Origin of the sequence: Pseudomonas sp. SBB6, assembly GCF_024213215.1 — a bacterium.
Classification (GTDB): domain Bacteria; phylum Pseudomonadota; class Gammaproteobacteria; order Pseudomonadales; family Pseudomonadaceae; genus Aquipseudomonas; species Aquipseudomonas donghuensis.
Genome location: NZ_JANAVH010000005.1, coordinates 202,101 through 258,174, shown reverse-complemented (window position 1 = coordinate 258,174; position 56,074 = coordinate 202,101). Strand labels below are relative to the sequence as shown.

Below are 56,074 nucleotides of genomic sequence, written 5' to 3'. Positions count from 1 at the left end.
TGCGCCTGTGGCGGCCAGCTCTGCACTGGCGCCAGTTCGTGTTGCGAATAGGAGACGCAGCCGGTCAGCAACACAGCGCCGAGCAGCAGGTTGGCTTTGATGATACGCAGCATGGGAATCGTCCTTGTCGTTACTGTTTGGCCAGTTTCAGCGTGGCGTCGTCGAGCAGCTTGGCAACCACTTCATTGAGCTGCGGCGCCCCCAGGGTCGGCGCCCAGTATTCACGGCGGTAGAGGCCGACGTTGCGCTCAAGCTTGAGTTCCTGGCGGGAGCTGGCCAGGGCCTTGCCGTTACGGTCCTCGATCACCAGGTCACCGGCGACATCGAAGGTGTCGACGTAGATCGGGCCGTTGACCCAGATCCACACGGTCAGGGTCAGCAACGCGCCCGGCACATAGCCCGGATGGGGGCCGCGATGGCCCTTGAGCGAGGTCATGTTGAATTTGAGCATGACGTCCTGTTCATCCAGGCGTGTCGGGTATTGGCTGACCTGCTTGAAGTACTTGCCGGCCTCGACGTACTGGTCCAGTTGCGCAGTCAGCGAGCGGCTGATGGCCTTGCGCGTAGCCTCGTCGATGCCTGGTGCCGAGACCGCCACGTCAGCGACTTGCGCCGTACGTGGGCTGGTGCTGGCGGCTGGATGTTGCGGAGCGCCCAGAGGGCCGGTGACGTTGTAGGACACACAGCCGGTCATCGACAGGGTGGCGATGATCGCGGTGGCCTGGAGCAGCTTTCTCAACATGGGATGTCCTGATATATGGCACAGTGCCATATTGCTTCGGCAGCAGGTCGTGAAACTTGAGCACGACCTGCGCCCGCTCACCGGCTCACAGCAGTCCACCACCGTCGATATCGACAATGCTGCCGGTCATGAAGCCGTTCTCCATGGCCAGGATAAAGCCCGCGGCGACCTCATCGGCCTGCCCCACCCGCCCAACCGGCAGCCCGGCTGCGGCGCGGTCAAACATCGCCACACGCTGCGCGGTATCCATAGCCGCGTACGCTTCGGTATCGGTCAGCCCGGGGCTGATGACGTTGACGCGACGCGGCGCAAGCTCCTTGGCCAGTTGCTTGCCCAGGGCCTCGAGAGCGGCGTTGAGCGTGGTCTTGATCAACTGCCCGGGAACGAACTTGCGCGACAGCAACCCCGACGTCAGGCTGATGCTGGCGCGTGGCGAAAGGTAGGGCAGCGCCGCCTGGACCGCCTGCAAGGCGCCCCAGAACTTGACCTCGAAGGCCTCGCGGGCCCGTTGCAGGTCGCTTTGCGCCAGGGGCTTGGCCTGTACCGCAGGCCCGGCGCTGATCACCAGGTGATCGACCGTGCCAATGTCGCCAAACAGGGTGTGCAGCGCCCCGGTATCGGTGATATCGAGCGCCAATGCTTCGATACCTTCGCCAACCGGACCTGGCTGGCGACTGGCGACAATCACCCGTGCGCCACGGTCTCGGGCCTGGCGCGCGACTGCCGCACCGATACCGCTGGCACCGCCGAGCACGACGACGGTCTGGTTCAATAAGGATGGATGAGGGTTGTGCATGACGATCACTGCCTATGGTTGAAAGTGATTGCATGCTGATTGGTTATCAATAAAAGAAAAATAGCGACCCCGGCACAACACCTGTAATTTTTACTTGAAAATACACCAGGGTAATTTTCTTCAATACGCGCCCGCTCCCGCCCCTTAGTCTGTGCCGGTCCCCCACTACCGGATGCTGATCCCATGAGCCTGATGCTATCGATGGCCGCCTTCGCGCTGGCCGCTTCCATTTCCCCTGGCCCGGTCAATATCATTGCCCTGGGCGCTGGCGCCCGCCATGGCTTGCGCGCCAGCCTGCGGCATGTCGGCGGTGCAACCCTGGGCTTTGGCGTGCTGCTGGTGCTGATCGGCCTCGGCCTGCACGAGCTGTTACGCTATTGGCCGGCGCTGACTCAGGTGCTGCATTGGGCTGGCGTGGCATTCCTGCTGTACCTGGCCTGGAAACTGGCCAGCGACGGCGGCGAGCTGGCCGCAGCCGGCAACCAGAATGCGCCGTCGATGCTGGCCGGCGCCGCCCTGCAATGGCTCAACCCCAAGGCCTGGCTGGCCTGCGTGGCCGGGATCGGCGCCTATGTCGACAACGGTGAATCCCGTCTGCTATGGCAGTTCACCGGCATCTACCTGGTTATCTGCTATCTCTCGATCGCCACCTGGGCCTGGGCTGGCAGCAGGATCAGCCAGCACCTGGACAATCCGCGGCGCATGCGGCTGTTCAATCGCAGCCTGGCGCTCATATTGCTGGCCAGCGCCCTCTACCTGCTACTGGCCTGAACGGTAATGCCCCGGGGTCGCGGCCAGATGCTGTTTGAAGGCGCGTTGCAAATGCGCCTGATCGGCAAAACCGGCCTCCAGCGCCACCTCGGCAATCAAGCGCCCGCGCCGCAACTGGGCACGGGCATATTGCACACGCTGGTCGAGCAGATAACCATGAGGGGTGAGACCGAACTGCTGCTTGAAGGCCCTGATCAGGTAGGACGTCGACAACCCGGCGGCCCGGCTGATGGCCTCAAGGCGCAAAGGCTCGGTGCAATGCTCGCGAATAAAGGCTGCAGCCGCCAGCAAGCGCTGGTCAGGTTGCTGCGCCGAGCACTCGAAACCGCCCAGGCGCTGGCTGAGCCCGGCGAAAAACAACCGCAATGCAGTCTCTTTGCGCGCGGCCGGGTATTGCTCATCCAACAACGCGTCAAACAGCTTGAGCACCTCGTCGAACAACGACGCCGAAGTACTGCTGATCGCCGCCAGTGGCGAGAAACCCAACGCCTGTAACCACGGCCAGTCGACATAGAGCATCAGGTACGACCAGGGCTGACCGTCGATGGGATTGCAGGTATGCACCACACCAGGATTGATCAAGACCACGGTGCCAGCCGCCACCTGCTGGTGGCGCTCGCCGCTGACATAGGTACTGCGTCCGCCAGTGATCGCGCCAAGGGAGAAGCTCTCGTGCGAATGCGCCGCATAACAGACCTTGCGGCCATCGGCGACGCGACGTGCTTCGATGAAGGGCAGCGCCGGGTCACGCCAGAAGCGGGAGTGTGCGTCCATGGGGATCAGCTCTCGGTGTCGTGCACCACGACCAGCAACTGGGCCTGCAGCTCGCCCAGCGAACGCAGGCGGTGGGGCGTCTGGGCGTTGAAATACAGCGCATCGCCACGTTCGAGAATGACCCGTTCATTGCCAAAGTCGACCTCAACCTGGCCTTCATGGACGAACAGGAACTCTTCGCCCAGATGCTCCTTGAACGAGGCATCGCTGAATTCCGGCGGCGGGCTGATGATGAAGGGCAACAGGCTGCGGCTGCCGATCTGCTTGGCCAGCACCGTATAACCCGGCGCCTGCCCCACCAGCGCCTGGCGCTCGCCGCTGCGCACCAGGCTGTAGCGCGCATGGCCTGGCTGGTCTTCGGCAAACAATTCCTCGACATTGACATTCAAGGCGCGCGCCAGCTTCAACGCGGCGGCAATCGAGGGGGTATTCAATCCGCGCTCGACCTTGGACAGGTAACTCTTGGTCATGCCGGAGCTTTCAGCCAGCGCATCCAGGGTGATACCCAGTTTTTTTCTTAACAATTTCAATCGAATAGACATGCGACGCAGTTTTCCCAATGCCATGGGCAGGTTTTTTCTTGCTAATGACACTTAGTGTCATATAGCCTTGATTGTGTCATCGAACTAACCACCCCGTCACCTTCCAAGCAACCGGGGTGGTCAGCCGTGACAATCCATCACGCCACCGAGGATAGCCCCATGGCCAAGACAATGGCACTCCCCAAGGACCAGCTGATTCAGCAGGCCCTTAAGCAGATGCAAGGCTCGCTTGCCGATAATACGTGGACTGTGCGCGAAAAGCTGGCATTGACCTGTCGTATTCTGTTCGACAACGGCCACGACTCCGGCCTTGCCGGACAAATCAGCGCCCGCGGCCCGCAACCGGGCACGTTCTACACCCAGCAACTGGGCCTGGGCTTCGACGAAATCACTGCCAGCAACCTGTTGCTGGTCAACGAGGACCTGGAAGTGCTCGAAGGCCAGGGCATGCCCAACCCGGCCAACCGCTTCCACAGCTGGGTGTACCGCGCACGGCCGGATGTGCACTGCATCATCCATACCCACCCCACCCATGTTGCCGCCCTGTCGATGCTGGAAGTGCCGCTTGAGGTGTCGCACATGGACCTCTGCCCGTTGTACGACGATTGCGCGTTTCTCGAAGCCTGGCCGGGCGTGCCGGTCGGTAACGAAGAGGGCGAGATCATCAGCGCCGCCCTGGGTAGCAAGCGCGCCATCCTGCTCTCGCACCACGGTCAGTTGTCGACCGGCGCAAGCATCGAGCAAGCCTGCGTCATCGCGCAGTTGATCGAGCGCGCCGCCAAGCTGCAATTGCTGGCCATGGCCGCCGGCAGCATCAAGCCGATTGCCCCTGAACTGGGCCGTGAAGCCCATGACTGGATCTCCCGGCCCAAACGTAACAGCGCCGCCTTCAACTACTATGCGCGCCAGTGCCTGCGGGTGCATGGCGACTGCCTGAACTGATCCGAGCTCTTTTACTTACCTTGCGGAGTGGATTTCATGTCCAAGACTTTTCACGGCATCATCGGCTACACCATCACCCCGTTCAGCACCGACGGCGAACAACTCGACCTCGACGCCCTGGGCCGCTCCATCGACCGTCTGATCGACGGCGGCGTGCACGCCATCGCGCCCCTGGGCAGCACGGGCGAAGGCGCCTACCTGAGCGACCTGGAATGGCAACAGGTTGCCGCATTCAGCCTGCGCCACATTGGCGGGCGAGTACCGACCATCGTCAGCGTTTCCGACCTGACCACCGCCGGCGCCATTCGCCGCGCGCGCTTTGCCCAGGAACACGGTGCCGATGCGGTGATGGTACTGCCGGCGGCCTACTGGAAGCTCACTGACGCGGAGATTTTCGAGCACTACCGGGCCATTGGCGCCAGCATCAAACTGCCGATCATGCTCTACAACAACCCGGCCACCAGCGGTACCGACATGTCGGTGGAGCTGATCCTGCGTATCGTGCGCGAGGTCGAAAACGTGAGCATGGTCAAGGAGAGCACCGGCGACATCCAGCGCATGCACAAGCTGCAGCTGCTTGGCGAGGGCAAGGTGCCGTTCTACAACGGTTGCAACCCATTGGCCCTGGAGGCCTTCGTGGCCGGCGCCAGTGGCTGGTGCACCGCCGCGCCGAACCTGATCCCGGCACTCAACCTGCAGCTGTACCAGGCCGTTCAGGCCAATGACCTGAGCGCGGCCAAGGCGCTGTTCTACCGTCAGCTGCCACTGCTGGAGTTCATCCTCAAGGGGGGCCTGCCGGCGACCATCAAGGCCGGCCTGGGTATGACCGGCTTGCCGGTGGGTGAGCCGCGGCGGCCGGTGTTTGCCCTCGACCCCGCGGGCCAGGCGCACTTGCAGCAGTTGCTCAAGCACATGCTGTAACAGCGTTGCAGCAGTTGCTCAAGCACATGCTGTAACAGCGTTGCAGCAACCCGGCACTGCTGCAGTGCCGGGCATCCGATGCTGGGTATCCAACATCGCCAGTCAGTTCGGGATATGTCTGACGCCGCGTAATGAAAACCCGTCTGGGTCTATTGTCCCGTCGTTTCTATCATCGGTTGCCCCCTTCGATGACAGGACCGTCACCATGAGCACCCGATGCTTTTCAGGCTACACGCTGGGCGTACTCGCCTCGGCGGTAGTGATTACCAGCAATGCCCTCGCCGCGCCGCTGACCCGCGACAATGGCGCCCCGGTTGGCGACAACCAGAACGCGCAGACCGCTGGCAGCGCCGGCCCCGCCCTGCTGCAGGATGTGCAGTTGATCCAGAAGCTGCAGCGCTTCGACCGCGAACGCGTCCCTGAGCGCGTCGTGCATGCCCGTGGCACTGGCGCCCATGGCGAGTTCATCGCCTGCGCCGATCTTTCCGGGCTGACCCAGGCCAAGGTGTTCACCCCTGGCGAGCGCACCCCGGTATTCGTGCGTTTCTCTTCGGTAGTACACGGCCTGCATTCACCGGAAACCCTGCGCGACCCGCGCGGCTTCGCCACACGGTTCTACACCGCCGATGGCAACTGGGACCTGGTCGGCAACAACTTCCCGACCTTCTTCATCCGCGATGCGATCAAGTTCCCCGACATGGTCCACGCCTTCAAGCCCGACCCACGCACCAACCTGGGCAACGACGCGCGGCGCTTCGACCTGCTCTCGCACATGCCCGAAGCCACCCGCACCCTGACCCTGCTATATTCCAACGAAGGCACGCCACTGAGCTATCGGCACATGGACGGCAACAGCGTGCATGCCTACAAGTTCGTCAACAGAGACGGCGAAACCACCTACGTGAAGTTCCGCTGGAAAACCTTGCAAGGCCAGAAGAACCTCACCCCTGGCGAGGTAGCCAAGATTCAGGGGCATGATTTCAGCCACATGACCAGCGACTTGGTCAATTCCATCAACCGCGGCGACCATCCGAAGTGGGACCTGTACATCCAGACCCTCAAGCCCGAGCAACTGGCGGGTTTTGACTTCGACCCCCTGGACCCGACCAAGATCTGGCCAGGGGTACCTGAACAAAAAGTCGGGCAGATGGTGCTCAACCGCAACGTCAGCAATTTCTTCCAGGAAACCGAACAGGTGGCGCTCGCGCCTTCCAACCTGGTTCCGGGCATCGAGCCCTCGGAGGATCGCCTGCTGCAGGGCCGGCTGTTCTCTTATGCCGACACCCAGATGTACCGGGTTGGCGCCAATGCTGGCGGCCTGCCGATCAACCAGCCCAGGGTCAAGGTCAACAACGCCAACCAGGATGGCGCCCTGAATGCCTCACGCACGGTTGGCGGGGTCAACTACGAACCCAGCCGCCTGATGCCGCGCCCCTCTACCGAGTCGGCGCGCTACAGCCGGCTCCCCTTGAGCGGCAGCACCCAGCAACAGGGCATCGAGCGCCAGCAGAACTTCAAGCAAGCCGGTGAACTGTTCCGTTCCTACGACAAGAAAGACCGCCGCGACCTGATCAACAGCTTCGGCCAGTCATTGGCCAGCAGCGATGACGAGAGCAAGCACATCATGCTGTCGTACCTGTACAAGGCCGATCCAGAGTATGGCAAGGGCGTGGCCAAGGTAGCCGGTGGCGACCTGGTCAGGGTCAAGCAACTGGCGGCGCAGCTGCAGGACTGAGCATGCGCTGACGGTAGCTGCCGGGGCTTTCGCCAGTCCACTTCTTGAACGCCCGGTGAAACGCACTGGGCTCCTGGAAGCCCGTGTGCTCGGCGACTTCGGCAATACTAAGGTGCGGCTGGCGCAGGCATTCAAAAGCCATGGCCCGACGCACCTCGTCCTTGATCTGCTGGTACGAGCGGCCTTCACGCTCCAGTTGGCGGCGAAAGCTGCTGGGGCTCAAACCCTGGCGCTCGGCCATGGCCAGCAGGGTTGGCCACTGGCCGTACTGGCGGGCACGCAGGTAGCGATACACCTGGGCCACCTGGCCATTCTGGTTGCGGTAGCGGATTACCAACCATTGCGGGGCGCTGCGCAGGAAGGTCTTCAATGCCGCCAGATCCTGGACCACCGGCAAGCGCAGGTATTCAGCAGCAAATTCGATCTCGGTGTGGCCACTGCCCAGTTGCACGTTGGCGCCCCAGAGCAACGGATCATCCTCCTGGGCCGGGCGCCTGTCGGTCAGCGCCGTGCGGTCAATCACGATTCGCCGCCCCGCCAGCCAGCACAGCAGGCTGATCACCAGCGCGAGGAAGGTTTCTTCGGCATACACCCGTGTCAGCGGGTCGTCGATGGCGGTGCGCAGGCTGATCACCGCGCGTGCGCCCCTGACCGTCAATTGCCCGCGAATATCGCGCAAGAACAGCGCAAAGTTGTTCAGGCACTGGCGCAGGGCCTTTTCCAGGGTTGGCTCCTGGATCAGGCCGCGGCAGATCAGGGCAAAGCTGCCCTGCGGCATGCCATGGCTGTCGAGGTTGAAAAATTCATCGTTCAGGGCCTCGATCAGTAACAACCACAATCGCGCAAAGGCCGGCGCCGGCACACGCGCAGCGGGCGCTTGCAGTACTGCCGGCTCGATACCGGCTTCGACCAGCAGCGCGACGGCCCGCTCAGGCTGGGCGCGCAGGGCATGGAGCATGGTATGGACGAAGTAAACGGCGACTGTATCGTTTTCCCGCATGGCGGTTTCCGCAAGGGTGTGGCAAAAAATACCAGTGTCACTGGACAGTTATGGCATAGGCCCGCCCGCAGGCTTTGCCTAGACTCAAAGCCAACTTGAAGGTGGCTGTGGGCAGCATTCTGGCAGACGCCAGCCCTGCCCCGCCACGCTTTCGCACACTGGAGTCGATCATGAATACCCCGGACATCTACGTAGTCAGCGCCGTACGCTCGGCCATCGGCAGCTTCGGCGGCGCCCTCAAGGACCTGCCCCTGGCGGATCTGGCCAGCAGCGTGACCCGCGCCGCCATCGAGCGCGCCGGTGTGGCGCCAGAACAGATCGGCCATGTGGTCATGGGCAACGTCATTCCGACCGAGGCGCGCGACGCTTACCTGGCCCGGGTCGCGGCGATGAACGCCGGCATTCCCAAGGAAACCCCGGCCTTCAATGTCAACCGTCTGTGCGGCTCGGGCCTGCAGGCCATCGTTTCAGCCGCGCAAAGCCTGCTGCTGGGCGATGCCGAAGCGGTTGTCGCCGCCGGCGCCGAATCCATGAGCCGTGGCCCTTACCTGCTGCCGCAAGCCCGCTGGGGTGCGCGCATGGGTGATCTGCAGGGCGTCGACTATATGCTCGGCATCCTCCACGACCCGTTCGCCGGCTTTCATATGGGCATCACCGCCGAGAACGTTGCCGAGCGCAATGGCATCACCCGCCAGATGCAGGATGAACTGGCCCTGACCAGCCAGCGCCGCGCCGCCCGCGCCATCGCCGAAGGCCGCTTCGCCAGCCAGATCGTGCCGATCGAGATTCCCGGCCGCAAAGGCCCGGTACGCTTCGAGGTCGACGAGCACGTACGCGGCGAAGTAACCGCCGAGCAGCTGGCTGGCATGAAGGCCGTGTTCAAGAAAGACGGTACCGTCACCGCCGGCAACGCCAGTGGCCTGAACGACGGTGCTGGGGCACTGGTGCTGGCTACCGGTGACTTCGTCAAACGCCATAACTTGCAGCCTTTGGCGCGCCTGGTAGCCTACGCCCACGCTGGCGTCGAGCCCGAACTGATGGGCCTGGGCCCGGTACCGGCAACCCGCAAGGTACTGGACAAGGCCGGCCTCAGCGTCGCCGACCTCGATGTGATCGAGTCCAACGAAGCCTTCGCCGCACAGGCCTGTGCGGTTGCCGGTGAACTGGGCTTCGACCCGGAAAAGGTCAACCCCAACGGTTCGGGCATTTCCCTGGGGCACCCGGTCGGCGCCACAGGCGCTATCATCGCCACCAAGGCCATCCATGAACTGCAGCGCATTCAGGGCCGCTACGCGCTGGCAACCATGTGCATCGGTGGCGGCCAGGGCATCGCCATCGTCTTCGAACGCGTTTGAGCAAGGAGTTTAAGTTGAGTATTGAAAATATTGCCGTGATCGGCGCCGGCACCATGGGCAACGGTATTGCCCAGGTCTGTGCGCTGGCCGGTTACCAGGTCACCCTGATCGATGTGACCGACGCGGCCCTGGAGCGCGGCGTAGCCACCTTGCGCAAGAACCTCGAGCGCCAGGTCAGCAAGCAGACCCTCACCGCTGAAGACGCCGAAGCGGCGCTGGTGCGGATTCGCACCAGCACCGACTACGGGCAGCTGCAGCAGGCCGGGCTGGTCATTGAGGCCGCCACCGAAAACCTCGAGCTCAAGCTGCGCATCCTCAAGCAAATCGCCGCCAGCGTCAGCGACCAGTGCGTGATTGCCACCAACACCTCGTCGCTGTCGATCACCCAACTGGGCGCGGCGGTCAGCCTGCCTGAGCGCTTTATTGGCGTGCACTTCTTCAACCCGGTGCCGATGATGGCCCTGGTCGAGATCATTCGCGGCCTGCAAACCAGTGATGCCACCTACGCCAAGGCTCTGGCCCTGACCGAGAAAGTCGGCAAGACGCCGATCAGTGCCGGCAACCGCCCAGGCTTTGTGGTCAACCGCATCCTGGTGCCGATGATCAACGAAGCGATCTTCGTCCTCCAGGAAGGCCTGGCCAGCGCCGAAGACATCGACACCGGCATGCGCCTGGGCTGCAACCAGCCGATCGGCCCGCTGGCCCTGGCCGACCTGATCGGCCTGGACACCCTGCTGGCGATCATCGAAGCCTTCCACGAAGGCTACAACGACAGCAAATACCGCCCTGCTCCGCTGCTCAAGGAAATGGTTGCCGCCGGCTACCTGGGGCGCAAGAGCGGTCGCGGTTTCTTCACCTACTAGGGAGCCCTGCCATGGACGCCGCTTTGCGCTGTGCGAACTTTGAAGAGCGGCGTGACAAGGCACTGGAGTTGTTCGCCGAGAAGGGGTTCGGCCAGGTCAGCATGCGTGAACTGGCCGCGCACCTGGGGCTGACGGCAGGCTCCTTGTACCACCACTTTCCGAGCAAACAACACTTGCTGTTCGATCTGATCGAAGAGCTGTTCGAGGAGTTGTTGGCCACGCTCAACCCGGGACGCCGAGCCCAGCAGCAGACCTTGGGCGAGGTGATTGCCGCCCACTGGGGCTTGCATGCCGAGCGGCCGCTGCAGTTTCGTCTGGCCGAGCGTGACCTGTGCTGCCTGAGTGCTGAGCAACAGGTTCACATCGGCCAATTGCGTCAACAGTATGAAAGCGCTCTGCTGCGTCTGTTAGTGCCCAAGGCAACCTTGCGCGGCAAGGCACTTGAAGTCACTGCCCATGTCATCGCCAACTTGCTCAACAGCCTGCCCGGCTGGCTGCAAGCCTCGCAACTGCCCCAGGCCCAGGGCCTGGCGCTGATGGAAAGCATGCTGTTGGGCGGGATCGAGCGGACCTTGCGCGGTGAAAGCCTGAATTCGATGGCATGAGTCACCAGGCGCCGTAGGGAATGCCATGGGCGTCGATGTAGGCTTGGGACTCGGGTTCCAGTGGCAGGTAGCTGTCTCCCGATGGCACGATGCGACCGACAGCGCGGGTGACCTGGATACGGTCCAGGCAAACACCCCGTAGCCAGGTTTGGGCGATGCCGCCTGGGGCCAGGCCGATGGTAAGGTAGTTTCGGTACTGAGGAACCACCTTGTCGTCCAATCGGCAATTGACCCTATCCGGCGTCAACATGGCCTTGCGAACGGATTCCGGGATCTCGATGATCACGTCGTAGGTTTTCATTTCAGCCAGCGACTGCCATCGTACACGGATCATTTTGGGCAGGTCACTGCCGCTTACGTACGTCCCCGAGCCGACGCCAGTGCGCACAGACCTTCGCCGGCCACCGGTTGGCCACGAACCCTGTAGGCTGGATTGCCCTGGGCAATCTCACCGTTGCGCCGGCAGCGCGGGCAATAGACGGGTCGCCCATTCGTGCAATGGCCCGACCACCTAGCGGATGTTGTGCACAACCACCGCGTACCTCACCACCGGTACTGGTAGCGTCCCCCTGCCGAACGATAAAGCGCATGTGTCTGTTCCCTGTGGCGACTCACAAGGTAGCTATCGGACGCTTTTTGCACGGCGAGGGAAATCAGCCACCCGTGATGGATGGCGTGGGAAGCGTCACCAGGACACTAGCGCAACTGCTCCTGAATCTGCGACCGGCCATTTTCACGCAATGCCTGCGGCAGCGGCAGACGCACGGTAAAGGTCGCGCCCTCACCCTCGACGCTGTGCACGCTGATGCTGCCGCCATGGGCCAGGACGATCTGCTCGGAAATATACAGGCCAAGGCCCAGCCCCGCGCTGCTCTGGCTGGAGGCGACCCGTTCGAACTGCTGGAAGATCCGTTGCTGGTTGTGCTCACTGATGCCGATGCCATGGTCGCGCACCTCGACACAGGCCATGCCGCCCTGCTCGAAGGTGCGCACCTGCACCGGGCTTTTCGCCCCGTAGCGCAGGGCGTTGGTCAGCAGGTTGGCGACCACCTGCTCGATCCGGAACTCATCCCACATCCCCGCCAGCGTTACACCCGCGTTGAATTCGATCTGCGACTCGGCGGCCGCGGCCTGGGCCTGGAAGTTTTCGATCAAGCCGCCGACCAATTGCCCCAGGTCGAACTGGCCAGGGCGAATGGAGAGCTTGCCGGTGCGGATCCGCGAGACATCGAGCATGTCTTCAATCAAGCGGATCAGGCTGTTGATCTGCCGCTCGTCACGCTCGACCATGGCGCGCATCTTGTCCAGGGTGAAGGCATCGGCGTTGCCCTTGGCCAAGTGCAGCTTACGCAGCTGGGTTTCCAGGATCAGGCCGTTCAACGGCGTGCGCACTTCATGGGAGACGATCGACATGAAGTCATCGCGCATGCGCACAGCATGTTCGAGCTCGCGGCGGGTTACCTGCAACTGCGCCAGCAGCTGTTCCTGTTCCTCGCGGCTGCGCTGCAGGGCTTCCAGTTGCTGACCAAGGGCCTTGCGCTGGCGGAACAGGTCGACGAACACCGCCACCTTGCTTTTGACCGCCAGGCTGTCCAGAGGCTTGTGCAGAAAATCCACCGCGCCACTTTCATACCCTTTGAAGGCGTAGTTCATCTCGCGCCCGGCGGCGCTGACAAAGACAATGGGAATGTTCTTGGTCTTCTCGGTGCCGCGCATCAGCTCAGCCAGTTCGAAGCCGTTCATTCCGGGCATCTGCACATCAAGGATCGCCAGGGCGAACTCGTGTTCGAGCAACAGTGCCAGGGCCTGATCGGCAGACTGGGCCTGGTGCACCTCGCGGTCTTCGCCTTTGATCAATGCCTCCAGGGCCAGCAGGTTCTCTGGCAGGTCATCGACGATCAGCAGTTTTGCTGGTATGTGCCTTAGCATTCAGGGGCTTCCAGGCTGGCGAGCAATTGCCCGATGCCATTCAAGGGGAGTATGTAGTCGGGCTGGTGCAACGCCAGCGCCGCACGCGGCATGGTCGACGCTTGCGCCTGCGCGGGGTCCTGCACGACAGTGCGCCCGCCCTGTTGCTTGATCCGTGCCAGGCCGTGGGCACCGTCCTCATTGGCGCCGGTCAGGAGCACCCCGAACAGGCCCGGGCCGTAGGCGTCGGCCGCCGACTCGAACAACACGTCGATCGACGGCCGGGAAAAATGCACGCGCTCTTCCTGGCTCAACGACAGGCTGTGGTCGCGCTCCACTGACAGGTGATACCCCGGCCCGGCGACGTAGAGGGTGCCGGGAGCGATGTCCTCCTTGTCACGGGCTTCATGCACCGGGCGTTTGAGCCTTCGGCCAAGAACCTCGGCCAGATGGCTATGGCGATCGTCCGGCAGGTGCAGCACACACAGCATCGGAATGCGAAACGCTGGCGGCAAGGCGTGCAACACCGTGAGCAAGGCAGTGACGCCCCCTGCCGAGGCGCCAAGGGCAATCGCCTGAACCCCGTTCATGATTTGCGGTAGATCCGTTCGGGCTTGACCAGCGCCTCGAACTTGTCGGAATAGGCCGAGAAGTCCAGTGTTTCCTTGCTGCCCAGCACCAGGAAGCCGCGATGACACAGCGACTCGTGGAACAGGCCGAAGGCGCGGTCCTGGAGGGACTTGTTGAAGTAGATCAGCACGTTGCGGCAGGAGATCAACTGGGTTTCGGAGAACACGCTGTCGGTCGCCAGGCTGTGGTCGGCGAAGGTCACGTTGTCGCGCAGCCTGCTGTCGACGATGGCGTTGCCATAGGCCGCGGTGTAGTAGTCGCTGAGCTCGCCCTGCCCGCCCGCCTTGCGGTAGTTTTCGGCGTACAGGCGCATGTTCTGCATGCTGTAGATGCCCTGCTTGGCTTTCTCCAGGGCGCTGGGGTTGATGTCGGTGGCATAGAGGATGGTGCGTTCCAGCAAGCCCTCCTCACGCAACAGGATGGCCATCGAATAGACCTCCTCGCCGGTACTGCAGCCGGCGATCCAGATCTTGATCGACGGCCAGGTGCGCAGCAGCGGCACCACTTCCTGGCGTACCGCGAGCAAGTGCTCGGGGTCGCGGAACATCTCGCTGACCGGGATGGTCAGGAACTGCAGCAACTGCATGAACATGCCCGGGTCGTGCAGCACCCGCTCCTGCAGGGCCGAGACGGTCTTGCAGTCGAACTGACGCAAGGCGTACTGGATCCGGCGCTTGATCGAGGCGCCGGAGTAATCGCGAAAGTCGTAGCTGTACTTGAGGTAGATCGCCTCGATCAACAGCCGGATTTCAATATCAGTGTTGCGTTCAATACTCAAATTCGCTCCAGTTGCGGCAGCCAGACACGGATCAGCGAGAACAGGCGGTCCAGGTCGATGGGCTTGGCCAGGTAGTCGTTGGCCCCGGCTTGCAGGCAACGCTCCTGGTCATCCTTCATCGCCTTGGCGGTGACGGCGATGATCGGCAGCTTGCGCCAGCGTGGGTCCTTGCGGATCAGACGGGTGGCTTCATAGCCGTCCATCTCCGGCATCATCACGTCCATCAGCACCAGGTCGATGTCCTCGTGCAGCTCCAGGCGCTCGATGGCTTCGCGACCATTGCGCCCGATCTCGACAATCGCACCCTTGTGCTCCAGGGCGCTGGTCAGGGCAAAGATGTTACGTACGTCGTCATCCACCAGCAGCAGCTTGCGCCCTTCGAAGACCTTGTCGCGGCTGCGCGCGGTCTTGAGCATGCGCTGTCGTTCATGGGACAGCTTGGATTCGACTTTGTGCAGAAACAGCGTCACTTCATCGAGCAGGCGCTCAGGCGAACGCGCGCCCTTGATGATGATCGAGCGCGAGTACTTGAGCAGGTCGGCCTCTTCTTCGCGGGTCAGGTTGCGCCCGGTGTAGACGATCACCGGCGGGAACGCGCGGATGTCGTCGTCGGACATGCGCTTGAGCAGCTCGTTGCCGAGCATGTCCGGTAGCTTGAGGTCGATGATCATGCAGTCGTAGATATTCTCGCGCAGCAGGTCCAGGGCTTGCTGGGCCATGCCCACGGCGGTGATCTCGATGTCTTCGTCGCCGATCAGGCGGGCGATGCTCTCGCGCTGCAGGTCGTCATCCTCGACCAGCAGGATGTGCTTGAGCTTCTGGGTCAGCTTGGCTTCAAGGCGGGCGAACACCTGCTTGAGTTCTTCACGGGTGGCCGGTTTTACCGCGTAGCCAATGGCGCCCATGTGCAGCGCCGCCTCGACCCGGTCCTCGACCGAGATCACATGCACCGGAATGTGCCGGGTACTGGCCTGCTCCTTGAGCCGCTGCAGCACGGTCAGCCCGGAATGATCCGGCAGGCGCATGTCCAGCAATACCGCGTCGGGGATGAAGCTGGCCGCCAGCTCAAAGCCCTCGTCGGCAGCCTGGGCGACCAGGCAGCTGTAGCCCAGCTCATGGGCCAGGTCGTAGAGGATGCGGGCAAAATTCGGCTCGTCCTCGATCACCAGGATGCAGCGGTTGCTGAATGGCGCCTGGTCGCGGTCGTCGGCAAAACTCGGCGTCTGGCATGGCGCTGGCTCTGGCACCTCTTCAGGTGCTGGCGTGGCGAGCACCACGGCGGGCTGATGCACGATCACCGCCGGGCCTTGATCGACAATCGGCTCGTAACGTTCCGGCAGCAGCAGGCTGAACACGCTGCCCTTGCCCAGGCTGCTGTCAAGGCTGATCTGGCCGCCGAGCAACTGCGCCAGGTCCCTTGAGATAGACAACCCGAGGCCGGTACCGCCGTAGCGGCGATTGGTGGTGCCATCGGCCTGGTGGAACGCTTCGAAAATGCTCTGCTGCTGATCGGCGGCAATCCCGATGCCGCTGTCGCGTACCGAGAAAACGATACCCGCGCCGGCCTGCCAGCCAACGCTCAAGCTCACCTCGCCGCGCTCGGTGAACTTCACGGCGTTGGACAGCAGGTTCTTGAGGATCTGCTCCAGGCGCTGGCGGTCGGTGTACAGGGTCGGCGGCACCTGCGGCTCGACCGAAACAGTGAAGCTCAGTTGCTTCTCATTGGCCAGCGGCTCGAACAGCGTGCGCAAGCCTTCGGTCAGTCGCGCCACGTGGGTGGTTTCCGGACGCACTTCAAGCTTGCCGGCCTCGACCTTGGCGATATCGAGGATGTCATTGATCAGGTTGAGCAGGTCATTGCCCGCCGAATAGATCGACTCGGCAAACTTGACCTGCTCGTCGGTCAGATTCTCTTCGGCGTTCTCGGCCAGCAACTTGGCCAGGATCAGCGAACTGTTGAGCGGCGTACGCAGCTCGTGGGACATGTTGGCGAGGAACTCGGACTTGTACTTGCTTGAGCGCTGCAGCTCTTCGGCGCGCTCCTGCAGCTCGACCTGGGCCTCGTTCAGCTCGCCGTTCTTGCGATCCAGGACATCACGCTGTTCGGCCAGCGCTTCGGTGCGCTCGGCCAGTTGCTCGTTGGTCTGTTCAAGCTCGGCCTGTTGGATTTCCAGGTGGGCCTGGGACTCTTTGAGTACCCGCGACTGTTCTTCAAGCTCCTCGTTGGCAGTTTTCAGCTCTTCCTGCTGGACCTGCAACTCTTCGTTGAGCTGCTGGGTTTCAGCCAGCACCTCTTGCAGGCGCTGGCGGTAGCGCGCGCTTTCGATCGAGGTGCCCAGGTTGCCGGCAACCAGCTCGAGGAACTCGAGCTCGCGCTCATCCAGGCTGCGCAAAAAGCCCAGCTCGACCACGCCATTGACTTGCCCGTCGTTGCGGGTTGGTATCACCAGCACGCTACGTGGCAAACCCTCGCCCAGGCCACTGCTGACCTTGAAATAGTCAGCCGGCAGATCGTCCAGGCGCAGCAAGCGCTCCTGAATCACTGCCTGGGCCAGAACACCTTCCTGACTGCCGACGACCTGATCCTGCGCAGCCTGTTCGGCTGACAGCCCGTAGCTGGCCACCCGGCGCAAACCACCGTGCTCGTCGCGGGCATACAGGGCACCCACGGCGCTGCCCAGGTAACCGGCAAAGAAGCACAGGATATTGTTGCCGAGCATCGGCAGGGTCAACTGGCCCAGTACCTGGCCGGCCAGCTCGGTCTGCCCGGTACGCAGCCAGGCCTGGCGCTCCAGGTGCTGGTTGGCGCGTTGCTGCGACTCAAGGCTGCTGGCGTAGCGGCTGGACAGCGCCAACAGGTCGCGGCGGCCCAGGTAGGCCAGCAGGGCGCTGAGCAGGATGACAAACACCAGGTACACGGAGATCGACACCAGGGTGGTGGTATTGACCTTGTCGTTGCGTGCCACCCGCAACTGTTGCTCCATGGCGATGAACGCGTCGAATTCCTTGCGGATCTGATCAGTCAGGCGCTTGCCCCGCCCTGAACCGATAGCCTCGCGATAATTGCCGTTGTCACGGCGCAGGCTGATCATCGTGTTGGCGAAGGCGTTCCATTCTTCCTGCAGGCCCAGCACACGTTCCAGGCGATCGACCTGTTGCGGGTTGTCAGCCACCAGTTGCTCCAGGCCTTTGATCCCGGCCACCACCTGCGGCTTGGCCACTGCATAGGGGTCCAGGAAGCGCTCTTCGCCGGTGAGCAGGAAGCCGCGCATGCCGGTTTCCATGTCGATCGAGAGTTTGACCGTCTCGTTGGCGTTGTTGATCACCCGGTCGGTATGCTCGACCCGTTGAATGGCCGACAACAGGTAACTGATGATGGTCACGAACACCACGGCACTGAGCAGTCCAACCCCCAGGGGCAGGCCGATGTTGCGGGTCAACAGTTTACGGAAGCTACGCTGATCGATTGAGGCTGGTTGAATCATCTCAAGACGCCCGAGCAAAGGAAGCAAACGAAAGAGTGTGGCGGATTTTCGAGTGAACGCTCTATTTTCCGCTGGAGAGGCCACTCTGCCAGCCTTTCCTACTCCGAGTCTAATCGTCTTTGGCCATTCTGGTAGGGCATTTAGCCAGCATTTGAGCGGTACTTTGCGCAAACGTTCCCTGCTTTCTGATAGACCGCTATGCTGCTCATTCGGGAAGCTTTTTTCAGCGCAGAGGGAACCTCAAGGCGTGCCCGGCTTACAGATAATGCACAGACTTTTTGTACAGGAAGCCCGCCATGCCGCAGACACCCCAGCCCCTGCTCGTCGTCGAAGATGACGCTATCGTGCGCATGCTGACGGTCGAGGTGCTGGTAGAGCTTGGCTATCAGGTGCTCGAGGCTGCCGATGCTCAAGCGGCACTGGAGACATTGAAAGATCTGCAACAACCGTTGGCGTTGCTGATGACCGATGTCGGCCTGCCGGACATGGACGGCAAGGCCTTGGCCGTCGAGGCCCGGAAGTTGCGCCCGGCATTGCCGGTGCTGTTTGCCAGTGGCTATGGCGACAATCTGGAGGTGCCGGCTGGCATGCATCAGATCGCCAAGCCGTTCAGCATTGACCAGTTGCGCGACAAGGTGCAGGGCATTCTCCAGGCAGTTCAAGGATAAGTGGAAGTGGGAGCGGCGGTGCGACGCTCCCACGGAATCTGCTTTAATACGCGCTTTTGCCAAGGTCCCCGATCGCCATGCTCACCCGCGCCCTCAACGTCCTGGTCATTGGCTACGTCTGGCCCGAGCCACGCTCATCGGCTGCCGGCTCGCACATGATGCAGATCCTTGAAAGCTTCGTGCAGCGCGGCTGGCGCATTACCTTCAGCAGCCCCGCAGCCATCGGCGAGCACAAGGCCGACCTGGCCAGCCTGGGCATTGCCGAACAGGCCATCGCCCTCAACGACAGCCGCTTCGACCGCTTTGTCAGCGAACTGGCCCCGGACGTGGTGCTGTTCGACCGTTTCATGATGGAAGAGCAGTTCGGCTGGCGCGTCGAAAAGCACTGCCCCAACGCCCTGCGCGTGCTGGAAACCTCCGACCTGCAAAGCCTGCGCGATGCCCGCCAGCAATTGCTGCGCAGGCGCCTGGTCGAGGGCCTGGACCCGAATGACTTTCGCGCGCTATTCAACACGTCCGGCCCCGACCTCTATCGGCAGATGGCCAGCGCCGACCTGACCCTGCGCGAACTCGCCGCCATCTACCGCAGCGATCTGAGTCTGATGATCTCCGATGTCGAGATCGACCTGCTGCTCAATGGCTTCGGCGTGCCCGAGCACCTGCTGCACTGGTGCCCGTTGATGCTCGATGCGCCCAGCGAGCCGTTCAAACCGTTCGCCGAGCGTGCGCATTTCCTCAGCATCGGCAACTTTCGCCATGCACCGAACTGGGATGCCGTGCTGTGGATGAAGAACAGCCTGTGGCCGATGATCCGTCGACGCCTGCCGCAAGCGCAGTTGCATATCTACGGCGCCTACACTCCACCCAAGGCCACCGCCCTGCATAAACCGGGCGAAGGCTTTCACATCATGAACTGGGCCGAAGACGCCCTGCAAGTGATGAGCAACGCACGCATCTGCCTGGCTCCGCTACGCTTTGGCGCCGGGATCAAGGGCAAGCTTACCGACGCCATGCAATGCGGCACGCCCAGCGTGACCACCCCCATCGGCGCCGAAGCCATGCACGGCGCCCTGCCCTGGCCTGGGGCGATCGCCGAGACCGCCGAAGGCCTGGCCGAAGCCGCTGCCACCCTGTACAGCGACGAAACACGTTGGAACCAGGCTCAGCAGGACGCGCGCCGCTTGCTCGGCGCACGCTACGACCGGCGCCAGCACGCCAGCGCCCTGGTCGAGCGCATCGAGTACGCCCTGGCCGACCTCGACCAGCACCGGCTGTTCAACTTCACCGGCGCCATGCTCCGTCACCACCAGCACAAGAGCACCCAGTACATGGCCCAGTGGATCGAGGCCAAGAACCGCCTGGCTACAGCGGCCGACGCAGCAGATAAGTGTCCATGATCCAGCCCTTGCGCGCCCGTGCCTGTTCACGGGCGGCGAGGATCTGCGCCTTGACCTCGAGCAGCGGCCCGGCAATCAGGATCTGGTCTGCCGTGCCCAGGTAAGCGCCCCAATAGATGTGCAACTGCGGATCATCCAGCGCCGCAAAGGCACACTGGCCATCGAGCATGACCACCAGGTTGTCGATGCGTGGCTGTTCAGCCAGGCGCCGCCCGGGCAGCACAGTCAGGGGTTCACCAATACGGTTCAAGGGGATGCGGTGAGCGGCGGCCAGGGCCTGGACGCTGCTGATGCCAGGGATCACTTCAAGGCTCAGCGGCAAGCCTGCGGCCTGTACCAACTCAAGAATGCGCAGGGTGCTGTCATACAGCGTCGGCTCGCCCCAGAGCAGGAAAGCCCCGCATTCGCCGTCAGCCAGTTCGTTGTCGATCAGGTTGGCATACAGCGCCGCACGCTGCTGGTGCCACGCCTGCACCGCGCCGACATAGTCGCTGGCCGCGCCATCGCGCAGCGGGTCATCGACCTGCACCAGGCGATACCTGGGCTGATCGACAAAACGCTCAAGGATGTTTTTGCGCAGTTGCAGCAACTCATCCTTGACCGCGCCCTTGTCGAGCACGAAGAACACCTGGGCACGGTTGAGCCCGTCGATGGCTTCAAGGGTGATCTGGCGCGGATTGCCCGGCCCGATCCCAATCAACAGCAGTTGTTTCATCGCACGTCGTTTCCATGGCCCGGCCAGCCCCTATAGTCGGCTGGCCGGCGCGCAATGGCAACGTACTGTTGGTTAGAAGATCGAGAAGTTGTAGCTGACGATCACCCGGGTTTCGTCCATGTCACGGGCATACTTCTCGTAGTTGCTGCGGTAGGTCGAGTTACGCAGGCGTACGCTGACATCCTTGAAGGTGCCGCTCTGGATCTGGTACTTGAGCTCGCTGTCGCGTTCCCACTCCTTGCCCTCGGCCAGGCTGCCCGGGACCTTGATATGGTCGCCGTTGATGTAGCGGGTAAAGAAGCTCAGGCCCGGTACACCCATGGCCTTGAAGTCGTAATCGTAGCGCAGCTGCCAGGAACGTTCCTGGGCCGCAGCGAAGTCGTTGACCTGGGCGTAGTTGACCAGGTACGGGTTGCTGCCATCCAGGTATGGCATGGCATTCTCGCCGTACATGCGCTGCCAGCCGGCGCTGATCTTGTGCCCGCCCAGGCTATAACCGAGCATGCCGCTGAAGGCGCGGTGATCGATATCGCCGGCACGCGCGCGGCCGATGTCATCGCTCTTGATCAGGCGCAGGTCTGCCGACAGGCTGCCGACACTCAGCGGCTGGCTGGCGACCAGGCCGAAGAAGTGCTGACGGTAGATGTTTTCAAGTTTGGCCACCTGGTACTGCGCACTCAGGCGGTCGTTGAACTTGTAGTCGACGCCGGCCATGTCGAAATGATCGGCAGTGGTATCGCAGGCGTAGCGTTTGTTCTTGCAGTGAACACGAATGTCCTGGCGGTCGGTAGAGTCCCGGGCGGTGTACTTGTCCAGGCGCGCCACGGTGAACTTCAGGTCCTTGAACTCTTCCGAGGTCAGCATCGCGCCCTGGAACAGGGTCGGCAGCAAACGGCCGTCGTTGTACTTGAGCAACGGCATGTCCGGCATCATCGAACCGACCTTGAGCACGGTCTGCGAGTAACGCATCTTGCCGGCCACACCCATCTTCGCGTACTGGTCTACCGAACGGCGCGGATCGTGCCCGCTGGACGGCAACAGACCACTGTTACTGTCGGCCGGGCTGGAGTCGAGTTTAAACCCGAGCATACCCAATGCATCAACACCAAATCCTACAGTGCCTTCGGTATAGCCGGACTGTACATTCAGAATAAAGCCCTGGGCCCACTCTTCACGTTTCGATCCGCCCTGATTGGAACTGGTATGACCATCACGGAAGTCACGGTTGAAGTAGACGTTGCGTGCTTCGACTTTGGCGCTGCTGTCTTCTAGAAAACCAGCGGCCTGAGTCGAGACAGCAGCAAACATCGCGAGCAGGCCAACAAGGCTGCGCCCGGGCGCGAGAGGGTATGGGGCAAACATGAGAAGCGAAATCCGAAAGAAAGGCAAAAAACAGCCGGCGCAGGTCCCGGCGCCGACAATGCTCCCAGCGTCGACGACAGTCGACGTTGACCGTTCATCATCTCGTAACCGCTCTGGAACGGGCCATTGGACCATGGTCTAAGGCACCATTCCCAGCACCCACTAGTTCTTTGCGCCGGGAGCAGGCGTAATTAAGAAAGTTCCATAAGCGGCAATATAAAAGTTTAATGTTTACCCGCTGCGCACCGACTACTACACTCTTAATTAGTGCGATGTTGTGCCCAACCCGGTGGCGGCTGCGTTATACAGAATATTGCTGATCTTCACGCATGCCGGGCCACTGCAGACTTAAAGGAGTGATGACAGTGTCCAGACTTGCAGAGTTCCGCGCAGCCGAAAAGGCCCTTCAGGAACAAATGGCGCAATTGGAGGCGCTGAAAAAGGACGCCGGCCTCAAGCGTGAAATCGAGTTCGAGAAAAAACTTGTCGACCTGATGAAACACTACGACAAGGGCCTGCGCGATATTATTGCCATCCTCGACCCCAAAGCCGCCCATAAAGGCTCGGTCAGTGCGCCCAAACAGCGCCGCGCACGGGTGGTAAAGGTCTATGAAAACCCGCACACCGGTGAGCTGATCGAGACCAAAGGCGGCAACCACCGCGGGCTGAAAGCCTGGAAGGAACAGTACGGTGCCAAGACAGTCGACAGCTGGTTGCGCAAGTAAAAAACACCTTCACACATTTTTCACATCGACTGGATCAGGATGAAGGCTGCTAACGGACTAGCGCCCCATACGCCCGCCTCGGCGGGCTTCTAATTCTTGCGCCCCGCCCCACAAAGGCGGGGCGCAAATCGTTTGCGCAATCGCTTCAGTTCCGTATCATGACGCCCTGACTGTTTTGCTGGCAGCGCTGTTGCCAGTCTCAAATGTGGAGAGCCCATGAGCCTGAACCATCTCGACACCCTCCCCGGTGTCACCGCGCAACCGGATGCCGCGACCCACAACTTCGTTTTCAACCACACCATGCTGCGGGTCAAGGACGTTGCCAAGTCCCTGGACTTCTACACCCGCGTCCTGGGCTTCAGCCTGGTGGAGAAGCGCGACTTCCCGCAAGCTGAGTTCAGCCTGTACTTCCTCGCCCTGGTCGACAAGGCGCAGATTCCGGCGGATGCTGCCAAGCGCACCGAGTGGATGAAATCGATCCCTGGCATCCTCGAGCTGACCCACAACCACGGCACCGAGAACGATGCCGACTTTGCCTACCACAACGGCAACACCGACCCGCGCGGTTTCGGCCATATCTGCATCTCGGTGCCGGATATCCGTGCAGCGTGCGAGCGTTTCGAGCAACTGGGCGTCGCCTTCCAGAAGCGCCTGAGCGACGGCCGCATGAAGCACCTGGCATTTATCAAGGACCCGGATGATTACTGGGTCGAGATCATTCAGCCGACCGAGTTCTGATCAAGGCCTTTCGATACTGGCTCCCACAGGTCTTGTATCCATCCAGAGAACAGCACCGACCCTGCAGAGCGGGCCTTGCCCCGCGATCGAGCGCGCAGCGGTCGTAATCCAGGCAGTAGGCTGTACCGGCCTCATCGCGGGTCAAGCCCGCTCCTACAATGGATCTGTGTACGCCGGACTTGTGGGAGCTGGCTTTGCCAGCGATCGAGCGCGCAGCGGTCGTAATCCAGACGCCACCTGATGTGCTGGTTGTACCGGCCGCATCGCTGGCAAGCCAGCTCCCACAGTGGATCTGTGTACGCCGGACTTGTGGGAGCGGGACTTGCCCGCGATCGAGCGCGCAGCGGTCGTAATCCAGGCAACACGGATGTGCTGGCTGTACCGGCCTCATCGCTGGCAAGGCCAGCTCCCACAGAGGTTGTAATCTAGGCAACTCCTGATGTGCTGGCTACACCGGCCTCATCGCGGGTCTAGCCCGCTCCTACACTGGATCTGTACCAACTGACCCCGCCCCCGCGTCGCCAGATAGTAATACAACGGGCACGTCACCTGCAGCCCAGCAGAATCACACTGGCCAGCACCACCCGCAGCTTGATCGTCGCGCGCGATCCAGACTCGCACAACTTCGCGGTCAAGCACGGCTGCAACGTCATGGTCACGCCATTGATGAAAGGCGATGAAGAAGTCCTGGACCTTACGAACAAGTTCGAGGCGGCCCTGGCCAACAACCCCGAGGTACCGCGCCCGCAATTGATGGTGCTACGCCACCCCCACGTGCATGCCGCGGATGACGCCGACGGCTGGAAAGTCGGCGCCCAGGCCATCTCGCGTTTCTACCGGACCTTCGATGCCTGGTTCGGCAACAAGCAGGTACCCAACAACGGCTTCCTGGCACCAAGCCCGGAAGAGAAATTCAAGGATCGTCCGGAGTTCGAACTGGACAACATCCGCAAGAACACCATGATCGGCACCCCGGTAGAAATCATCGCGCGCATCCGCTACTACCAGGAGCTGGGGGTCGACGAGTTCAGCTTCTGGTGCGACAACAGCCTGCCCCATGCCGAAAAGAAAAAGTCCCTGGAACTGTTCATCAACGAAGTGGTGCCGGCGTTCCGCTGACGGTCACGTTCGTCGGCCCGGATCCAGCCGCACGGCTGCTGTGGTATACCCGAAAAAGCACCCTGACTGGTGCGCTTTCGATACCACAGCAGCGAGGTAAGGACGATGAAAACCCTTCAATGCGTGCATCGCAACCACACCATCACCGCCAGCGTCGAAACCCACCCGGGCATCCCCACGCCCTACAACGCCGGATGCCTGATTACCGATCCCGAGGGCCACACCAGCCGGCGCCTGGCGCTGCCGGTGAAGATGGCCTACCTGGCCGACCTTGAAAACGCCCAGCATGCATCACTGGCCCATGGCAAATGGCTGGTTGACCAGCAACTGGACAAGCGTCAGCAGCTGTTTTGACTGAACAACAGTGCAACTATGTGGCTCCCTGATCCTGAGCGGGGCCCTGCTGCTCCGGCAACGCCAGCCCGTAATCACCTTGCTCGTTCCAGTCCTCACCGAACATCTCCAGCGGATGCATGGTGCGGTCGGCGCCGTTGCCGCAGGCCAGGGCGTTGGCGGCGCAGTAGCGATCGCAACCCCAGCAGATGCGCTCGGGGTGCTTGGGGCTGATGGGAAAGGGCTTGGCCATGAAATGCCTCAGGCAGGAAATGGGCGAGCTTCCACGCTACTGCGCGGGTCAGGCATTGCCCTTGATGCAGATCAAGGACGCTGACCGATACCCCGTAAAATTGATAATAATCATTATTGTTCGCACAGAAGCTTCCTAGACTCGGGCTCCCATTGCTCAGCCCTGGACGTCATCATGCGTAGCGCCCTTTCGCTCCCTCTTGCCTTGCTCCTGATCGCCCCGCTTGCCCACGCCAAGGAATACCCCATTGGCGAGCCGCAATTGTGCCCGGGCCTGGAGGTCGGTGCGGTGTACCTGCAGCCGATCGAAATGGCCCCGGCCGGGATGATGCGCGCCACCGCCGATTCCGACATCCATCTGGAAGCCGATGTGCGGGCCACCGAAAACAACCGCCAGGGCTTTCAGGAAGGCAGTTTCGTGCCCTACCTGAACGTCGCCTTCAGCCTGCAAAAGCAAGGCAGCGACACGCCCATCCGCGGCGATTTCCACGCCATGGTCGCCAACGACGGGCCGCACTATGGCGACAACGTCAAACTGCAGGGCCCGGGCAAGTACCGGCTGACCTTCACCCTGCTGCCACCGGCTGGCCATGGTGCATTGGGCCGCCATACCGACAAGGAAACCGGGGTCGAGCCGTGGTTCGAACGCTGTGAACTGCACTACGAGTTCGTCTATGCCGGGATCGGCAAGAAAGGCGGTTACTGAATGAAAGCCCTGGCCCTGTTGCTCGCCTGTGCGGCCTTGCCGCTGAGCGCCGTGCCGTTGCCGAGCTTCGAGCTGATCCTGCGCGACGGCCACTTCACCCCCGCCCTGCTCGAAGTGCCGGCCGGGCAGCGTTTCAAGATCGTCCTGAAGAACCTCGGCGAAGGCCCGGCGGAATTCGAAAGCACGCCGCTGCGGGTCGAGAAAGTACTGTCGCCCGGGGTGACCAGCTTTGTCGTCATCCACCCGCTGCGCCCCGGCCACTATCCGTTTTTCGACGAGTTCAATCCGCAGTTGCCCGAAGGCGGCATCCTGGCCAAATAACCCGCGTGCAGGAGGCTTCATGAATCAAGCACTGTTCATCGTCTGGCGCGAAAGCGTCGAGGCCTTGCTGGTGATCGGCATTCTCCAGGCCTGGGCCGGCCAGCAACAAGGCGCCCGGCGCCTGTTCAATTTTCTCTGGGTGGGCGTGGCCCTGGGCGTGCTGCTCTCGGGCCTGCTGGCGGTGCTGATCCTGTACGCCGGCGAGACCATGAGCGGCGCCGCCAACGAATGGTTCCAGGCTGGCCTGGCGCTGGTCGCGAGCCTGCTGATGGTGCAGATGGTCGGCTGGATGCATCGCCATGGGCGTACGCTCAAGGGCCAGTTGCAGCGCCAGGCCGACCGGCAACTGACGCGTCAGGGCGGCCTCGGCCTGTTGCTGCTGGCAATGCTTGCGGTCAGCCGCGAAGGCAGCGAAACCGTGGTCTTTCTGTATGGCGCCGGCGCCCGCCTGCAAGGGCCGCAACTGGGCCTGTTTGCTATTGGCGGCGTTGCCGGGCTGGTGCTCTCGGGCCTGACCATCGCCCTGTTGCAGGGCAGCCGCCGATGGATGTCCTGGCAACGCTTCTTTGCCCTCAGCGAGGGCGTTCTGTTGTTGCTCGCCGCTGCCTTGCTGGTCAGTGCCAGCGAACGCATCAGCGGCCAGTTACTGGCCATGGACCTGCCGGAAATGGCCAATACCCTGGTCGGTGATGCGCTCTGGGACAGCAGCCTGTGGCTCAGCGACAGCCAGGGTGTCGGCGGTTTTCTCGCAGGTGTAGCCGGCTACCGGGCCAGCCCCAGCGCCCTCACCCTGCTGGTGCTCTGCGGCTATTGGCTGAGTGTCGGCTGCTGGCTGCTGCAACGCAGAACAGGCGCCCAAGCATGTCCGGCCTGAGCCTGGGCAACCGCTGGCTGCAGCGCCTGGGCGAGGGCATGCGGCGCAACGCCGGGGTGATTCGTACGCTGCAATGGACGGTAGTGCTGTTCTATGCCCTGCTGCTGGTGCTGCCGGCGCTGCTGCCCTTACCGGATAGCCAGGCGCGGATGCTGGACAACCTGACGCTGTTCGCCCAGTTCCTGTTCTGGGGTATCTGGTGGCCATTCGTGCTGCTGTCGATCGTGCTGTTTGGCAGGCTCTGGTGCGGCGTGCTCTGCCCGGAAGGCGCGCTCAGCGAATGGGCCAGCCAGTATGGCAAGGGCATGGGCGTACCGCGCTGGGTGCGCTGGGGCGGCTGGCCCACCCTGGCGTTCTGCCTGACCACCCTCTACGGTCAATTGATCAGCGTCTATGACTACGCCCAGGCGGCGCTGTTGATTCTCGGTGGCTCGACCCTGGCAGCGGTGCTGGTCGGCTTGCTGTTCGTGCGTGGCAAACGCATCTGGTGCCGCTACCTGTGCCCGGTCAGCGGCGTCTTCGCCCTGTTGGCGCGGCTGGCGCCGGTGCACTTTCAGGTCGATGAACAGCGCTGGCAAGCCAACGCCGGGCCACGCCTGCCACCGCCCAACTGCGCCCCGTTGCTGGACATCCGGCGGATGCGCGGCGCCCGTGATTGCCATGCCTGTGGCCGTTGCAGCGGGCAACGCGGCGCGGTGCAACTGATCGCCCGTTCCAGCAACCAGGAGATCCTTGAATCGGCCACCCACACCCCCTCACCCTGGGACACCCGCTTGCTGCTGTTCGGGGTGATCGGCCTGGCCATGGGCGCCTTCCAATGGACAGTCAGCCCCTGGTTCATCACCCTCAAACAATGGCTGGCCAACTGGCTGGTGGAGCATGAGCTGCTCTGGCCGCTACAGGACAACGCGCCCTGGTGGCTGCTGACCCATTACCCGCAACTCAACGACAGTTTCAGCTGGCTCGACGGTTTCAGCATCGTCGTGTACCTGTGTGCCAGTGCCCTGCTGCTCGGCGGCGGGCTGCTGATCCTGCTGCGCCTGGCCGCGCGGCTGGCGGGCAATCCTGCCCTGTATTGGCCCCTGAGCCTGTGCCTGACGCCCCTGGGTGGTGCGGGGCTGTTCCTTGGCTTGTCGGCCACCACGGTGAAGTTGCTGCGCTTTGAGGGCTTGCTGCTGGAGTGGGTACAGCCGGCCAGGGCCACGTTGTTGATCGCAGCCTTGGGCTGGAGCCTGCTGTTGGCGAGCAAGCTGCTGGCAGCGCAACACATCCGTGGCTGGCGCCGTTGCGGCGCCAGCGCTTGCCTGCTGTTGGCCATCGCCGCCGTGGGCCATGGCTGGTGGTTGCAGTTCTGGGGCTGGAGCTAGACCTTGAAGCGCGCCACGGTCTGGCTCAGGCTGCCGGCCATCTGCGCCAGGTCATGGCCGGCGGTGTCGGTGTGTTGCGCACCGAGCAGCACCTGTTCGGACAGGTTGCGAATGCCCACCAGGTTGCGGTCCACCTCGCGGGCCACCAGGGCCTGCTCTTCGGTGGCGCTGGCGATCATCATGTTGCGCTCGTTGATCTGCGAGATCGACTGGGTGATCGCCTCCAGCGCTTCACCGGCACGCTGCGCCACCTCCAGGGTGCTGTGTACCAACTCGCTGCTGCTGAGCATGGCGGTCACCGCCTGGCCGGTGTCCTGACGAATATTGCCGATCATCTGCTCGATCTCCTGGGTCGAGACCTGGGTGCGATGGGCCAGGGCCCGCACCTCGTCGGCGACCACGGCAAAACCGCGCCCGGCATCGCCGGCGCGGGCTGCTTCGATGGCGGCGTTGAGCGCCAGCAGGTTGGTCTGTTCGGCGATGCTGCGGATCACATCCAGCACCGTGCTGATGTCCTGCACGCGCCCGGCCAGTTGCTGGATGCGCCCGGAGGTATCGTTGACGCCGTCGGCCAGCGCGGTGATCGAGGCGACCGTCTCGCGCACCTGCTCACGGCCACGCTGGGCGGTTTGCTCGGATACTTTCGAGGCTTCGCTGGTGCTCACCGCGTTGCGCGCCACCTCGTCCACTGCGGCGGTCATCTCGTTGACCGCCGCAGCCGCCTGTTCGATTTCCAGGCCCTGCAACTGCAGGCTGCTGCTGGTCTGGCTGCTGACCGCGCTGAGCTCTTCGGAGGAGCTGGCCACCCGCTCCACCGAGGCGGCGATGTGCTTGACCATGCCGTTCAGGCTCTGCTGCATGTGGTGCATGTTGAGCATCACGCTGCCGTCGGCGCTGACGTGGGTCGGCACCTCGATGGTCAGGTCGCCCTGGGCGATCTGGCTGAGCACCCGCGCGGCGGCATCCGGCTCGCCGCCCAGTGGCCGGGTAACGCTGCGGGTCACCAGCAACGCGGCGGCAATCACCGCCAGCAGGCACAGCACGAACAGCCCGAGCATGTTCAGCCGGGCATCGTTGTACAGGGACTGGGCGGCCTGTTCGCGCTCGACGAAGATCTGCCCCTGCAGGGCCATCAGGCTTTCCAGGTTCTTGTAGACCTCATGCTCGGCGGGCACCACCTGCTGCTTGAGCTGGGCCATGGCCGCCTGCGCGTCGCCCTGGCGAATCAGCGTCTGCACCTGGGTGAACGCCGCGACATAGGCTTCGCGGCTGGCTTTCAAGGCGGCATAGGCGGCCTTGCCTTCGGGCAGGTAGAACAACGGTTCGAGCGTCGCCAGGGCCTGGGTGATGCGCTGCTTGGTGGTGTCGATGGCCTGCTGTACTTGCAGGTTGTCCTTGTCCAGCAACAGGTCGCGGGTGTTGCGCGCGTTGTCGCGCACACCGGTGGCGATGACCATGATCGGCTCGATCTTCGGCCAGTCCTGTTTGACGATCACCACCGCCTGCTCCTTGAGCGTGGCCAGGTCGTGCAGTGCATAGAAGGCCAGGCCCAGGAGCGCCAGGGGCGCGATGGCAAAGCCGATGAGGATACGTTGTGCTGTGGTCAATCTGGTCATTTCAAAGCCTTACTAGTCGCGTACTTCGAACGCGGGAAACAGCGCGTGGAGGGTGCCCCACAGCTCAGGCAGCAAGCTTTGTGCCGAAGCACTGGGCAATTGCGCATCGAGCATGCGTGCCGTGCGCACCAACTGCACGACGAAGCGTTTGACCCCGAGCGCGTTCAAGCGCCGGGCCAGGGTGATGAGTCGGGGGGGATCGATCAGGTGCCAGTGCACCGTGGTGCGGCATTCGTAGTCGACGCCGCTGGCCAGCAGGTAGTCGAGGCTGCGCCAGTTGGCCTGGCCGCTGCCGCGCACGCCGGTGACCGCCTGGCCGTCCTCGGCCAGCGCCTTGACGTCAAAGCCCACCCAGTCGGCGCCGGGCAGCACCCGGGCAAAGGCCTCGGGCTTGATCCCGGCACTGTGCAGGCCGATGGCAAAGCCCATGGCCCGCACTTGGGCCATGGCCTCGGCCAGGCTGTCTTGCAGGGTCGGTTCGCCGCCGCTGAACACCACGGCGTCGAGCAGGCCCTGACGCCGCTGCAAAAACTCCAGCACCTGCGCCCAGGGCAGTTCATCGCTGCCCCGGGGCGGGATCAGTTGCGGGTTGTGGCAGTAACGACAGCGCCAGGCGCAGCCCTGGCAGAACAGCACACAGGCCAGCCTGCCGGGGTAATCGAGGGTGGTCAGGGGCACCATGCCCCCGACCCGTAGCGCTCGATTCATGGATGCCCGGCCGTTGCCGCACCCTCATTGAAGTGCAGCCGCTCGTGGTGCTCGGACTGTTTGCCGGGGTTGAACGCCGACACCGGGCGGTGATAGCCCATGACCCGGGTCCAGACTTCGCACCGTTGGCGTTGCGCCACGGCCGGGGTTTGCTGTGCAGTCATGATGAAGCTCCTTGCAGTTGAGGGTAAGGGGTCAGTGCACGCTGCCCTGCTGCTGGGCCAGCAGCAGCGCTTCGTCGCACTTGGGGCAGAACTCGTGTTCGCCATCCAGGTAGCCGTGTACCGGGCAAATCGAGAAGGTCGGGGTGATCGTCAGGTACGGCAGGCGAAAACGCTCCAGGGCCCTGCGCACCAGTTGCTTGCAGGCCTGGGCCGAGGAGATCCGCTCGGCCATGTACAGGTGCAGGACGGTGCCGCCGGTGTATTTGCATTGCAGCTCGTCCTGCAGTTCCAGGGCCTCGAACGGGTCGTCGGTGTAGCCCACCGGCAGCTGCGAGGAGTTGGTGTAGTACGGCGCCTGGCTGCAGCCGGCCTGGAGGATGTCGGGGAAGCGCTTGAGGTCTTCCTTGGCAAAGCGGTAGGTGGTGCCCTCGGCCGGGGTGGCCTCAAGGTTGTACAGGTGGCCGGTTTCTTCCTGGAAACGCACCAGGGTGGCGCGCACGTGGTCCAGCAGGTTCAGGGCGAAGCGCCGGCCCTGGGCGGTGTGCAGGCCCATCTGGTCATCGCTGAAGTTGCGCAGCATCTCGTGCAGGCCGTTGACGCCGATGGTTGAGAAGTGATTGCGCAAGGTGCCCAGGTAACGCTTGGTGTACGGATAGAGCCCGGCATCCATATGGTGCTGGATGACCTTGCGCTTGACCTCAAGGCTCTCCATGGCCAGTTCCATCAGCGCGTCCAGGCGTTGCAGCAGGCCACTGATGTCGCCCTTGTACAGGTAGCCCAGGCGCGCGCAGTTGATCGTCACCACGCCGAGCGAGCCGGTCTGCTCGGCCGAACCGAACAGGCCGCCACCGCGCTTGAGCAACTCGCGCACATCCAGCTGCAGGCGACAACACATCGAGCGCACCTGGTTGGGCTGCATGTCCGAGTTGAGGAAGTTCTGGAAGTACGGCAGGCCATAGCGGGCGGTCATGGCGAACAGGCGCTCGGCGTTGTCGCTGTCCCAGGGGAAGTCATGGGTGATGTTGTAGGTCGGAATCGGAAAGGTGAACACCCGGCCCTTGGCGTCGCCAGCCTGCATCACTTCAATGTAGGCGCGGTTGAGCAGGTCCATTTCGGCCTGCAGCTGGCCATAGGCAAAGGGCATTTCCTCACCGCCGATCACCGGGATCTGTTCGCGCAGGTCCTGCGGGCAGACCCAGTCGAAGGTCAGGTTGGTAAAGGGGGTTTGCGTGCCCCAGCGCGACGGCACGTTGAGGTTGTAGATGAACTCCTGGATGGCCTGGCGCACCTCTTCAAAGCTCAATTGGTCCTTACGCACATAGGGCGCCAGGTAAGTGTCGAACGAGCTGAAGGCCTGGGCCCCGGCCCACTCGTTCTGCAGGGTGCCGAGAAAGTTGACCATCTGCCCCAGGGCGCTGCTCAAGTGCTTGGGCGGCCCGGCCTCGACCCGCCCTGGCACGCCATTGAGGCCCTCGTGCAGCAAGCTGCGCAGCGACCAGCCGGCGCAGTAGCCGGCGAGCATGTCGAGGTCGTGGATATGCAGGTCGGCCTCGCGGTGGGCGCGGCCGATGGCTTCGCTGTAGACCTCGTCGAGCCAGTAGTTGGCAGTGACCTTGCCGGAGACATTGAGTACCAGGCCGCCGAGGGAATAACCCTGGTTGGCATTGGCCTGCACCCGCCAGTCTTCGCGGTTGAGGTACTCGTTCATCGAGGTGGCCACCTCGACCAGGGTCTTGCGATCGCGGCGCAGGCGCCCGTGCTGCTCGCGGTAGACGATATAGGCGCGTAGCGAGAGGAAATGGCCGGCGTCCATCAATACCCGCTCGACCCGGTCCTGGATCTGTTCGACGTGCAGTTTCGAATAGCCCTCCAGATGGGCGAGCACGGCATCGAGTAAACCGTCCGCCTCGGCTTCGGCGTATTCGCCGGTGGCCTTGCCGGCGGCGATCAACGCCTGGCGGATCTTGTCCGCGTCAAAGGCCACCAGGCTGCCATCGCGCTTGTGCAACCGGTTATGCCCTACCCTGATCAGCGTGCTGTGCATTTGCCCTCCAGAAACTACATATAGGTGTTTATTTGCTTAGAGACACAATATGCAGTGAAGGCTACGGGTAAAGCGGGTGGAAGAAATTGATCGATATCAAGACTGGCGGGATCCTGTAGGAGCGGGCTTGACCCGCGATGAGGCCGGTGCAGCCACCAACAAAGAAGGCACTGAAAATGCGAGTGCTGCGCACTCGATCGCGGGTCAAGCCCGCTCCCACAGAGTTTTAGCCGCCGCTCATGTTCATGAACCGCAAGATCTGTACCTCCCCCTGCGGGTTGAAATCATGGCGCAACGGCTTGCGCCGCAACGCCTGTTGCAGCGCGCTGACAATCGGCTGGTCATCCAGCGGATAGCGGCGCAACAAGCCGCGTAAATCCAGCGAGTCCTCCTGCCCCAGGCACAGCAACAAGCGCCCTTCCACCGTCATCCGCACCCGGTTGCAGCTGGCGCAGAAGTTGTGGCTGTTGGGCGAGATAAAACCGATGCGGGTCGCCGGGTGCTGAGCCAGACGCACGTAGCGCGCCGGCCCGCCGCTGTGCTCGGCGCTGTCGAGCAAGGCATGGCGGCCGGCAATCAGCGCCCGTACCTCGTCGCTGGCGCAGAACGACTCGCCGCGCGAACGGCCCACCTCGCCCAAGGGCATCTCCTCGATGAAGGTGATGTCGATGCGCTGGTCGATGGCGTACTGCACCAGGGGCAGTACTTCATCGAAGTTGCGCCCTTTCATCACCACGCAGTTGAGCTTGACGCCCTCGAAGCCGGCATCACCCGCCGCCTCGATGCCGCGCAGGACCTGATCGAGATCGCCATTGCGGGTAATCGCCCGGAAGCGTTCGCCGTCCAGGCTGTCGAGGCTGATGTTCATGCGCTTGACCCCGGCGTCTACCAGCGGCCGGGCCAGGCGCTGCAGTTGCGAGCCGTTGCTGGTCATCACCAGTTCACGCAGGCCCGGCAAGGCGGCAATGTGACGGCACAATTCGACGATGCCCGGACGAATCAGCGGCTCGCCACCGGTCAGGCGGATCTTGCGCACGCCCTGGCCAACGAACAGCGTGGCCAGGCGTTGCAATTCCTCCAGGGTCAGCACCTGCTGGCGTGGCAGGAAGGTCATGTGCTTGGCCATGCAGTACACACAGCGAAAATCACAGCGATCGGTCACCGACATGCGCAAGTAATCGATCTGCCGCCCGAAGCCGTCCTGCATCACAGTGCTCATCACCGTCCCCTTATTGCACCAGCGGTGAGTCGGCGCCCTGCAAGCGGATGCCGCGAATATCGGCGGCACCGATCAGGGTTTGCAGGTACTGCACCAGGGCCTTCTGCCACACACCCTGCTGCAACTGGGTGCGGATCGCCGTGGCCACCGCCTCGTACGGCAAGGCCTGGCCTTCGATGCGCTGGTCGACACTGACCAGGTGCCAGCCATAGCGGCTTTCCAGCGGCTTGACGGCCAGCCCCGGCGCCAGGGTGAACAGTTGGCGTTCCAGCTCCGGCACGGTCTGGCCCTTGCTGATCTGTCCCAGCTCACCGCCCTGGGCCTTCGACGGGCAGGCCGAGTACTTCTGCGCAAGCTCGGCGAACTGCTCGGGGAACTGCATCAGGCGCTCATGGAGAATCTCGGCCTGCACCAGCGCCAGGCTGCGCGCCTCGGCATCGTCCGGCGCGCATTCGAGCAGGATGTGCCGCACCGCCAGCAGCGGTGCACTGTGAAAGCGCCCGCGGTTGCTGTCGTAATACCGCAGGCAGGTGGCCTCGTCACAGACCGGCACCTGCACTTCGCTTTCCAGCAACAGGCGCGTGGCGGCTTCCTCCTGGTTCTCGCCGGCGCCAACCTGCACCGCCAGCCCTAACTCGGCAATCCGCTGCTGCATCAGCTCGCGGATCACCAGGGCGCGGGCGGCCATGTACATGGCCTCCTCGCGATCGACCGCCGGGTGGTACTGCAGCTCCTGGGCCAAGGCCTCAGGGCCGATGGCGACGCCATTGACGCTGATCACCGGCCACTCCTGCTCGCTACTGGCGATCAGTTGCGCGGGCACCTCGACCGCCACCGCCTGCTCGCCCGCCTCGGGCACAGGCGGCGTCGACGAAGCGCAGCCACCGCCACCTCCATTACCGCCACCACATCCGCATCCGCTAGTCATGGCAACCTCCTCAGGCTTTCTGCCGCACGATTTGATAACGCCGGCCCAGGTACCACACCGGTGCGCTGACGATGTGCACCAGGCGGGTGAACGGGAACAGCACGAACAGGGTCAGGCCCAGCAGCACGTGCAGCTTGTACACCAGGCTTACCGGGGCAATCGCCGCCGCCGCGTCCACCGGCCGCAGCAGCACGGTGTTCTGCGCCCAGTCGGCGAGCATGACCATGACCGAGCCATCCATATGGCCGGTGGAGGCAACGATGGTCAGCAGGCCGAGCACCAGCTGCGCCAGCAACACCAGCAGGATGAGAATGTCCGAGGTGCTGGAAGTGGCGCGTACCCGCGGCTCGGTCAGCCGCCGGTGCAGCAGCATGATCAGGCCGATCAGGCACAGCAGGCCGAAGAAGCCACCGGAGACCATCGCCAGCAGTTGCTTGTGCTCGGTGCTGATCACATGGTGATAGACCGACGCCGGGGTCAGCAGGCCGACAAAATGCCCCGCCAGCACGAACAGCACGCCGATGTGAAAGAAGTTGCTCGCCACGCGCATGCCGCGCTTGTCGAGCATCTGGCTGGAGCCGGCCTTCCAGCTGTATTGCGAGAGGTCAAAGCGCGCCCAGCTGCCGAGCAAGCAGATGGCCAGCGCCACGTAGGGATAGATCCCGAACAACAACAGGTTCCACTTAGACATTACCCACCTCCGCAGCCGGCGCACCGGCCTGGCCTTGATGCTGAAAATCGACCCAGTGCAGCGGTACCGCGCTCTCTTCGCGCGCCTTGCCCGGGGCACTTGGCATTGAGCTGCAACGCTCCTGCTGTTCGGCCTTGAGAAAGTCCACGGCCTCTTCCTCCCAGATCTTGTCCAGGGCTTCGAGGGAGTCGTCGCGTTGCTCGGCGGCCACCTGCTCGCGCAGGTCGGCCACCGCCTGGTGCGGCTCGGCGCCGGCAATCTGCAGCAGCGCCCGGAAGCAACTGGCGTAGGCGCTTTCGCGCTCCTCCAGGCGTGCGGCAAGCAGCGCCAGCAGGTGCGCGACATCGGCCAGGCCCTCGCGGGCCTCGAGGTCTTCGCGGGTCGAGAGGTATTCCAGGTACAGCGGAATGTAGTCCGGCAGCTCCTTGACGCCGATGGCAAAGCCCGCGTCTTCATACTGGGCGAGCATGTCGACCATGGCCTGGCCACGGTCGCGGGACTCGCCATGCACATGCTCGAACAGCAACAGCGACAGCGAGCGGCCACGGCCGAACAGCGCACCGTAATGCTCCTGGCCATCCATCAGGTCGTTGTTGCAGATCAGTTCCAGCAACTCGAACAGGGCGCCGCGCTGGCGCGGGCTGATTTCCCGCGCCTGGATGATCGCCTGCTCCAGCTCGTCGCGGCCGGCCACCAGGGTTTCGCTCGGGTAATCGAGCAGCAGCGAAATCACTTTAAGGATGCGCATGCTCAGTCCTCCCACAGCTGTACGGTTTTGAGGATGTCGCGGCGGTTGGCCTTCTTCGCCCCGAACATGTTGGTGTCGGAGCTGCCACTGCAGCCGCTGCCGAAGCTGAAGCCGCAACCGGAGCGCTCGGCGAAGGCATCGCTCATGGCTTCTTCGCGGTGGGCACTGGGTACCACGTAGCGGTCCTCGTAGTTGGCGATGGCCAGGTAGCGGTACATCTCCTCGACCTGGTTGACGCTCAAGCCGACGTCGCTGAGCACCTTGAGGTCCTGCACGCCTTCGACCTGTTCGGCGCGCTTGTAGGCGCGCATGGCCAGCAGGCGCTTGAGGGCGCGTTTCACCGGTTTTTCGTCGCCGGCGGTCAGCAGGTTGGCCAGGTAGCGCAGCGGAATGCGCAGGCTGTCGACATCCGGGATCACCCCGTTCATGCCCACGGTGCCGGCAGCTGCCGCGTTCTGGATCGGCGACAGCGGCGGTACGTACCAGACCATCGGCAAGGTGCGGTATTCCGGGTGCAGCGGCAGCGCCAGCTTCCAGTCGACGGCCATCTTGTACACCGGCGAGCGTTGTGCGGCGTCGATCACCGACTGTGGCACGCCGTCTGCCAGGGCCTGGCGGATCACCGCCGGGTCGTTGGGGTCGAGGAAGATCTCCAGCTGCTTCTCGTACAGGTCGTGCTCGTTGGCGGTGCTCGCCACTTCCGCGATGCGATCGGCGTCATACAGCAGCACGCCGAGGTAGCGAATGCGGCCGACGCAGGTTTCGGCGCACACGGTGGGCATGCCCGCTTCGATGCGCGGGTAGCAGAAGATGCATTTCTCCGACTTGCCGCTCTTCCAGTTGAAGTAGATCTTCTTGTATGGGCAGCCGCTGATGCACATGCGCCAGCCGCGGCATTTTTCCTGGTCGATGAGAACGATGCCGTCCTCCTCGCGCTTGTAGATCGCCCCGCTCGGGCAGGACGCCGCGCACGCCGGGTTCAGGCAGTGCTCGCACAGGCGCGGCAGGTACATCATGAAGGTGTTTTCGTACTCCCCGTAGATGTCGGCCTGGATCTGGTCGAAGTTCTTGTCCTTGCGCCGCTTGGCGAACTCGGTGCCGAGGATTTCTTCCCAGTTCGGGCCCCACTCGATCTTCTCCATGCGCTTGCCGGACACCACCGAGCGCGGCCGCGCCGTCGGTTGGTGCTCGCCCAGCGGCGCGGTGTGCAGGTGCTGGTAGTCGAAGTCGAACGGCTCGTAGTAGTCATCCAGGCTCGGCAGGTCGGGGTTGGCGAAGATGTTCGCCAGCACCCGGAACTTGCCGCCGATGCGCGGGTTGATCGAGCCGTTGGCGTTGCGCACCCAGCCGCCCTTCCACTTGTCCTGGTTTTCCCACTCTTTCGGGTAGCCGACCCCGGGCTTGGATTCAACGTTGTTGAACCAGGCGTATTCCATGCCTTCGCGGCTGGTCCAGACGTTCTTGCAGGTGATCGAGCAAGTGTGGCAACCAATGCATTTGTCCAGGTTCAGGACCATGCCAATTTGTGAACGGATCTTCATGACAGCACTCCTCATTCCATCTCGGTCGGCAGCGGACCTGGCAGCTCATCGCCGCGCGAACCGTCGAGCCAGTCGACCTTGGCCATCTTGCGCACCACGACGAATTCGTCGCGGTTGCAGCCGACCGTGCCGTAATAGTTGAAGCCATAGGCCTGTTGGGCATAACCGCCGATCATGTGGGTCGGCTTGAGCACCACGCGGGTGACCGAGTTGTGGTGGCCGCCGCGGGTTTTGGTGGTCTCGGCGCCTGGCACGTTCACGATCCGTTCCTGGGCGTGGTACATCATCACCATGCCCTCCTTGACCCGCTGGCTGACCACCGCCCGCGCGGTCAGCGCGCCGTTGGCGTTGAAGCACTCGATCCAGTCGTTGTCCTCGATGCCGGCCTTCTTCGCGTCGATTTCCGAGAGCCAGACGATCGGCCCGCCACGGCTGAGGGTGAGCATCAGCAGGTTGTCGCTGTAGGTGCTGTGGATGCCCCACTTCTGGTGCGGGGTGATCCAGTTGAGGACGATTTCGGTGTGGCCGTTGCTGCGCTTGTCCTTGACCCCGGCGATGGTGCGGGTGTTGACCGGTGGCCGGTAGCTCATCAGTTGCTCGCCGAACGCCTGCATCCACGGGTGATCCTGGTAGAACTGCTGGCGGCCGGTGATGGTCCGCCACGGAATGTTCTCGTGGACGTTGGTGTAGCCGGCGTTGTAGCTGACGTGATCGTCTTCGAGCCCCGACCAGGTCGGGCTGGAGATGATCTTGCGCGGCTGCGCCTGGATGTCACGGAAACGGATCGCTTCGTGGGCCTTGGACAGCGCCAGGTGGCTGTGGTCGATGCCGGTGAATTGCGACAGTGCCGCCCAGGCCTTGACCGCGACATGGCCATTGGTTTCCGGTGCCAGCGAGAGGATCACCTCGGCGGCGTCGATGGCGGTGTCGATCTTCGGCCGGCCCTGGCTGATGCCCGCCTCCACTTCGCGGTAGTTCAGCTCACCGAGGAACTTCACTTCCTCATCGGTGTTCCAGTTGATGCCCTTGCCGCCATTGCCGAGTTTTTCCAGCAGTGGGCCAAGCGAGGTGAACTGCTTGTAGATGTTCGGGTAATCACGCTCGACCACCTGCAGGTTCGGCGCATTCTTGCCCGGCTGCGGAGCGACGCCGGCGGTTTTCCAATCGGTGCCGCCAAACGGCTGGGCCAGTTCGCCGACGCTGTCATGCATCAGCGGTACGGTGACCAGGTCCTGCTCGATGCCCAGGTGCCCTTCGGCCATGGCCGAGAAGGCCTTGGCGATGCCTTTGTAGATCTCCCAGTCCGAGCGCGATTCCCAGGCCGGGTCAATGGCTGCCGACAGCGGGTGGATGAAGGGGTGCATGTCCGAGGTGTTCATGTCGTCCTTTTCGTACCAGGTCGCGGTCGGCAGGACGATGTCGGAATACACGCAGGTCGAGGACATACGGAAATCCAGGGTGGTGACCAGGTCGAGCTTGCCGATGGCGCCCTCGTCGACCCATTCGGCCTCTTGCGGCTTGCAGTCGCCGACCTGGCCGATGTCTTCGTTCATCACCCCGTTGCGGGTGCCCAGCAGGTACTTGAGCATGTACTCATGGCCCTTGCCCGACGAGCCCAGCAGGTTGGAACGCCAGATGAACATGTTGCGCGGGAAGTTGACCGGGTTATCGGGTTGTTCGCAGGCAAAGCGCAGGCTGCCTTCGTGCAGGCCCTTGACCACATAGTCCTTGGGCGCCATGCCGGCCGCCGCAGCGTCACGGCAGATGTGCAGCGGGTTGGTGTTGAGCTGTGGCGCGCTGGGCAGCCAACCGGCGCGTTCGGCGCGGATGTTGTAGTCCAGGGCGTGTTCGGGGAACTGGCGCTTGTCGGCCAGAGGCGAGAGCACGTCGTGCATGCTCATCTTCTCGTGGCGCCATTGCGAGCTGTGGGCATAGAAGAAACTGGTGCCGTTCATCTGCCGTGGCGGCCGGCTCCAGTCCAGGCCAAAGGCCAGGGGCAGCCAGCCGCACTGCGGGCGCAGTTTCTCCTGGCCGACGTAGTGGGCCCAACCACCACCGGTCTGGCCGACGCAACCGCAGAGCATGAGCATGTTGATCAGCCCGCGGTAGTTCATGTCCATGTGGTACCAGTGGTTCATCGCCGCCCCGACGATGATCATCGAGCGGCCACGGGTCTTGTCGGCATTGTCGGCAAACTCGCGGGCGATCTGGATGGCCTTCTCGCGGCTGACGCCGGTGATCTGCTCCTGCCAGGCCGGGGTGCCGGGCACGCTGGCATCGTCGTAGTCGCGGGCGACGTTGGCGCCACCCAGGCCACGGTCGATGGCAAGGTTGGCCGCCGACAGGTCGAACACGGTCGCCACCTTGACCTGGCTGCCGTCGGCCAGGGTCAGGCTGCGCACCGGCACGCGGCGGTACTGCACGGCATCGCCGGCGACATGCTGGAAGTGCTCCTGGCTTTCACCGGCGAAATACGGGAAGGCCACTTCAGCGACATCGCCGCCAATCAGGCTCAGGGTCAGGTCGATCTCGCGGCCCTCGCCGCCTTCACGGGCCAGGATGTTCCACTTGCCCTGCTCGCCCCAGCGATAGCCGATCGAGCCCTGGGGCGAGACCAGCTCGCCGCCGGCATCGACGGCGATGGTTTTCCATTCCGGGTTGTTGTCCTGGCCGAGGTTGTCGGCCAGGTCCGAGGCGCGCAGGAAGCGGTCCGGCTGGTAACCGTTGCCCGGTGCGGTACCGAGCATGGGCTTGAGCAGCACCAGCACCGGCAGGTCGGTGTAGCGCTTGGCGTACTCGGTGAAGTAGGCGCTTGGCTGGTCCAGGTGAAATTCTTTGAAGATCACATGGTTGAAGGCCTGGGCCAGGGCGGCGTCGGTGCCCTGCTTGGGGTTGAGCCAGAGGTCGGTGAGCTTGGCCACTTCCGAATAGTCGGGGGTGATGGCCACGGTCTTGGTGCCCTTGTAACGCACTTCGGTAAAGAAGTGCGCGTCGGGGGTGCGGGTTTGTGGAACGTTCGAGCCCCAGGCGATGATGTAGTTGGAGTTGTACCAGTCGGCCGACTCCGGCACGTCGGTCTGTTCGCCCCAGACCATTGGCGAAGCCGGCGGCAGGTCGCAGTACCAGTCGTAGAAGCTCAGGCAGGTGCCGCCCAGCAGCGACAGGTAACGGGCACCGGCGGCGTAGCTGACCATCGACATCGCCGGGATCGGCGAGAAGCCCACCACCCGGTCGGGGCCGTACTGCTTGATGGTGTAGACGTTGGCGGCGGCGATGATCTCGGTAACTTCATCCCAGCTGGAGCGAATGAAGCCGCCCATGCCGCGCTTGCTCTTGTAGCTGTCAGCCTTGGCCTTGTTCTCGACGATGGACGCCCAGGCCTCGACCGGCGCCATGCTCTGGCGCGCCTCGCGCCACAGCTTGAGCAGCGGCTTGCGGATCTTCGGGTACTTCAGGCGGTTGGCACTGTAGATGTACCAGCTGTAGCTGGCACCGCGCGGGCAGCCGCGTGGCTCGTGGTTGGGCAGATCGTTACGGGTACGCGGGTAGTCGGTCTGCTGGGTTTCCCAGGTGATCAGGCCGTTCTTCACGTAGATTTTCCACGAGCAGGAGCCGGTGCAGTTGACCCCGTGAGTGGAGCGCACGATCTTGTCGTACTGCCAGCGCGAACGGTAGACATTCTCCCAGTCGCGCGACTCCTTGCGGGTCTCGCCATGCCCCTGGGCAAACTCGCCTTGCTTGCGGTTGAAGAACCGCAGTTGATCCAGTAAATGACTCATGGTGCTTTCCTCTCAGGCTTGCTGCGGGGTTCTGTGCCCCGCCCGTGCAAGATGTGAATTCGGGGTCATGTCAGCAGGGCGTCGCGGCGCCTTTACGCGCGTACCACCACCAGGTCACGACGATGCAGCTCAGGTAAAAGCCGACGAACATGTAGAAGGCCATCTGCGGGCCACCGGTCAGGGCCATGGAAGAGCCAAAGGTCTTGGGAATGAAGAACGCGCCGAAAGCGCCCATGGCCGAGCTGAAGCCGAGCACCGCGGCCGACTCCTTGCCGGCGTCCTTGAGCGCCTGTTCGCGGGCGGCGGCGCCTTTGCCGCTGGCGGCTTTTTCGTGCAGGGTGCGGAAAATCACCGGGATCATGCGAAAGGTCGAACCGTTGCCGATGCCGGTGGTGATGAACAGCAGCATGAACATGCCGAGAAAACCGTAGAAGTTGCCGCTCGCGCCCTGCGCGGGGATGAACGCCAGCACACCGAAGACCATGACGATCATCAGCACGAAGTTCCACAGGGTCACCCGCGCACCACCGAGCTTGTCCGCCAGCCAGCCGCCCAGCGGGCGTACCAGGGCGCCGACCAGCGGGCCGAGGAAGGCAAAGGTCAGGGCGTTGACCTGCGGGAAGGCGGTCTTGATCAGCAGCGGAAAGGCTGCCGAGAAGCCGATGAACGAGCCGAAGGTGGCCAGGTACAACCAGCACATCAGCCAGTTGTGCTTGCGCTTGAAGATCACCGCCTGCTCGCTGAACGAGGCCTTGGCGCTGGACAGGTCGTTCATGCCGAACCAGGCCAGCAAGGTGACCAGGATAATGAACGGCACCCAGATGAAGCCTGCGTTCTGCAGCCACAGCTGGCCACCGTCGGCGAGCGCCTGCGGCTGGCCACCGAACGCACCGAACAGGCCGAAGGTGATCACCAGCGGCACGCAGAACTGCATCACCGAGACGCCGAGATTACCCAGGCCGGCGTTCAGGCCCAGGGCGGTGCCCTGCTGCGACTTGGGGTAGAAGAAGCTGATGTTGGACATGCTCGAGGCGAAGTTGCCGCCGCCAAAGCCGCACAGCAGTGCAATCATCACGAACACGCTGTAGGGCGTGCTCGGGTCCTGCACGGCAAAGCCCATCCACAGTGACGGCGCCAGCAGCGAGGCGGTGCTCAGGGCGGTCCAGCGCCGGCCGCCGAAGATCGGCACCATGAACGAGTAGAACACCCGGAAGGTCGCCCCCGACAGCCCCGGCAAGGCCGCCAGCCAGAACAGCTGGTCGGTGCTGAAGCTGAAGCCGATGGCACTCAGGCGCACGATCACCGTGCTCCACACCATCCACACGGCAAAGGCCAGCAGCAGTGCGGGGATCGAGATCCACAGGTTGCGGGTGGCGGTCTTTTTGCCGCTACGGCCCCAGAACGCGGGATCTTCCGGGCGCCAGTCGTGAATCACCGGGCCTTTGTCAGGCGTGTTAAGAACCGACATGGTCTTCTCCTTGGGCAATGCTGGAAAACGGGGACGCGGTCGCTGGAGGCTGTTTGCCCAGCAGCGGGCGCTTGCGGATTTCGCTGAAGTACATCCAGGTGAGCGACACCCAGACCACGCCGTACATCAACATGAAGCAGGAGGAGCGCACGCCGGTGAGGTCGACCAGCGCGCCGAACAGAATCGGCAGGATGAAGCCGCCCAGGCCGCCGGCCAGGCCGACGATGCCGGACACCGCGCCCATGTTGTGCGGGTAATCGTTGGCGATGTACTTGAACACCGAGGCCTTGCCGAAGGCGAAGGCGATGCCCATGACGAACAGCAGCACGGTGAACAGCGCCGGGTTCAGGCCGATGTGAAAGTCCAGCGGGCCGTTGATGGTCTGCACCTGCAGTTGGGTTTGCGGGTACGACAGCAGGAACAGGCAGATCCAGCTGACCCACAGCACCCACCAGGTCACGCTCTGCGCGCCCCAGCGGTCGGACATCCAGCCACCGACGGCGCGCAGCACCCCGCCCGGCAGCGAGAAGCAGGCGGCCAGCAACGCCGCGCTTTGCAGGTTGAAGCCGTATTCCTGGACGTAGTACTTGGTCATCCACAGCGCCAGGGCCACGTAACCGCCGAAGACGATCGAGTAGTACTGGCAGTAGCGCCACACCGCAGGCTCGGCCAGGGCCTTGAGCTGTTCGCCGAGGGACGCCCCCGAAGCGCTGCGGTGAGCCTTGTTGTCGGCACTGAGAAACCAGAACAGCAAGGCGGTGATGAACAGGATGGCGCTGAACACCTTCGGTACCAGTTGCCAGCTGCCGGCGGCAATCAACGCCGGGGCGAGGAACTTGGTCACCGCCGCCCCGGCATTGCCGGCGCCGAAGATGCCCATGGCCAGGCCCTGGTTGTCCTGCTCGAACCACTTGGCGACATAAGCGATGCCGACCGAGAACGAGCCACCGGCAAGCCCGACGAACAAGCCCAGGACCAGGAACTGCCAATAGGCGCTGGCGTGGCTGATCAGGTACAGCGGCAGCACGCAAGCCAGCATCAGCAGAAAGAACACACTGCGCCCGCCGAAGCGGTCGGTGAGCATGCCCAGCGGCAAGCGCACCAGCGAGCCGGTCAGCACCGGGGTGGCGGCCAGCAGGCCGAACTGGGTTTCGTTGAGCTGCAGCAGTTCCTTGATCGGCACGCCGAGCACGGCAAACATCATCCAGACCATGAAGCAGACGGTGAAGGCCAGCGTACTCATGCCCAGCACCAGGCCTTGGCGTATTCGCGGTTGAGTCATCTTGGGTCTCCAGTCAGGTAGCCATGGCCGGCAGACTAGAGAGGCAAACCCCGAGAAAACTTGACCCTGATCAAAGAAGCCCTGGCGCCCCTGGGCCTATGCTTGTCCTGCCTACCTCCAACGAGGTAGCGCCGAAAAACCTCTAAACCCTTTGTTTATCAGGGTGTTGTCAGTTTTCCACCAGGCTTGGCGGTAAAACTGGCGGTTGAAAACTCTTTAGAGGTAGAGCGCCAGGGACAGGCTGCGAAACGATCAGTTGCAACACCCCGGAGTGCTCCATGTACCGTTTTCCCCTCTTCACCCCTGGCCCGCGTCCATGATCGGCTGGCTGCGCAGCTCGTTGCCTGCGCGCGCGGGCCTGGCGGTGATTCTGATCGCCGTGCTGGCCCTGGCCAGCTCGCTCAGCGCCGGCCTGATCGCCTGGTTCAGCCAGGGCGATGCCGCCGCCATCAACACCGCCGGCTCCGTGCGCATGGAGACCTACCACCTGAGCTGGAAGCTGGCCGCCGGCGCCGAGCGCGCCGACCTCGAACGCATTCGCGACAGCCTGCAGCAGCGCCTCAACAGTCAGGCACTCAAGGCCGTGCTCGAAGACGGCAATAACCTCGAACTGCAGGCCAGCTACCAGCAATTGCAGCAGTACTGGCAGCAGACCCTGCTACCGGCCTTGCAACGTGACGACGCCACGGCTTTTCAGGCCAGCACCCTGCCCTTCGTCAACCAGCTCAACCAATTCGTCAACCTGCTGCAGCGCCAGAGCGAACACAAGCAGGGCTGGCAACAGGTGATCCAGGGCGCGGCGCTGTTCACCACCATGATCGTCCTGCTGTTCGGCCTGTACGAGCTGCAATACAACGTCATCACGCCATTGAAAGAGCTGGTGGACGCCACCCAGCGCTTTCGCCGCGGCGAGTTCCAGGCGCGGGTCAACCACCAGTCCGAGGATGAGCTTGGCGAGCTGGCCACCAGTTTCAACGCCATGGCCGAGACCATCGAACAATCCCACCGCACCCTGGAAACCCAGGTCCGGCAAAAAACCCTCAACCTGCAGCAGGCCAACGCCGCCCTCGAGCTGCTGTACCAAAGCAGCCGCAGCCTGGCCACCCGGCTGGCCAACGCCGAGGGCCTGGATGAGCTGATCCGGCGCTTTCAGCAGCGCTTGCCGGGCCTGCGCCTGTCGCTGTGCCTGCAAGGCCAGTTACAGGCCCCTGCCCAGCAACTGCTGGCCCTGCATGGCGCCGACAGCCGCAAGATCTGCGCCAGCAGCGATTGCGCCAGCTGCCAACGGCACCAGCGCACCCACCATCACACGTTCAGCATCAGCAACCAGGGCAGTACCCTCGGTGAGCTGAAGGCGCACTTTATCGACGGCCACGAGCCGCAAGCCTGGGAGACCGAGCTGATCCAAGCCCTGGCCAACCTGATCGGCACCTCGCTGTCGCTCAAGCGCCAGCGTGAACAGGACCACCGCCTGGTGCTGCTCGAGGAGCGCGCGATCATCGCCCGCGAACTGCACGATTCCCTGGCCCAGGCACTGTCGTACATGAAGCTGCAGGTCAGCCGCATGCAAACGTTGATGCGCCGTGGCGAGCCGGTGGCGACCCTGGAGAACGTCACCGCCGAGCTGCGCGAAGGCCTGAACAACGCCTATCGCCAGTTGCGCGAACTGCTCACCACCTTCCGCCTGCAGATTCACGACGCCGGCCTTGTGCAGGAGCTCAAGGACACCGCCGAGGAGTTCTCCCGCCGTGGCGAATTCCAGGTGCACCTGCACGTCGACAGCCTGGCCTTCGAGCTGTCGGCCAGCGAGCAGATCCACATCCTGCAGATCACCCGCGAGGCGCTGTCCAACTGCCTGCGCCATGCCCATGCGCAGAACGCCTGGCTGCAATTGCGCCAGTATGGCGAAACCGTCTGCCTGTCGATCGAGGACGATGGCCGTGGTTTCAGCGGCACCCACGACCTGCGCGAACACCACGGCCTGAACATCATGGACGAGCGGGCCCGCAGCCTGCGCGGCCAGTTGCAGATTGTTGGCCGGGAGCCGCAAGGCACCCGGGTACAGATGGAATTTCGCCCGGAATTTCTCGGGCACCTGACAGAAGGTAACCCTGCATGACCCCCTCCCCGCGCTACCGAATCCTGCTGGTCGACGACCACCCGATGATGCGCCGCGGCATCCGCCAGATGCTCGAACTGGAAGACGACTTCGAGATCGTCGGCGAAGCCGGCCACGGCGAAGAAGCCCTGGCCCTGATCCCGGCGCTGCAACCGGACCTGGTGCTGCTGGACAACAACATGCCGCAGATGAACGGCATCGAAACCCTGCGCCGTCTGCGCAGCCAGGGCTTTGCCGGCAAGGTGCTGCTGTTCACCGTGTCCGATGCCGAAGACGACATTCGCGACGCCCTGCGCCTGGATGCCGACGGTTACCTGCTCAAGGACATGGAACCGGAGCTGTTGATCCAGTACATCCGCGACGCCATGAACGGCGCCCTGGTGATCAGCCCCGGGCTGACCCGGGTGATGGCCCAGGCCCTGCGCTCACCGCCGCGCCAGCCGGACGTGGAGCTGACCGAGCGCGAGCGCCAGGTGCTCAAGACCATCGCCAGCGGCTACAGCAACAAGGTCATCGGCCACAAGCTGGGCATCACCGAGGGCACGGTCAAGGTCCATGTGAAAAACCTGCTGCACAAGCTCGGCCTGCGTTCGCGGGTAGAGGCGGCGGTGTGGGCCATGGACCATCTGCGCCACAGCGCCTGAGCCCCCTTTTGCAGATGCCCCTTTGGAGGTAGACCGGCGGAGGCATAGGCCGCCGGCGCCGAGGGTTTTACCATAGGCGCCAGCGGAGGTACGCCATGCTGACCCACCCTTCTACCGTTCTGGTTTTACGTCGTCATCACTTGTTCAGCCAACTGCCGGACAACGTTTTCGAAGCCGTCTGTGGCCTGGCCATGCTCAGGCGCCTGAGCTGCCATGACACGCTCGTGCACCAGGGCGACCCGGCCAAGCGCTTCTTCTTGCTGGTCAGTGGCCAGATCAAGCTGTACCGGCTCAGCGCCGAGGGCCAGGAACATCTGGTGGAGATCATCCAGCCGGGCCAGACCTTTGCCGAAGCGCTGCTGTTCAGCCAGGCGCGCAGTTACCCGGTGACGGCCACGGCGCTCAAGGACTGCGTATTGATCAGCATCGACGGCGCCCATTACCGCAATGCCCTGGAAGACCAGCCACAGGTGTGCCTGGCCATTTTGGCGAGCATGAGCATCCACCTGCACCAGCGCCTCAGGGACATCGACACCCTGACCTCGGCCAGCGCCAGCCGCCGGGTGATCAACTTCTTGCTGCAGGAGTGCGACCCCGGCAGTGGCCGGGTCGAGTTGCAGGTGTCCAAGCGCCTGGTGGCCTCCAAGCTGGGCATCCAGCCGGAGACCTTTTCGCGCACCCTGCACCGTCTGGTGGAACGCGGCCTGATCGCCATGGAACGGCGCAGCATCCACATCCTCGCCGCCGATGAGCTGGCCGACTACCCGGGTTGACCGGCAACGCTCAGCGGTAACCGCAATCAAGGCACAACATCCCGGGCCGTGCACACTGACAGGGCCAATCCGTGGAGATCTCGCATGACTCGTCCCCCCCTGCCCCTGGTCTACTCCTGCTCCGGTTGCTCGAACGTCGCGCAACTGGCCAATAACGTCGCCTTGCGCCTGGACCGCGAGGGGCTGGCGGAGATGTCCTGCATTGTCGGCGTCGGTGGGCATGTACCGGCGCTGGTCAACAAGGCGCGTTCGGGAAGGCCGATCCTGGCACTCGATGGCTGCCCGCTGCAGTGCGTCGCCAGTTGCTTGCAACAGCATGGCTTGCAGGCCGACCAGCACCTGATCCTCAGCCAGCTGGGCTTGCGCAAACGCTATGGCGAGGATTGCAGTGCCGTGCAGGCAGACGAGGTATTCGCCGAGGTCCGCCAGGTGCTGGCGGCCTCGGCACTCGGTTAGCTGGCCGCCAGGCCCTTGCCGGCCCGCTCCAGGTTGCGCCACAACCACACCGGCAACACCTCGGGGTCGAGGCTGTCGATCAGGTTCTTCAGGGTCAAACCCAGCTCGGTGTCGCCCTCGATCACCAGGCGGCGGCGAAAGAACAGCGTGTCCGGGTCCTCCTGACGGCTGGCCAGCAAGAGAAACTCGCGCCAGTTGCCGCGAATGGTGACATCGGCCTTGGCCCGCTCGGCGATCTGCAGGCCATCGCGGTTGCGGGTCAGGTACCAGGCCAGGTCCAGGTCGGGAATCCGCAGGCACAACCAACGCCCGCGCAGCAGGTCGAACTCACCGTCGCGCAGGGGCTCGGCCAGGCAGCGATTAAGCGCCTGCTGCAAAGCGACTCGCTGAATCACGAACGGCACCCGACGGATCAGCGGCAGCACCCGGTCGGCACCTTTCAACAGCCATTGCGTGCGGTTCAGCACAGGCCCACCTCCTCGACCCGCAACATGCCCGCCTGGCCGTGCCAGTAGCCGTTGCAACCTTCGACAAACAACGGCGGCGCTTCGCCCTGGCGCACCCGGGCAAAGGCCTGAACCACCTCGACCATGCCCTGGGCCCGCGGGCTCAGGCGCAACAGGTCGGCGCCGCAGGCTTCAAGCCCCGGATAGTCGGCCAGCAAGTTGGTGACCTCGGCCGACATGGTCTGGATACCGTTCAGGGTGAACAGCGCCTGGCCTTCCTGGCTACTCAGGGCCAGGCCGTCGGGGTAGTTGATGCAGCAGAACTGGCAGTCGTCCTTGGGCCGGTTTTCGGCACGGGCGGTAAAACAGCGCGCCGAGTAAGCCAGCGGCAGATGCCCATAGGCAAAGACTTCAACCTCCGGCAACTCACGGTTCAACTCAACGGCCTGGTCGAGCACCGCGCGGATCAGTGTGGCCGAACACTCCACCGGCGGCACCCAGCGGATCATCCCGCAATCGAGCAGCTTGGCCAACGCGTGGCCGTTGTACAGGTTGAGCGCGGGGCCGGCCACGAACGGCAGCTTGCGCTCGGCCAGGTACTGCACCGCCCCCATGTCGTTGGCCTCCACCAGCAGCTCGCCGTTGTCGCACAAGCGGCGCAGGCTGGAGAGCTCGGAAGCGGCTTCGATCAGGGTCAGGCTCGACAGCACGATCTGCGCCGGACTGCAGGCCTGCAGCTCGCGGCCCAGGCCAAGCCAGTGATCGAGGTTCATGGCCCGGCGTTTCGAGCACACGGTTTCCCCCAGATAAATCACATCCAGGGGCAAGGCCGACATCTCGCTGTAGAAACGCCCCAATTGTTCCTTGTCCCAGTAATACAGGACGGGTCCCAGGCTGAGCTTCATGTCCAGTCCCTCATTGCCATGATCGATGGTAAGCACCCAGGGTGGTCTGGCTGCCTTCGGACAAACCGGCCAGCACCTGGCGCCACTGGTCCTTGACCGTGAAGCGTTGCGGTGCCAGGCGATGGGCGTCGAGCGCGGCACGCCAGACCTGGGTGACCTGCTCGACATAGGCCGGGCTGCGCTGGCGGCCCTCGATCTTCACCGCCTCGACGCCCATGGCGGCGAGCTCCGGCAGCAGATCGAGGGTGTCGAGGCTGGTGGGCTCTTCCAGGGCATGGAAGCGCTTGCCATCCACCAGGAAACGGCCCTTGCACAGGGTCGGGTAACCGGCCGGCTCGTCGGGTTGATAGCGATCGATCAGCACTTCGCTCAGGCGTGCACTCAAGCCCTCGGCGTCTTCGCTCCAGCGCACCGCCTTGGCCGGCGAACAGACGCCGCACAGGTTCGGCGACTCGCCGGTGATGTACGACGACAGGTGGCAACGCCCTTCGGCCATGATGCACAGGCTGCCGAAGGCAAAGACCTCGATGGGCACCGTGCTGTTGGCTGCCACCTGGCGTACCTGGGCCAGCGACAGCACCCGTGGCAGCACGGCGCGGCGGATGTTGTAGTGCTGGGCGTAGAACGCCAGGGCGCTGGCGTTGGTGGCCGAGCCTTGCACCGAGAGGTGCAGGCTCAACTGCGGGTGGCGCTGGGCCGCATAGCCGAGCACACCCGGGTCGGCGGCGATCAGGGCATCGACACCATGGTCGGCGGCACGGTCGACCGCGCGCTGCCAGCGCTCCCAACCCTGGGGTTGCGGGTAGGTGTTGACCGCGACATAGAGCTTGCGTTGGTGTTGGCGGATATGGGCAACAGCGGCGTCGAACTGCTTGTCGTCCATGTTCAGCCCGGCGAAATGCCGGGCGTTGGTGTCGTCGCGAAAGCCGACGTAAACAGCATCGGCGCCTTGGCGCACCGCGGCTTTAAGCGCAGGCAGGTTGCCTGCCGGGCAGACCAGTTGCATGGGGTTTCCTCATCAAAGAAGCTGCTGCCATGCGCCTGCGATGCACAACACGAGCAGGCTCGGAGCATTCGAAAAAAGCGCTGCCAGTCTAGCCACAGTGCCCGGCAGGACCTTGACGGCAATCAAGGCCGCTCACTGCATCAGCTCCGCGAAAGAAAGGAACTGCACGTTGTCGTGCTTGTGCAGCTGTTGCTCGCACTCCACCACCGCCAGGCCATCGGCCCAGCAGGCGGCGCTGAGCATTGCCGAGCTTTGTTGTGGGTGCAGTTGTACGCTGGACTGGCCGTTGGCCTCGGGCAACAAGCGGGCCCGCAGGTACTGGCGGCGTTTATTGCGTTGCAGCCAGTCGAAGCCGGCTGGCAGCGCCAGCGGCCGGGGCAACACATCGCGCATGCCCTGGGCGCGCAGCAGGAACGGCCGCACCACCACCAGCGCGGTAATCAGCGCCGCTGCCGGGTTGCCGGGCATGCCGATCCATGGCCGGCCCGCCACCTCGCCAAAAGCCAGGGGCTTGCCCGGCTGGATCGCCAGACGCCAGAAGTCGACACTGCCCAGGTCCTGGATGGCCTGCTTGAGGTGATCTTCCTCCCCCACCGAGACGCCGCCGGAGGTCAGCAGCAGATCGCATTCGGACGCAGCCAGATTCAGCGCGTGCTTGCTGGCCGCCAGTTCGTCGGCCATCACCCCGTAGTCGTGTACCTCCACGCCCCAGCCTTGCAGCAAGGCCATCAGGCAATAGCGGTTGCTGTTGTAGATCTGCCCCGGGGCCAGGGGTTGGCCGGGTTCGCGCAGTTCGTCGCCGCTGCTCAGCAAACCGACGCGCAAGGGCCGATGGACCTCGACCCAGGCCACGCCCGAAGCGGCCAGCAGGCCCAGCTCCTGGGCACGCAGGCGCTTGCCGGCCTGCAGCAACAGATGGCCTTCGCGCACCTCCTCGCCAGCCTTGCGCACGTGATCGCCAAGGCCGGCGGCGGGTAGCCAGACCTGCTCGCCTTCCACCCGGCATAGCTCCTGAGGCGCTACCGTGTCGGCACCCGGCGGCAAGGGTGCACCGGTGAAGATCCGCACCGCCTGCCCAGGTTGCAACGCGGTACTGGCCTGCTGGCCGGCGGCGATGCGCCCGGCCAGATTCAGGCAACCGCCAGCAGCTGGCAGGTCGGCCACCCTGAAGGCAAAACCGTCCATGGCGCTGTTGTCCCAGCCCGGCAGACTGCGCGGGGCATGGATATCAACCGCCAGCACCCGGCCCAGGGCTTTGTCCAGCAACACCATCTGCGCAGCCGGTGGCGGTGGCGCCTGCTCGAGCAAATGGCGGATGGCCTGGTCGACCGGGATCAACTTGCCGCTGTCGCATACCCGCCCGCTCATGGCCGCGCCCCACAGGCCTCAATGGCCTGCTCGGCCTGGGCCTTGAGGTGCGGGGCGAAATTGCACGGGCCGGTACGGCTGTCGAGCTGGCCATGTAGGATCTGCGTCCAGGCGGTGCGACAGGCGCCGGGCGAACCCGGCACGCAGCACACCAGCACGCCATTGCTCATCCCCGCCAGGGCACGGGACTGCAGGCTGGACATGCCGATTTCGGCCAGCGACACCTGACGGAACAACTCGCCAAAGCCTTCGACGTGTTTATCCAGCAATGGCTGCACCGCTTGCGGGGTGTTGTCGCGGGCGGTAAAACCGGTGCCGCCGGTGGTCAGCACCACCTGTACCCTGGGGTCGGCGATCCAGCGCGAGAGGGTCGCGCGGATCTGGTAGATATCGTCCTTGACCAGGTCGCGCTCGACCAGCACATGCCCTGCTGCTTGCAGCAGGTCGATGAGGGTCTGGCCGGAGCTGTCGGTGTCGAAGGTGCGCGTGTCGCTGATGGTCAGCACGGCGATGTTCAGGGGTTCAAACGTGCGTTGTGCCAAATGGGCCATGGCCTGGGCTTCCCGTGAAAGGTGGATGGGCCCAAGCCTGAACCTAAAGCCTGGGCGAACCTATTCCTCCTTGGAGGTATCTCTTCGGGCTCACGGCGCCAGGCGCTGGCGCGTCCACTGCCCGCCCTGGCAGCGATAATCGAGACGGTCATGCAGGCGATCGGCGCGGCCCTGCCAGAATTCCATGCGTTCAGGGCTCAGGCAATAGCCGCCCCAATGCTCGGGGCGACGCAGCGGCTGCTCGACGAAGCGGCGGATGGTCTGCGCCAGCAGCGCCTGCAGTTCGCCGCGGTCGGTCAACGCCCGGCTTTGTGGTGAAGCCCAGGCGCCGAGGCGACTGGCTTCGGGACGCGAATCGAAGTAGGCGTCGGATAACTGCGGATCGAGCCGCGTCACCGGCCCCTCAATACGTACCTGGCGCTCCAGCCCCGGCCAGAAGAAGGTCATCGCCGCATAGGGGTTGGCCGCCAGTTCCTGGCCCTTGGCACTCTGGTAGTTGCCGAAGAAGGTAAAGCCCTGCTGGTCAAAGCCCTTGAGCAGCAGCACCCGGCAGTGCGGCCGGCCCAGGCTGTCGACGGTGGCCAGGTGCATGCTATTGGCCTCCACCGGCTCGCGCTCGGTCTCGCGGGCCTGTTGCAGCCACTGCGCGAACAGCGGCAGCGGTTCGAGCGGCGCCACCTCCTCCTGCAGGCCACCGAGGGTGTAGTTACGGCGCATCTGGGCAAGGGACAGCGGCATGGCGGTGATCTCCTGGGAAGTTGTGCGCAGTCTGTAAGCTGCGACACCGGCAGGCCTTGATCACCATCAACGCTCTGGGTGTTACTTGAGGCGCAAACGCCTGGCCAGTTTGTGCAGGTTGCTCGGGTCGACCGCCAGCAGGCGCGCAGCACTGGCCCAGTTATCCCCGCTCAGACGCAGCGCCTGGGCAATGGCCTGGCGCTGGCAGGCATCGACGGCGTCGCTCAGGGAGGGATACGCCAAGCTGGCGGCCAGCGGTTGATCCGCCAGTGGCGCCGCTGCCGGCGCGCTATCGAGGTCGAGCACCTCCGGCTCCAGGGTAGTGATCTGGCTGCGACTGCCTTCGCGGCTCAGTTGCTTGAGTGCGGCGCGGCTGATCACATGCTCAAGCTCGCGCACATTGCCCGGCCAGTGGTAGGCCAGCAGCGCCCGCTCGGCCGCCGCCGACAGGCGCAAACCACGCAGGCCCAGGCGGGTGCGGTTGAGTTCGAGGAACTGCCCGGCAATCATCAACACATCGTTGCCGCGCTCGCGCAACGGCGGAATCGGTAGCGGATACACCGACAGGCGATGGTACAGGTCGGCGCGAAACAGGCCGTCGCGAATGCTGTCGGGCAAGTGCCGGTTGGTCGCGGCGATGATGCGCACATCCACGTGCAGCGGCTTGTCGGCGCCCAGGCGCTGGATCTCGCCGTTTTGCAGGGTGCGCAACAGCTTGGCCTGCACGCTCAGGGGCAGCTCGCCGACTTCATCGAGAAACAACGTCCCGCCATTGGCTGCATCGAAGCGCCCGGCGCGGTCGCTGCTGGCGCCGGAGAACGCGCCTTTGACATGGCCGAACAGCTCGCTCTCGGCCAGGGACTCGGGCAAGGCCGCGCAGTTGACCTGGATCAGCGGCTTGTGGCTGCGTCGCGACAGGCGATGCAGGCGGCGGGCGAACAGCTCCTTGCCGACCCCGGTCTCGCCCAGCAGCAATACCGGCAGATCGGCGTCGGCCAGTACTTCAATCTCGTTGAGCAACTGCTGCAGCACCGCGCTGTGACCGAGGATCTCGCCCTCTTCCACAGGCCTGCGCAGGTCCTGGGGCTCGCTGCGCGACAGGCGCAGGCTGCGGTTCTCCTGCTCCAGGCGGGTGACCCGCAAGGCAGCCTCGATCTGCAGGGTGCAGCGCTTGAGTTCATCGCGGGCATCGCTGCCGAAGGTCCCGGCCTGCAGCGCATCGAGGGTGATCGCGCCCCAGACCTGGCCTTCCACATAGAGGCTGACGCCCATGCAGTCGTGCACAGCCAAGGGCTCGTGCAGCGCGGTCTCGAGCAGGCCATCGTAGGGGTCTGGCAGGCGGCTGTCGGGCTCGAACCAGGTCGGCTCGCGCGAGGCCATGATCGCTGCCAGGCGCGGATGCTGGGCGATCACGAAGCGCCTGCCGAGGGCTTCGTGGACCAGGCCGACACAGGCCAGCGGCCGCAGGCTGTCGCCTTCGAGCCGGAGCAGGCCGACGGCGCCGCAGTTGAAGTATTCGCGCAGCGTCTGCACCAGACGCTGCAAGCGCACGGCATTGGGCAGCTCGACGATCAGATCGGCGGCAAGGCTTTCACGCAGCATGGTAGTCATCACCCTCTGTGGTTATCGCTACCCTGAGGTATTCGGGTGAATTTCACCACATCCACAGCAACGGCCCTTGATTTCGGGCAATTAAAGCTGGCATGGGCGATGCAATGGCCCTGGGGAACCTTTGCCAACAGACCAGGAGCCCTGATGAACCCGACACTCTCCCCGGCCGAACTGATTGCCTACATCCTCTCCCGCTACCACGACCGCCATCGCCAGCAGTTGCCGGAACTGATCCGCCTGGCCCGTCGTGTGGAGCAGGTCCACGGTGGCCATGACCATTGCCCCAACGGCCTGGCCGATCACCTGCAGGACATGCAGCAGGAACTTGAAGGGCACATGCTCAAGGAAGAACAGGTGCTGTTCCCCTTGCTGCAACGGGGCATGGGCCGCCAGGCCGGTGCGCCGATCCAGGTGATGCGTATGGAGCATGATCAACATGGCCAGGCGCTGGAGCGCTTGAGCTTGCTGACCAACGAGATAACCGCGCCGGAGGGCGCCTGCAACACCTGGCGCACCCTGTACCGCGGGCTGGAGGAGTTTCGCGAGGATCTGCTGCAGCATATTCATCTGGAGAACGATGTGCTGTTCGTCAACGCACTGGCTTGATGGCTGGTCTTTGTGGGAGTTGGCCTTGCCAGCGATCGTAATCCAGACGCCACCTGATGTACTGGCTGTACCGGCCTCATCGCGGGTCAAGCCCGCTCCTACAGTGGACCTGTGTACGCCGGACTTGTGGGAGCTGGCCTTGCCAGCGATCGAGCGCGCAGCGGTCGTAATCCAGACGACACCTGATGTGCTGGCTGTACCGGCCTCATCGCTGGCAAGGCCAGCTCCCACAGAGGTCG

At 63.6% G+C, this 56,074-nt stretch carries 53 protein-coding genes and 2 pseudogenes (1 of these 55 running past the window's edge); 22 read left to right on the top strand and 33 right to left on the bottom strand.

The features are described 5' to 3' along the window. The 3 genes from NLX68_RS12720 to NLX68_RS12710 all read right to left on the bottom strand — a co-directional run. Positions 1-113: the beginning of a hypothetical protein gene (locus tag NLX68_RS12720; RefSeq protein ID WP_254284277.1), read on the bottom strand. Its footprint begins 475 nt before the window's first position; 113 of the gene's 588 nt are visible here — the first part of the coding sequence; its start codon is at positions 111-113; its stop codon lies beyond the left edge, outside the window. Positions 114-130: 17 nt separating this feature from the next. Then, entirely contained in the window at positions 131-742 is a 612-nt protein-coding gene (locus NLX68_RS12715; protein ID WP_254284276.1) for a hypothetical protein, read from the bottom strand. Positions 743-827: 85 nt separating this feature from the next. Continuing rightward, a complete protein-coding gene (locus NLX68_RS12710; protein WP_254284275.1) occupies positions 828-1,538 on the bottom strand; it encodes an SDR family oxidoreductase in 711 nt (236 codons plus the stop codon). Between the two features lie 183 nt (positions 1,539-1,721). On the opposite strand from NLX68_RS12710, the gene NLX68_RS12705 reads away from it, so the two are divergent. Beyond that, positions 1,722-2,309: a LysE family translocator gene (locus NLX68_RS12705; RefSeq protein WP_254284274.1), complete on the top strand. Its 588-nt coding sequence runs from the start codon at positions 1,722-1,724 to the stop codon at positions 2,307-2,309. On the opposite strand, the gene NLX68_RS12700 is transcribed toward NLX68_RS12705, so the two are convergent. Together NLX68_RS12700 and NLX68_RS12695 are read right to left on the bottom strand one after the other, a co-directional pair. After that, the gene (locus NLX68_RS12700) at positions 2,298-3,083 is read right to left on the bottom strand and encodes an AraC family transcriptional regulator (RefSeq protein WP_254284273.1); all 786 of its coding nucleotides are present in this window, start codon (positions 3,081-3,083) and stop codon (positions 2,298-2,300) included. The two genes, NLX68_RS12705 and NLX68_RS12700, sit on opposite strands and share 12 nt — an antisense overlap. Positions 3,084-3,088: 5 nt before the next feature. Further along, positions 3,089-3,625, bottom strand: a complete 537-nt coding sequence (locus NLX68_RS12695) for a helix-turn-helix domain-containing protein (RefSeq protein WP_254284272.1) — start codon at positions 3,623-3,625, stop codon at positions 3,089-3,091. Between the two features lie 159 nt (positions 3,626-3,784). Between NLX68_RS12695 and NLX68_RS12690 the strand changes: the two genes are divergently transcribed. The 3 genes from NLX68_RS12690 (at position 3,785) to NLX68_RS12680 (ending at position 7,223) form a co-directional block, all read left to right on the top strand. After that, complete coding sequence (locus tag NLX68_RS12690; protein ID WP_254284271.1) at positions 3,785-4,567, top strand: aldolase; 783 nt, start codon at positions 3,785-3,787, stop codon at positions 4,565-4,567. Between the two features lie 36 nt (positions 4,568-4,603). Beyond that, positions 4,604-5,488 carry a dihydrodipicolinate synthase family protein gene (locus tag NLX68_RS12685; protein WP_254284270.1) on the top strand — a complete coding sequence of 295 codons (885 nt, stop codon included), beginning with the start codon at positions 4,604-4,606 and terminating at the stop codon, positions 5,486-5,488. 205 nt (positions 5,489-5,693) lie between these two features. Beyond that, positions 5,694-7,223 carry a catalase gene (locus tag NLX68_RS12680; RefSeq protein ID WP_254284269.1) on the top strand — a complete coding sequence of 510 codons (1,530 nt, stop codon included), beginning with the start codon at positions 5,694-5,696 and terminating at the stop codon, positions 7,221-7,223. Here the strand turns inward: NLX68_RS12680 and NLX68_RS12675 are convergent. After that, positions 7,192-8,223 carry an AraC family transcriptional regulator gene (locus tag NLX68_RS12675; RefSeq protein WP_254284268.1) on the bottom strand — a complete coding sequence of 344 codons (1,032 nt, stop codon included), beginning with the start codon at positions 8,221-8,223 and terminating at the stop codon, positions 7,192-7,194. The genes NLX68_RS12680 and NLX68_RS12675 overlap by 32 nt on opposite strands. A 170-nt stretch (positions 8,224-8,393) precedes the next feature. Between NLX68_RS12675 and NLX68_RS12670 the strand changes: the two genes are divergently transcribed. The 3 genes from NLX68_RS12670 to NLX68_RS12660 are packed head-to-tail and all read left to right on the top strand — an operon-like array spanning position 8,394 to position 11,046. Beyond that, on the top strand, positions 8,394-9,578 hold the full coding sequence (locus NLX68_RS12670; RefSeq protein WP_254284267.1) for an acetyl-CoA C-acyltransferase family protein: 1,185 nt from the start codon (positions 8,394-8,396) through the stop codon (positions 9,576-9,578). Between the two features lie 14 nt (positions 9,579-9,592). Then, positions 9,593-10,441 (top strand): 3-hydroxybutyryl-CoA dehydrogenase, encoded by an 849-nt coding sequence (locus NLX68_RS12665; protein ID WP_254284266.1) that lies wholly within the window; start codon positions 9,593-9,595, stop codon positions 10,439-10,441. A gap of 11 nt (positions 10,442-10,452) precedes the next feature. After that, a complete protein-coding gene (locus NLX68_RS12660) occupies positions 10,453-11,046 on the top strand; it encodes a TetR/AcrR family transcriptional regulator (protein WP_010221976.1) in 594 nt (197 codons plus the stop codon). A gap of 1 nt (position 11,047) precedes the next feature. On the opposite strand, the gene NLX68_RS12655 is transcribed toward NLX68_RS12660, so the two are convergent. From NLX68_RS12655 to NLX68_RS12635, 5 genes are all read right to left on the bottom strand, one after another. After that, positions 11,048-11,434, bottom strand: coding sequence for a DUF2931 family protein (locus tag NLX68_RS12655; RefSeq protein WP_367949530.1), 387 nt, complete (start codon positions 11,432-11,434; stop codon positions 11,048-11,050). 308 nt (positions 11,435-11,742) lie between these two features. Next, positions 11,743-12,975 (bottom strand): hybrid sensor histidine kinase/response regulator, encoded by a 1,233-nt coding sequence (locus NLX68_RS12650; RefSeq protein WP_254284264.1) that lies wholly within the window; start codon positions 12,973-12,975, stop codon positions 11,743-11,745. Beyond that, positions 12,969-13,544, bottom strand: a complete 576-nt coding sequence (locus NLX68_RS12645) for a chemotaxis protein CheB (RefSeq protein ID WP_254284263.1) — start codon at positions 13,542-13,544, stop codon at positions 12,969-12,971. Before NLX68_RS12645 ends, NLX68_RS12650 begins: the two co-directional genes overlap by 7 nt. Next, entirely contained in the window at positions 13,541-14,362 is an 822-nt protein-coding gene (locus tag NLX68_RS12640; protein ID WP_254284262.1) for a protein-glutamate O-methyltransferase CheR, read from the bottom strand. Before NLX68_RS12640 ends, NLX68_RS12645 begins: the two co-directional genes overlap by 4 nt. Further along, the gene (locus NLX68_RS12635; RefSeq protein WP_254284261.1) at positions 14,359-17,847 is read right to left on the bottom strand and encodes a response regulator; all 3,489 of its coding nucleotides are present in this window, start codon (positions 17,845-17,847) and stop codon (positions 14,359-14,361) included. The genes NLX68_RS12640 and NLX68_RS12635 overlap by 4 nt, the downstream gene beginning before the upstream one ends. Before the next feature lie 296 nt (positions 17,848-18,143). Between NLX68_RS12635 and NLX68_RS12630 the strand changes: the two genes are divergently transcribed. Further along, the gene (locus tag NLX68_RS12630; RefSeq protein WP_254284260.1) at positions 18,144-18,515 is read left to right on the top strand and encodes a response regulator; all 372 of its coding nucleotides are present in this window, start codon (positions 18,144-18,146) and stop codon (positions 18,513-18,515) included. Positions 18,516-18,592: 77 nt separating this feature from the next. After that, positions 18,593-19,912 (top strand): glycosyltransferase, encoded by a 1,320-nt coding sequence (locus NLX68_RS12625; protein WP_254284259.1) that lies wholly within the window; start codon positions 18,593-18,595, stop codon positions 19,910-19,912. Here the strand turns inward: NLX68_RS12625 and cobF are convergent. Together cobF and NLX68_RS12615 are read right to left on the bottom strand one after the other, a co-directional pair. Beyond that, positions 19,878-20,627 carry a precorrin-6A synthase (deacetylating) gene (gene cobF, locus NLX68_RS12620; protein WP_254284258.1) on the bottom strand — a complete coding sequence of 250 codons (750 nt, stop codon included), beginning with the start codon at positions 20,625-20,627 and terminating at the stop codon, positions 19,878-19,880. The genes NLX68_RS12625 and cobF overlap by 35 nt on opposite strands. Before the next feature lie 72 nt (positions 20,628-20,699). Further along, on the bottom strand, positions 20,700-21,989 hold the full coding sequence (locus tag NLX68_RS12615; RefSeq protein WP_254284257.1) for an OprD family porin: 1,290 nt from the start codon (positions 21,987-21,989) through the stop codon (positions 20,700-20,702). Positions 21,990-22,354: 365 nt separating this feature from the next. Here NLX68_RS12615 and NLX68_RS12610 point away from each other — a divergent pair, with 365 nt between their 5' ends. The 4 genes and pseudogenes from NLX68_RS12610 to NLX68_RS12595 all read left to right on the top strand — a co-directional run bounded on the left by NLX68_RS12610 (position 22,355) and on the right by NLX68_RS12595 (position 24,925). After that, complete coding sequence (locus tag NLX68_RS12610) at positions 22,355-22,714, top strand: histone-like nucleoid-structuring protein, MvaT/MvaU family (protein ID WP_036995862.1); 360 nt, start codon at positions 22,355-22,357, stop codon at positions 22,712-22,714. A gap of 216 nt (positions 22,715-22,930) precedes the next feature. Then, positions 22,931-23,452 (top strand): lactoylglutathione lyase, encoded by a 522-nt coding sequence (gloA, locus tag NLX68_RS12605; RefSeq protein WP_010221965.1) that lies wholly within the window; start codon positions 22,931-22,933, stop codon positions 23,450-23,452. A gap of 600 nt (positions 23,453-24,052) precedes the next feature. Next, positions 24,053-24,571: pseudogene (locus tag NLX68_RS12600) on the top strand (LLM class flavin-dependent oxidoreductase); the annotation flags it as partial. A 105-nt stretch (positions 24,572-24,676) separates the two neighbouring features. After that, positions 24,677-24,925, top strand: coding sequence for a hypothetical protein (locus tag NLX68_RS12595; RefSeq protein WP_254284256.1), 249 nt, complete (start codon positions 24,677-24,679; stop codon positions 24,923-24,925). A 16-nt stretch (positions 24,926-24,941) separates the two neighbouring features. Here the strand turns inward: NLX68_RS12595 and NLX68_RS12590 are convergent, their stop codons facing one another. Beyond that, positions 24,942-25,157 carry a DUF3079 domain-containing protein gene (locus NLX68_RS12590; RefSeq protein ID WP_254284255.1) on the bottom strand — a complete coding sequence of 72 codons (216 nt, stop codon included), beginning with the start codon at positions 25,155-25,157 and terminating at the stop codon, positions 24,942-24,944. A gap of 174 nt (positions 25,158-25,331) precedes the next feature. On the opposite strand from NLX68_RS12590, the gene NLX68_RS12585 reads away from it, so the two are divergent. From NLX68_RS12585 to NLX68_RS12570, 4 genes are read left to right on the top strand one after another with little or no spacing between them, the layout of a single operon-like run. Continuing rightward, entirely contained in the window at positions 25,332-25,862 is a 531-nt protein-coding gene (locus NLX68_RS12585; protein ID WP_010221959.1) for an iron transporter, read from the top strand. Further along, on the top strand, positions 25,863-26,183 hold the full coding sequence (locus NLX68_RS12580) for a cupredoxin domain-containing protein (protein ID WP_254284254.1): 321 nt from the start codon (positions 25,863-25,865) through the stop codon (positions 26,181-26,183). Positions 26,184-26,202: 19 nt separating this feature from the next. Further along, a complete protein-coding gene (locus tag NLX68_RS12575; protein ID WP_254284253.1) occupies positions 26,203-27,057 on the top strand; it encodes an FTR1 family protein in 855 nt (284 codons plus the stop codon). Continuing rightward, positions 27,045-28,424 (top strand): 4Fe-4S binding protein, encoded by a 1,380-nt coding sequence (locus NLX68_RS12570; RefSeq protein ID WP_254284252.1) that lies wholly within the window; start codon positions 27,045-27,047, stop codon positions 28,422-28,424. The genes NLX68_RS12575 and NLX68_RS12570 overlap by 13 nt, the downstream gene beginning before the upstream one ends. On the opposite strand, the gene NLX68_RS12565 is transcribed toward NLX68_RS12570, so the two are convergent. The 12 genes from NLX68_RS12565 to NLX68_RS12510 all read right to left on the bottom strand — a co-directional run bounded on the left by NLX68_RS12565 (position 28,421) and on the right by NLX68_RS12510 (position 44,612). After that, entirely contained in the window at positions 28,421-30,040 is a 1,620-nt protein-coding gene (locus tag NLX68_RS12565; RefSeq protein WP_254284251.1) for a methyl-accepting chemotaxis protein, read from the bottom strand. The genes NLX68_RS12570 and NLX68_RS12565 overlap by 4 nt on opposite strands. A gap of 12 nt (positions 30,041-30,052) precedes the next feature. Next, on the bottom strand, positions 30,053-30,748 hold the full coding sequence (locus NLX68_RS12560; RefSeq protein WP_254284250.1) for an anaerobic ribonucleoside-triphosphate reductase activating protein: 696 nt from the start codon (positions 30,746-30,748) through the stop codon (positions 30,053-30,055). Then, positions 30,745-30,912 (bottom strand): anaerobic ribonucleoside-triphosphate reductase, encoded by a 168-nt coding sequence (gene nrdD, locus NLX68_RS12555; protein WP_010221953.1) that lies wholly within the window; start codon positions 30,910-30,912, stop codon positions 30,745-30,747. Before nrdD ends, NLX68_RS12560 begins: the two co-directional genes overlap by 4 nt. A gap of 31 nt (positions 30,913-30,943) precedes the next feature. After that, positions 30,944-32,956, bottom strand: coding sequence for a ribonucleoside triphosphate reductase (locus NLX68_RS12550; RefSeq protein ID WP_010221952.1), 2,013 nt, complete (start codon positions 32,954-32,956; stop codon positions 30,944-30,946). Between the two features lie 226 nt (positions 32,957-33,182). Continuing rightward, positions 33,183-34,175 (bottom strand): GTP 3',8-cyclase MoaA, encoded by a 993-nt coding sequence (moaA, locus tag NLX68_RS12545; protein ID WP_254284249.1) that lies wholly within the window; start codon positions 34,173-34,175, stop codon positions 33,183-33,185. A 10-nt stretch (positions 34,176-34,185) separates the two neighbouring features. Next, positions 34,186-35,103, bottom strand: a complete 918-nt coding sequence (locus NLX68_RS12540; RefSeq protein ID WP_254284248.1) for a peptidylprolyl isomerase — start codon at positions 35,101-35,103, stop codon at positions 34,186-34,188. A gap of 10 nt (positions 35,104-35,113) precedes the next feature. Beyond that, complete coding sequence (gene narI / locus NLX68_RS12535) at positions 35,114-35,794, bottom strand: respiratory nitrate reductase subunit gamma (RefSeq protein ID WP_100782690.1); 681 nt, start codon at positions 35,792-35,794, stop codon at positions 35,114-35,116. Continuing rightward, positions 35,787-36,542 (bottom strand): nitrate reductase molybdenum cofactor assembly chaperone, encoded by a 756-nt coding sequence (gene narJ / locus NLX68_RS12530; protein WP_254284247.1) that lies wholly within the window; start codon positions 36,540-36,542, stop codon positions 35,787-35,789. Before narJ ends, narI begins: the two co-directional genes overlap by 8 nt. Positions 36,543-36,544: 2 nt before the next feature. Continuing rightward, positions 36,545-38,083: a nitrate reductase subunit beta gene (narH, locus tag NLX68_RS12525; RefSeq protein WP_254284246.1), complete on the bottom strand. Its 1,539-nt coding sequence runs from the start codon at positions 38,081-38,083 to the stop codon at positions 36,545-36,547. 11 nt (positions 38,084-38,094) lie between these two features. Beyond that, positions 38,095-41,862, bottom strand: a complete 3,768-nt coding sequence (locus tag NLX68_RS12520) for a nitrate reductase subunit alpha (RefSeq protein WP_254284245.1) — start codon at positions 41,860-41,862, stop codon at positions 38,095-38,097. A 70-nt stretch (positions 41,863-41,932) separates the two neighbouring features. After that, a complete protein-coding gene (locus NLX68_RS12515; RefSeq protein WP_254284244.1) occupies positions 41,933-43,330 on the bottom strand; it encodes a NarK family nitrate/nitrite MFS transporter in 1,398 nt (465 codons plus the stop codon). Beyond that, complete coding sequence (locus NLX68_RS12510; RefSeq protein WP_254284243.1) at positions 43,317-44,612, bottom strand: nitrate/nitrite transporter; 1,296 nt, start codon at positions 44,610-44,612, stop codon at positions 43,317-43,319. The genes NLX68_RS12515 and NLX68_RS12510 overlap by 14 nt, the downstream gene beginning before the upstream one ends. A 316-nt stretch (positions 44,613-44,928) precedes the next feature. Here NLX68_RS12510 and NLX68_RS12505 point away from each other — a divergent pair, with 316 nt between their 5' ends. The 4 genes from NLX68_RS12505 to NLX68_RS12490 all read left to right on the top strand — a co-directional run bounded on the left by NLX68_RS12505 (position 44,929) and on the right by NLX68_RS12490 (position 48,604). Then, positions 44,929-46,731, top strand: a complete 1,803-nt coding sequence (locus NLX68_RS12505; protein WP_254284242.1) for a HAMP domain-containing protein — start codon at positions 44,929-44,931, stop codon at positions 46,729-46,731. Next, positions 46,728-47,375, top strand: a complete 648-nt coding sequence (gene narL, locus NLX68_RS12500) for a two-component system response regulator NarL (protein ID WP_254284241.1) — start codon at positions 46,728-46,730, stop codon at positions 47,373-47,375. Before NLX68_RS12505 ends, narL begins: the two co-directional genes overlap by 4 nt. 95 nt (positions 47,376-47,470) lie before the next feature. After that, positions 47,471-48,148, top strand: a complete 678-nt coding sequence (locus tag NLX68_RS12495; RefSeq protein WP_254284240.1) for a Crp/Fnr family transcriptional regulator — start codon at positions 47,471-47,473, stop codon at positions 48,146-48,148. A gap of 84 nt (positions 48,149-48,232) precedes the next feature. After that, entirely contained in the window at positions 48,233-48,604 is a 372-nt protein-coding gene (locus NLX68_RS12490; protein WP_254284239.1) for a putative zinc-binding protein, read from the top strand. Here the strand turns inward: NLX68_RS12490 and NLX68_RS12485 are convergent. The 7 genes from NLX68_RS12485 to norR all read right to left on the bottom strand — a co-directional run bounded on the left by NLX68_RS12485 (position 48,601) and on the right by norR (position 55,220). After that, positions 48,601-49,071 carry an SCP2 domain-containing protein gene (locus NLX68_RS12485; protein ID WP_010221937.1) on the bottom strand — a complete coding sequence of 157 codons (471 nt, stop codon included), beginning with the start codon at positions 49,069-49,071 and terminating at the stop codon, positions 48,601-48,603. The genes NLX68_RS12490 and NLX68_RS12485 overlap by 4 nt on opposite strands. After that, positions 49,065-49,955: a U32 family peptidase gene (locus tag NLX68_RS12480; protein WP_010221936.1), complete on the bottom strand. Its 891-nt coding sequence runs from the start codon at positions 49,953-49,955 to the stop codon at positions 49,065-49,067. Before NLX68_RS12480 ends, NLX68_RS12485 begins: the two co-directional genes overlap by 7 nt. Positions 49,956-49,965: 10 nt before the next feature. Then, complete coding sequence (locus NLX68_RS12475; protein ID WP_010221935.1) at positions 49,966-50,961, bottom strand: peptidase U32 family protein; 996 nt, start codon at positions 50,959-50,961, stop codon at positions 49,966-49,968. 132 nt (positions 50,962-51,093) lie between these two features. After that, complete coding sequence (glp, locus tag NLX68_RS12470) at positions 51,094-52,329, bottom strand: gephyrin-like molybdotransferase Glp (protein WP_254284238.1); 1,236 nt, start codon at positions 52,327-52,329, stop codon at positions 51,094-51,096. Then, positions 52,326-52,880, bottom strand: a complete 555-nt coding sequence (gene moaB / locus NLX68_RS12465; protein WP_254284237.1) for a molybdenum cofactor biosynthesis protein B — start codon at positions 52,878-52,880, stop codon at positions 52,326-52,328. Before moaB ends, glp begins: the two co-directional genes overlap by 4 nt. 90 nt (positions 52,881-52,970) lie before the next feature. Then, a complete protein-coding gene (pdxH, locus tag NLX68_RS12460; protein WP_254284236.1) occupies positions 52,971-53,618 on the bottom strand; it encodes a pyridoxamine 5'-phosphate oxidase in 648 nt (215 codons plus the stop codon). 81 nt (positions 53,619-53,699) lie between these two features. Further along, a complete protein-coding gene (gene norR / locus NLX68_RS12455) occupies positions 53,700-55,220 on the bottom strand; it encodes a nitric oxide reductase transcriptional regulator NorR (protein ID WP_254284410.1) in 1,521 nt (506 codons plus the stop codon). Between the two features lie 180 nt (positions 55,221-55,400). Here norR and NLX68_RS12450 point away from each other — a divergent pair. After that, positions 55,401-55,835, top strand: a pseudogene (locus NLX68_RS12450) (hemerythrin domain-containing protein); the annotation flags it as partial. Positions 55,836-56,074 lie beyond the last annotated feature (239 nt).

Coding starts and splice junctions, on each gene's coding strand:
- NLX68_RS12685 (WP_254284270.1), top strand. CDS start 4,604: ATGTCCAAGACTTTTCACGGCATCATCGGCTACACCATCACCCCGTTC.
- NLX68_RS12560 (WP_254284250.1), bottom strand. CDS start 30,748: ATGAATCGAGCGCTACGGGTCGGGGGCATGGTGCCCCTGACCACCCTC.
- NLX68_RS12690 (WP_254284271.1), top strand. CDS start 3,785: ATGGCCAAGACAATGGCACTCCCCAAGGACCAGCTGATTCAGCAGGCC.
- NLX68_RS12540 (WP_254284248.1), bottom strand. CDS start 35,103: ATGACTAGCGGATGCGGATGTGGTGGCGGTAATGGAGGTGGCGGTGGC.
- NLX68_RS12510 (WP_254284243.1), bottom strand. CDS start 44,612: ATGACTCAACCGCGAATACGCCAAGGCCTGGTGCTGGGCATGAGTACG.
- NLX68_RS12580 (WP_254284254.1), top strand. CDS start 25,863: ATGAAAGCCCTGGCCCTGTTGCTCGCCTGTGCGGCCTTGCCGCTGAGC.
- narL (WP_254284241.1), top strand. CDS start 46,728: ATGACCCCCTCCCCGCGCTACCGAATCCTGCTGGTCGACGACCACCCG.
- gloA (WP_010221965.1), top strand. CDS start 22,931: ATGAGCCTGAACCATCTCGACACCCTCCCCGGTGTCACCGCGCAACCG.
- NLX68_RS12650 (WP_254284264.1), bottom strand. CDS start 12,975: ATGCTAAGGCACATACCAGCAAAACTGCTGATCGTCGATGACCTGCCA.
- pdxH (WP_254284236.1), bottom strand. CDS start 53,618: ATGCCGCTGTCCCTTGCCCAGATGCGCCGTAACTACACCCTCGGTGGC.
- NLX68_RS12480 (WP_010221936.1), bottom strand. CDS start 49,955: ATGAAGCTCAGCCTGGGACCCGTCCTGTATTACTGGGACAAGGAACAA.
- NLX68_RS12495 (WP_254284240.1), top strand. CDS start 47,471: ATGCTGACCCACCCTTCTACCGTTCTGGTTTTACGTCGTCATCACTTG.
- NLX68_RS12590 (WP_254284255.1), bottom strand. CDS start 25,157: ATGGCCAAGCCCTTTCCCATCAGCCCCAAGCACCCCGAGCGCATCTGC.
- moaB (WP_254284237.1), bottom strand. CDS start 52,880: ATGGCCCATTTGGCACAACGCACGTTTGAACCCCTGAACATCGCCGTG.
- nrdD (WP_010221953.1), bottom strand. CDS start 30,912: ATGACTGCACAGCAAACCCCGGCCGTGGCGCAACGCCAACGGTGCGAA.
- NLX68_RS12715 (WP_254284276.1), bottom strand. CDS start 742: ATGTTGAGAAAGCTGCTCCAGGCCACCGCGATCATCGCCACCCTGTCG.
- NLX68_RS12695 (WP_254284272.1), bottom strand. CDS start 3,625: ATGTCTATTCGATTGAAATTGTTAAGAAAAAAACTGGGTATCACCCTG.
- norR (WP_254284410.1), bottom strand. CDS start 55,220: ATGCTGCGTGAAAGCCTTGCCGCCGATCTGATCGTCGAGCTGCCCAAT.
- NLX68_RS12705 (WP_254284274.1), top strand. CDS start 1,722: ATGAGCCTGATGCTATCGATGGCCGCCTTCGCGCTGGCCGCTTCCATT.
- cobF (WP_254284258.1), bottom strand. CDS start 20,627: ATGAAACAACTGCTGTTGATTGGGATCGGGCCGGGCAATCCGCGCCAG.
- NLX68_RS12625 (WP_254284259.1), top strand. CDS start 18,593: ATGCTCACCCGCGCCCTCAACGTCCTGGTCATTGGCTACGTCTGGCCC.
- NLX68_RS12585 (WP_010221959.1), top strand. CDS start 25,332: ATGCGTAGCGCCCTTTCGCTCCCTCTTGCCTTGCTCCTGATCGCCCCG.
- NLX68_RS12595 (WP_254284256.1), top strand. CDS start 24,677: ATGAAAACCCTTCAATGCGTGCATCGCAACCACACCATCACCGCCAGC.
- NLX68_RS12515 (WP_254284244.1), bottom strand. CDS start 43,330: ATGTCGGTTCTTAACACGCCTGACAAAGGCCCGGTGATTCACGACTGG.
- NLX68_RS12660 (WP_010221976.1), top strand. CDS start 10,453: ATGGACGCCGCTTTGCGCTGTGCGAACTTTGAAGAGCGGCGTGACAAG.
- NLX68_RS12680 (WP_254284269.1), top strand. CDS start 5,694: ATGAGCACCCGATGCTTTTCAGGCTACACGCTGGGCGTACTCGCCTCG.
- NLX68_RS12670 (WP_254284267.1), top strand. CDS start 8,394: ATGAATACCCCGGACATCTACGTAGTCAGCGCCGTACGCTCGGCCATC.
- NLX68_RS12565 (WP_254284251.1), bottom strand. CDS start 30,040: ATGACCAGATTGACCACAGCACAACGTATCCTCATCGGCTTTGCCATC.
- glp (WP_254284238.1), bottom strand. CDS start 52,329: ATGAGCGGGCGGGTATGCGACAGCGGCAAGTTGATCCCGGTCGACCAG.
- NLX68_RS12490 (WP_254284239.1), top strand. CDS start 48,233: ATGACTCGTCCCCCCCTGCCCCTGGTCTACTCCTGCTCCGGTTGCTCG.
- moaA (WP_254284249.1), bottom strand. CDS start 34,175: ATGAGCACTGTGATGCAGGACGGCTTCGGGCGGCAGATCGATTACTTG.
- NLX68_RS12710 (WP_254284275.1), bottom strand. CDS start 1,538: ATGCACAACCCTCATCCATCCTTATTGAACCAGACCGTCGTCGTGCTC.
- NLX68_RS12505 (WP_254284242.1), top strand. CDS start 44,929: ATGATCGGCTGGCTGCGCAGCTCGTTGCCTGCGCGCGCGGGCCTGGCG.
- narI (WP_100782690.1), bottom strand. CDS start 35,794: ATGTCTAAGTGGAACCTGTTGTTGTTCGGGATCTATCCCTACGTGGCG.
- NLX68_RS12635 (WP_254284261.1), bottom strand. CDS start 17,847: ATGATTCAACCAGCCTCAATCGATCAGCGTAGCTTCCGTAAACTGTTG.
- NLX68_RS12700 (WP_254284273.1), bottom strand. CDS start 3,083: ATGGACGCACACTCCCGCTTCTGGCGTGACCCGGCGCTGCCCTTCATC.
- NLX68_RS12520 (WP_254284245.1), bottom strand. CDS start 41,862: ATGAGTCATTTACTGGATCAACTGCGGTTCTTCAACCGCAAGCAAGGC.
- NLX68_RS12645 (WP_254284263.1), bottom strand. CDS start 13,544: ATGAACGGGGTTCAGGCGATTGCCCTTGGCGCCTCGGCAGGGGGCGTC.
- NLX68_RS12630 (WP_254284260.1), top strand. CDS start 18,144: ATGCCGCAGACACCCCAGCCCCTGCTCGTCGTCGAAGATGACGCTATC.
- narJ (WP_254284247.1), bottom strand. CDS start 36,542: ATGCGCATCCTTAAAGTGATTTCGCTGCTGCTCGATTACCCGAGCGAA.
- NLX68_RS12475 (WP_010221935.1), bottom strand. CDS start 50,961: ATGCAACTGGTCTGCCCGGCAGGCAACCTGCCTGCGCTTAAAGCCGCG.
- NLX68_RS12675 (WP_254284268.1), bottom strand. CDS start 8,223: ATGCGGGAAAACGATACAGTCGCCGTTTACTTCGTCCATACCATGCTC.
- NLX68_RS12550 (WP_010221952.1), bottom strand. CDS start 32,956: ATGCACAGCACGCTGATCAGGGTAGGGCATAACCGGTTGCACAAGCGC.
- NLX68_RS12570 (WP_254284252.1), top strand. CDS start 27,045: ATGTCCGGCCTGAGCCTGGGCAACCGCTGGCTGCAGCGCCTGGGCGAG.
- narH (WP_254284246.1), bottom strand. CDS start 38,083: ATGAAGATCCGTTCACAAATTGGCATGGTCCTGAACCTGGACAAATGC.
- NLX68_RS12575 (WP_254284253.1), top strand. CDS start 26,203: ATGAATCAAGCACTGTTCATCGTCTGGCGCGAAAGCGTCGAGGCCTTG.
- NLX68_RS12615 (WP_254284257.1), bottom strand. CDS start 21,989: ATGTTTGCCCCATACCCTCTCGCGCCCGGGCGCAGCCTTGTTGGCCTG.